57 protein-coding genes, 1 tRNA gene and 1 pseudogene (2 of these 59 cut by a window edge) are annotated in these 56,127 nt (G+C 61.6%); 36 read left to right on the top strand and 23 right to left on the bottom strand.

Annotated elements, in window-relative coordinates:
- Nucleotides 1-341: the 3' portion of a GNAT family N-acetyltransferase gene (locus AC2444_RS10330; protein ID WP_012757540.1), read on the top strand. It extends 118 nt beyond the left edge of the window; 341 of the gene's 459 nt are visible here — the last part of the coding sequence; its start codon lies beyond the left edge, outside the window; the stop codon is at nt 339-341.
- 19 nt (nt 342-360) lie between these two features.
- Here the strand turns inward: AC2444_RS10330 and AC2444_RS10325 are convergent, their stop codons facing one another.
- Together AC2444_RS10325 and AC2444_RS10320 are read right to left on the bottom strand one after the other, a co-directional pair.
- The gene (locus AC2444_RS10325) at nt 361-1,578 is read right to left on the bottom strand and encodes an AI-2E family transporter (protein WP_012757539.1); all 1,218 of its coding nucleotides are present in this window, start codon (nt 1,576-1,578) and stop codon (nt 361-363) included.
- Nucleotides 1,579-1,694: 116 nt separating this feature from the next.
- Nucleotides 1,695-2,834, bottom strand: a complete 1,140-nt coding sequence (locus AC2444_RS10320) for an esterase-like activity of phytase family protein (RefSeq protein WP_012757538.1) — start codon at nt 2,832-2,834, stop codon at nt 1,695-1,697.
- Between the two features lie 594 nt (nt 2,835-3,428).
- Here AC2444_RS10320 and AC2444_RS10315 point away from each other — a divergent pair.
- Nucleotides 3,429-4,547, top strand: coding sequence for an acyltransferase family protein (locus AC2444_RS10315; RefSeq protein WP_012757537.1), 1,119 nt, complete (start codon nt 3,429-3,431; stop codon nt 4,545-4,547).
- A 112-nt stretch (nt 4,548-4,659) separates the two neighbouring features.
- On the opposite strand, the gene parE is transcribed toward AC2444_RS10315, so the two are convergent.
- Nucleotides 4,660-6,759 carry a DNA topoisomerase IV subunit B gene (parE, locus tag AC2444_RS10310; RefSeq protein WP_012757536.1) on the bottom strand — a complete coding sequence of 700 codons (2,100 nt, stop codon included), beginning with the start codon at nt 6,757-6,759 and terminating at the stop codon, nt 4,660-4,662.
- Nucleotides 6,760-6,978: 219 nt separating this feature from the next.
- Here parE and AC2444_RS10305 point away from each other — a divergent pair, with 219 nt between their 5' ends.
- A complete protein-coding gene (locus AC2444_RS10305; protein WP_012757535.1) occupies nt 6,979-7,878 on the top strand; it encodes a phospholipase in 900 nt (299 codons plus the stop codon).
- 36 nt (nt 7,879-7,914) lie between these two features.
- Here the strand turns inward: AC2444_RS10305 and AC2444_RS10300 are convergent, their stop codons facing one another.
- Nucleotides 7,915-8,118, bottom strand: coding sequence for a hypothetical protein (locus tag AC2444_RS10300; RefSeq protein ID WP_162770397.1), 204 nt, complete (start codon nt 8,116-8,118; stop codon nt 7,915-7,917).
- Here AC2444_RS10300 and tpiA point away from each other — a divergent pair.
- From tpiA to AC2444_RS10280, 4 genes are all read left to right on the top strand, one after another.
- Entirely contained in the window at nt 8,066-8,836 is a 771-nt protein-coding gene (gene tpiA / locus AC2444_RS10295) for a triose-phosphate isomerase (RefSeq protein WP_012757534.1), read from the top strand. The two genes, AC2444_RS10300 and tpiA, sit on opposite strands and share 53 nt — an antisense overlap.
- Nucleotides 8,837-8,955: 119 nt before the next feature.
- Nucleotides 8,956-9,489 carry a preprotein translocase subunit SecG gene (gene secG / locus AC2444_RS10290; protein WP_012757533.1) on the top strand — a complete coding sequence of 178 codons (534 nt, stop codon included), beginning with the start codon at nt 8,956-8,958 and terminating at the stop codon, nt 9,487-9,489.
- 142 nt (nt 9,490-9,631) lie between these two features.
- Nucleotides 9,632-11,260, top strand: coding sequence for a CTP synthase (gene pyrG, locus AC2444_RS10285; RefSeq protein ID WP_012757532.1), 1,629 nt, complete (start codon nt 9,632-9,634; stop codon nt 11,258-11,260).
- A 71-nt stretch (nt 11,261-11,331) separates the two neighbouring features.
- Nucleotides 11,332-11,802 carry an SRPBCC family protein gene (locus AC2444_RS10280; protein ID WP_128449866.1) on the top strand — a complete coding sequence of 157 codons (471 nt, stop codon included), beginning with the start codon at nt 11,332-11,334 and terminating at the stop codon, nt 11,800-11,802.
- Nucleotides 11,803-11,839: 37 nt separating this feature from the next.
- Here the strand turns inward: AC2444_RS10280 and AC2444_RS10275 are convergent, their stop codons facing one another.
- On the bottom strand, nt 11,840-12,928 hold the full coding sequence (locus tag AC2444_RS10275; RefSeq protein ID WP_012757530.1) for a citrate synthase/methylcitrate synthase: 1,089 nt from the start codon (nt 12,926-12,928) through the stop codon (nt 11,840-11,842).
- 83 nt (nt 12,929-13,011) lie between these two features.
- On the opposite strand from AC2444_RS10275, the gene AC2444_RS10270 reads away from it, so the two are divergent.
- From AC2444_RS10270 to AC2444_RS10245, 6 genes are all read left to right on the top strand, one after another.
- The gene (locus AC2444_RS10270; protein WP_012757529.1) at nt 13,012-14,157 is read left to right on the top strand and encodes a citrate synthase; all 1,146 of its coding nucleotides are present in this window, start codon (nt 13,012-13,014) and stop codon (nt 14,155-14,157) included.
- A gap of 139 nt (nt 14,158-14,296) precedes the next feature.
- Nucleotides 14,297-14,815, top strand: a complete 519-nt coding sequence (locus AC2444_RS10265) for a FecR domain-containing protein (protein ID WP_012757528.1) — start codon at nt 14,297-14,299, stop codon at nt 14,813-14,815.
- A gap of 5 nt (nt 14,816-14,820) precedes the next feature.
- Nucleotides 14,821-16,677: a CHASE2 domain-containing protein gene (locus AC2444_RS10260; RefSeq protein ID WP_128449867.1), complete on the top strand. Its 1,857-nt coding sequence runs from the start codon at nt 14,821-14,823 to the stop codon at nt 16,675-16,677.
- Between the two features lie 99 nt (nt 16,678-16,776).
- Complete coding sequence (locus AC2444_RS10255) at nt 16,777-18,732, top strand: DEAD/DEAH box helicase (RefSeq protein WP_012757526.1); 1,956 nt, start codon at nt 16,777-16,779, stop codon at nt 18,730-18,732.
- A gap of 65 nt (nt 18,733-18,797) precedes the next feature.
- Nucleotides 18,798-19,232, top strand: coding sequence for a GNAT family N-acetyltransferase (locus AC2444_RS10250; protein ID WP_012757525.1), 435 nt, complete (start codon nt 18,798-18,800; stop codon nt 19,230-19,232).
- Nucleotides 19,233-19,257: 25 nt separating this feature from the next.
- Nucleotides 19,258-19,923 (top strand): class I SAM-dependent methyltransferase, encoded by a 666-nt coding sequence (locus AC2444_RS10245; RefSeq protein WP_012757524.1) that lies wholly within the window; start codon nt 19,258-19,260, stop codon nt 19,921-19,923.
- 102 nt (nt 19,924-20,025) lie between these two features.
- Here AC2444_RS10245 and AC2444_RS10240 read toward each other — a convergent pair whose 3' ends face one another.
- From AC2444_RS10240 to AC2444_RS10215, 6 genes are all read right to left on the bottom strand, one after another.
- Nucleotides 20,026-20,673 carry a hypothetical protein gene (locus AC2444_RS10240; protein ID WP_012757523.1) on the bottom strand — a complete coding sequence of 216 codons (648 nt, stop codon included), beginning with the start codon at nt 20,671-20,673 and terminating at the stop codon, nt 20,026-20,028.
- 89 nt (nt 20,674-20,762) lie between these two features.
- Nucleotides 20,763-21,986 (bottom strand): molybdopterin molybdotransferase MoeA, encoded by a 1,224-nt coding sequence (locus tag AC2444_RS10235; protein WP_012757522.1) that lies wholly within the window; start codon nt 21,984-21,986, stop codon nt 20,763-20,765.
- The gene (gene moaC, locus AC2444_RS10230) at nt 21,983-22,480 is read right to left on the bottom strand and encodes a cyclic pyranopterin monophosphate synthase MoaC (protein WP_012757521.1); all 498 of its coding nucleotides are present in this window, start codon (nt 22,478-22,480) and stop codon (nt 21,983-21,985) included. The genes AC2444_RS10235 and moaC overlap by 4 nt, the downstream gene beginning before the upstream one ends.
- Nucleotide 22,481: 1 nt before the next feature.
- The gene (gene trpC, locus AC2444_RS10225) at nt 22,482-23,294 is read right to left on the bottom strand and encodes an indole-3-glycerol phosphate synthase TrpC (RefSeq protein ID WP_012757520.1); all 813 of its coding nucleotides are present in this window, start codon (nt 23,292-23,294) and stop codon (nt 22,482-22,484) included.
- Nucleotides 23,295-23,303: 9 nt separating this feature from the next.
- On the bottom strand, nt 23,304-24,320 hold the full coding sequence (gene trpD, locus AC2444_RS10220) for an anthranilate phosphoribosyltransferase (RefSeq protein ID WP_012757519.1): 1,017 nt from the start codon (nt 24,318-24,320) through the stop codon (nt 23,304-23,306).
- An 8-nt stretch (nt 24,321-24,328) separates the two neighbouring features.
- Nucleotides 24,329-26,221, bottom strand: a complete 1,893-nt coding sequence (locus AC2444_RS10215) for a peptidylprolyl isomerase (protein WP_012757518.1) — start codon at nt 26,219-26,221, stop codon at nt 24,329-24,331.
- A 219-nt stretch (nt 26,222-26,440) separates the two neighbouring features.
- Between AC2444_RS10215 and AC2444_RS10210 the strand changes: the two genes are divergently transcribed.
- A complete protein-coding gene (locus tag AC2444_RS10210) occupies nt 26,441-26,722 on the top strand; it encodes a hypothetical protein (protein ID WP_003539806.1) in 282 nt (93 codons plus the stop codon).
- A 117-nt stretch (nt 26,723-26,839) separates the two neighbouring features.
- On the opposite strand, the gene AC2444_RS10205 is transcribed toward AC2444_RS10210, so the two are convergent.
- Nucleotides 26,840-27,094 (bottom strand): GlsB/YeaQ/YmgE family stress response membrane protein, encoded by a 255-nt coding sequence (locus tag AC2444_RS10205; protein ID WP_003539804.1) that lies wholly within the window; start codon nt 27,092-27,094, stop codon nt 26,840-26,842.
- An 893-nt stretch (nt 27,095-27,987) separates the two neighbouring features.
- On the opposite strand from AC2444_RS10205, the gene AC2444_RS10200 reads away from it, so the two are divergent.
- From AC2444_RS10200 to AC2444_RS10190, 3 genes are all read left to right on the top strand, one after another.
- Nucleotides 27,988-28,143 (top strand): hypothetical protein, encoded by a 156-nt coding sequence (locus AC2444_RS10200; protein ID WP_003539802.1) that lies wholly within the window; start codon nt 27,988-27,990, stop codon nt 28,141-28,143.
- 493 nt (nt 28,144-28,636) lie between these two features.
- Nucleotides 28,637-29,509 carry a transglutaminase family protein gene (locus AC2444_RS10195; RefSeq protein ID WP_012757515.1) on the top strand — a complete coding sequence of 291 codons (873 nt, stop codon included), beginning with the start codon at nt 28,637-28,639 and terminating at the stop codon, nt 29,507-29,509.
- A gap of 127 nt (nt 29,510-29,636) precedes the next feature.
- Nucleotides 29,637-30,464, top strand: coding sequence for a transglutaminase-like domain-containing protein (locus AC2444_RS10190; protein WP_012757514.1), 828 nt, complete (start codon nt 29,637-29,639; stop codon nt 30,462-30,464).
- Nucleotides 30,465-30,518: 54 nt separating this feature from the next.
- On the opposite strand, the gene AC2444_RS10185 is transcribed toward AC2444_RS10190, so the two are convergent.
- Together AC2444_RS10185 and AC2444_RS10180 are read right to left on the bottom strand one after the other, a co-directional pair.
- The gene (locus tag AC2444_RS10185) at nt 30,519-30,740 is read right to left on the bottom strand and encodes an alkylphosphonate utilization protein (RefSeq protein ID WP_012757513.1); all 222 of its coding nucleotides are present in this window, start codon (nt 30,738-30,740) and stop codon (nt 30,519-30,521) included.
- Between the two features lie 101 nt (nt 30,741-30,841).
- Entirely contained in the window at nt 30,842-31,738 is an 897-nt protein-coding gene (locus AC2444_RS10180; protein WP_128449868.1) for a LysR family transcriptional regulator, read from the bottom strand.
- A 144-nt stretch (nt 31,739-31,882) separates the two neighbouring features.
- Between AC2444_RS10180 and AC2444_RS10175 the strand changes: the two genes are divergently transcribed.
- On the top strand, nt 31,883-33,310 hold the full coding sequence (locus AC2444_RS10175) for an MFS transporter (protein WP_041935659.1): 1,428 nt from the start codon (nt 31,883-31,885) through the stop codon (nt 33,308-33,310).
- Nucleotides 33,311-33,796: 486 nt separating this feature from the next.
- On the opposite strand, the gene AC2444_RS10170 is transcribed toward AC2444_RS10175, so the two are convergent.
- Nucleotides 33,797-34,522, bottom strand: a complete 726-nt coding sequence (locus AC2444_RS10170) for a 3-keto-5-aminohexanoate cleavage protein (protein WP_012757509.1) — start codon at nt 34,520-34,522, stop codon at nt 33,797-33,799.
- 432 nt (nt 34,523-34,954) lie between these two features.
- Nucleotides 34,955-35,245 carry a hypothetical protein gene (locus AC2444_RS10165; protein WP_244432256.1) on the bottom strand — a complete coding sequence of 97 codons (291 nt, stop codon included), beginning with the start codon at nt 35,243-35,245 and terminating at the stop codon, nt 34,955-34,957.
- Between AC2444_RS10165 and AC2444_RS10160 the strand changes: the two are divergent.
- A pseudogene (locus AC2444_RS10160) lies at nt 35,129-35,398 on the top strand (hypothetical protein); the annotation flags it as partial. The gene AC2444_RS10165 and the pseudogene AC2444_RS10160 sit on opposite strands and share 117 nt — an antisense overlap.
- Entirely contained in the window at nt 35,395-35,709 is a 315-nt protein-coding gene (locus tag AC2444_RS10155; protein WP_012757507.1) for a hypothetical protein, read from the top strand. The pseudogene AC2444_RS10160 and the gene AC2444_RS10155, both read left to right, overlap by 4 nt.
- A gap of 148 nt (nt 35,710-35,857) precedes the next feature.
- Here AC2444_RS10155 and AC2444_RS10150 read toward each other — a convergent pair.
- A tRNA-Ser gene (locus AC2444_RS10150) sits at nt 35,858-35,947 on the bottom strand.
- Between the two features lie 196 nt (nt 35,948-36,143).
- A complete protein-coding gene (locus AC2444_RS10145) occupies nt 36,144-37,319 on the bottom strand; it encodes a GGDEF domain-containing protein (protein WP_012757506.1) in 1,176 nt (391 codons plus the stop codon).
- A 214-nt stretch (nt 37,320-37,533) separates the two neighbouring features.
- On the opposite strand from AC2444_RS10145, the gene AC2444_RS10140 reads away from it, so the two are divergent.
- Nucleotides 37,534-37,860: a GYD domain-containing protein gene (locus AC2444_RS10140; RefSeq protein ID WP_012757505.1), complete on the top strand. Its 327-nt coding sequence runs from the start codon at nt 37,534-37,536 to the stop codon at nt 37,858-37,860.
- A 97-nt stretch (nt 37,861-37,957) separates the two neighbouring features.
- Here AC2444_RS10140 and AC2444_RS10135 read toward each other — a convergent pair whose 3' ends face one another.
- On the bottom strand, nt 37,958-38,161 hold the full coding sequence (locus AC2444_RS10135; protein WP_012757504.1) for a hypothetical protein: 204 nt from the start codon (nt 38,159-38,161) through the stop codon (nt 37,958-37,960).
- 402 nt (nt 38,162-38,563) lie between these two features.
- Between AC2444_RS10135 and AC2444_RS10130 the strand changes: the two genes are divergently transcribed.
- From AC2444_RS10130 to AC2444_RS10115, 4 genes are all read left to right on the top strand, one after another.
- Nucleotides 38,564-39,658, top strand: a complete 1,095-nt coding sequence (locus AC2444_RS10130; RefSeq protein ID WP_012757503.1) for a septal ring lytic transglycosylase RlpA family protein — start codon at nt 38,564-38,566, stop codon at nt 39,656-39,658.
- 71 nt (nt 39,659-39,729) lie between these two features.
- Nucleotides 39,730-40,923 carry a D-alanyl-D-alanine carboxypeptidase family protein gene (locus AC2444_RS10125; protein ID WP_012757502.1) on the top strand — a complete coding sequence of 398 codons (1,194 nt, stop codon included), beginning with the start codon at nt 39,730-39,732 and terminating at the stop codon, nt 40,921-40,923.
- Nucleotides 40,924-41,054: 131 nt separating this feature from the next.
- Entirely contained in the window at nt 41,055-41,735 is a 681-nt protein-coding gene (gene tmk, locus AC2444_RS10120) for a dTMP kinase (protein ID WP_017994106.1), read from the top strand.
- Between the two features lie 8 nt (nt 41,736-41,743).
- The gene (locus tag AC2444_RS10115) at nt 41,744-42,769 is read left to right on the top strand and encodes a DNA polymerase III subunit delta' (protein ID WP_012757500.1); all 1,026 of its coding nucleotides are present in this window, start codon (nt 41,744-41,746) and stop codon (nt 42,767-42,769) included.
- 39 nt (nt 42,770-42,808) lie between these two features.
- Here the strand turns inward: AC2444_RS10115 and AC2444_RS10110 are convergent, their stop codons facing one another.
- Nucleotides 42,809-43,597 carry a sulfite exporter TauE/SafE family protein gene (locus tag AC2444_RS10110; RefSeq protein ID WP_012757499.1) on the bottom strand — a complete coding sequence of 263 codons (789 nt, stop codon included), beginning with the start codon at nt 43,595-43,597 and terminating at the stop codon, nt 42,809-42,811.
- 234 nt (nt 43,598-43,831) lie between these two features.
- Here AC2444_RS10110 and metG point away from each other — a divergent pair, with 234 nt between their 5' ends.
- Genes metG through AC2444_RS10095 form a run of 3 tightly spaced genes read left to right on the top strand, consistent with a single transcriptional unit; the run spans nt 43,832 to nt 46,998 of the window.
- On the top strand, nt 43,832-45,382 hold the full coding sequence (gene metG / locus AC2444_RS10105; protein WP_012757498.1) for a methionine--tRNA ligase: 1,551 nt from the start codon (nt 43,832-43,834) through the stop codon (nt 45,380-45,382).
- A 4-nt stretch (nt 45,383-45,386) separates the two neighbouring features.
- A complete protein-coding gene (locus AC2444_RS10100; RefSeq protein WP_012757497.1) occupies nt 45,387-46,169 on the top strand; it encodes a TatD family hydrolase in 783 nt (260 codons plus the stop codon).
- A 4-nt stretch (nt 46,170-46,173) separates the two neighbouring features.
- Entirely contained in the window at nt 46,174-46,998 is an 825-nt protein-coding gene (locus AC2444_RS10095) for an MBL fold metallo-hydrolase (RefSeq protein ID WP_012757496.1), read from the top strand.
- Here the strand turns inward: AC2444_RS10095 and AC2444_RS10090 are convergent.
- The gene (locus tag AC2444_RS10090) at nt 46,988-47,614 is read right to left on the bottom strand and encodes a TerC family protein (protein ID WP_012757495.1); all 627 of its coding nucleotides are present in this window, start codon (nt 47,612-47,614) and stop codon (nt 46,988-46,990) included. The two genes, AC2444_RS10095 and AC2444_RS10090, sit on opposite strands and share 11 nt — an antisense overlap.
- Before the next feature lie 260 nt (nt 47,615-47,874).
- Between AC2444_RS10090 and AC2444_RS10085 the strand changes: the two genes are divergently transcribed.
- Together AC2444_RS10085 and AC2444_RS10080 are read left to right on the top strand one after the other, a co-directional pair.
- Complete coding sequence (locus AC2444_RS10085) at nt 47,875-48,552, top strand: hypothetical protein (protein ID WP_012757494.1); 678 nt, start codon at nt 47,875-47,877, stop codon at nt 48,550-48,552.
- A gap of 63 nt (nt 48,553-48,615) precedes the next feature.
- Nucleotides 48,616-48,993, top strand: a complete 378-nt coding sequence (locus AC2444_RS10080) for a hypothetical protein (protein ID WP_012757493.1) — start codon at nt 48,616-48,618, stop codon at nt 48,991-48,993.
- A 57-nt stretch (nt 48,994-49,050) separates the two neighbouring features.
- Here the strand turns inward: AC2444_RS10080 and AC2444_RS10075 are convergent, their stop codons facing one another.
- Entirely contained in the window at nt 49,051-50,313 is a 1,263-nt protein-coding gene (locus AC2444_RS10075; protein WP_012757492.1) for an MgtC/SapB family protein, read from the bottom strand.
- A gap of 314 nt (nt 50,314-50,627) precedes the next feature.
- Between AC2444_RS10075 and AC2444_RS10070 the strand changes: the two genes are divergently transcribed.
- Nucleotides 50,628-51,449: a universal stress protein gene (locus AC2444_RS10070; RefSeq protein WP_012757491.1), complete on the top strand. Its 822-nt coding sequence runs from the start codon at nt 50,628-50,630 to the stop codon at nt 51,447-51,449.
- Between the two features lie 83 nt (nt 51,450-51,532).
- On the opposite strand, the gene AC2444_RS10065 is transcribed toward AC2444_RS10070, so the two are convergent.
- Entirely contained in the window at nt 51,533-52,057 is a 525-nt protein-coding gene (locus tag AC2444_RS10065) for a PAS domain-containing protein (RefSeq protein ID WP_012757490.1), read from the bottom strand.
- Nucleotides 52,058-52,355: 298 nt separating this feature from the next.
- Here AC2444_RS10065 and AC2444_RS10060 point away from each other — a divergent pair, with 298 nt between their 5' ends.
- The 5 genes from AC2444_RS10060 to AC2444_RS10040 form a co-directional block, all read left to right on the top strand.
- The gene (locus tag AC2444_RS10060; RefSeq protein WP_012757488.1) at nt 52,356-53,135 is read left to right on the top strand and encodes a LamB/YcsF family protein; all 780 of its coding nucleotides are present in this window, start codon (nt 52,356-52,358) and stop codon (nt 53,133-53,135) included.
- Between the two features lie 111 nt (nt 53,136-53,246).
- Entirely contained in the window at nt 53,247-53,954 is a 708-nt protein-coding gene (locus tag AC2444_RS10055) for a 5-oxoprolinase subunit B family protein (RefSeq protein WP_012757486.1), read from the top strand.
- The gene (locus tag AC2444_RS10050; protein WP_041935528.1) at nt 53,942-54,913 is read left to right on the top strand and encodes a 5-oxoprolinase subunit C family protein; all 972 of its coding nucleotides are present in this window, start codon (nt 53,942-53,944) and stop codon (nt 54,911-54,913) included. The genes AC2444_RS10055 and AC2444_RS10050 overlap by 13 nt, the downstream gene beginning before the upstream one ends.
- Before the next feature lie 96 nt (nt 54,914-55,009).
- On the top strand, nt 55,010-55,702 hold the full coding sequence (locus tag AC2444_RS10045) for a DUF599 domain-containing protein (protein WP_012757484.1): 693 nt from the start codon (nt 55,010-55,012) through the stop codon (nt 55,700-55,702).
- A 105-nt stretch (nt 55,703-55,807) separates the two neighbouring features.
- Nucleotides 55,808-56,127: the 5' portion of a LysR family transcriptional regulator gene (locus AC2444_RS10040; protein ID WP_012757483.1), read on the top strand. The gene runs 589 nt beyond the window's last position; 320 of the gene's 909 nt are visible here — the first part of the coding sequence; it begins with the start codon at nt 55,808-55,810; its stop codon lies beyond the right edge, outside the window.

Here is a 56,127-nt window from a genome sequence, read left to right as displayed (position 1 = left end):
TCTCCGTGCTGGAGAAGCCTTCGGTGAGCTTCCTCGTCGCGCGCAACGGCGATGCGATCGTCGGCTGCTGCGCTCTGGTCGAGGCCGGTGACGGCACGGCTGAGATCAAGCGCATGTTCGTCGATCCCGAGGCGAGGGGGCTGAGAATCGCCAGCGGCCTGATGAATGCGCTCGAAGCAATCGCAGGAGAAAAGGAGCTGACGGCGATCCGGCTCGAAACCGGCATCTACCAGCCCGAGGCGATCGCTCTCTACCGCAAATACGGATATCGGGAAATCGAGCCTTTCGGCAGCTATCTGCCGGATCCGCTCAGCCTGTTCATGGAAAAGCGGCTGGGTTAGCCGGTCTGCGAAGCCATGTTCAGCCTTCGGCGACGCGCGGCATGGTTTTCGGTGAACCGGGGACCGGCGGCGGGGCCTGTTCGTCGATGATGATCTGCGGCCCGGTTTCGCTCTTATCGGCGTTGCGGGCCTCGTGGATCCACTCGCGCCAGATGGCGACGATCAGCGCCATCAGCACCGGGCCGATGAAGAGGCCGAGGAAACCCATCGTCTTGACGCCGCCGACGAGGCCGAAGAAGGTCGGTAGGAAGGGCAGCTTGATCGGACCGCCGACGAGTTTCGGCCGCAAGGTCTTGTCGACGATGAAGAGCTCGACCGTCCCCCAGACGAAGAGACCGATGCCGGCGACATGCGAGCCGCTCGCCAGCAGATAGATGGAGACCAGCGTGAAGGAGAGCGGCGCACCACCCGGTATCAGCGCCATCACACCGGTCAAAACGCCGAGCGTCACCGGCGAGGGCACGCCGGCAATCCAGTAGGCAAGGCCGAGCACGATGCCTTCTCCGATCGCGATCAGCGTCATGCCCATGACGGTGGAGCTGATCGTCGCCGGCACGACGCGGGAAATGCGCTCCCAGCGGTTGGGCAGGATGCGCTCGCCCAGCATGTCGATCTGCTTGGAAAAGGAAAAACCGTCGCGATAGACGAAGAACAGCGCGATCAGCATGAAGAGCAGGGTCAGCAGCAGATGGAAGGCGCCGCCCCCGGCCGCGAGCACGGCGCGGTATATGTTGCCGATATTGGCGCCGCTGACCGCCTGGATGACTTCGCCGAGGGCGCCGGGGCTGCCGATATATCTCGTCCAGACTTCATTGAGATAGGCACCGGCCCAAGGCAGTGCGACGATCCAGTCGGGCGTCGGGGCGCCGACGCGGTTGGCATGGATCGCCCAGGTGACCCAGGTGCGCACTTCGCCCGTCGTATAGGTGACCGCAAGCCCGATCGGGATGACCAGGAAGGTGATGATCATGATGATCGCGATGGTCGCGGCGATCGTCGTATTGCCGCCGACGCGGGCAAGAAGTTTGCGGTAGAGCGGCCAGCTGGCAAAGCCGATGACGAGGGCTGCGAGCACCGGCACGAGGAAGCCGTAGAAGAAATAGACGCCGGCAGCAACGACCAGGACCAGCAACCAGCGCGCCGCCGAAATGGAGGGAATCAGAGGCGTGCGCGTTTGCGCCGACGATCCGAGCCATCGCGGTTCATGATTGCTTTTCTGACGGTCGAACACACCCACGCGCGCCTCTTCTTTTTCTTGTACTCTGGTTATGGGCCATCAACCCGGCGGTTTCAAGGTCCGCACCATGAAAGCGTATACAAAGCGTCGCTATTCGACCCGCAGACCCGAGCGTCTTACTGCTGCGGGCGGTTGAGAACCTTGAAGGCATAGAATTGCGTCTTCTGGCTGGTCGAAAAATTATTGTCGGAGCCGAGAATGAGAAGATCGGTGCCGTCCTTGGCCTTGCCGAGCGACATGGCCTCGATATTGTCGGGAACGAGGCCGATCGCCCTCAAATCGAGGACCTGGCTCTTGCGGACAGGGACGACGCGCTGGTCGTTTTTGGCGAGGGACGCGATGGCGGATACATCGGTGGCATCAGTCAGATCCATCATCATGATCTCGATGCTGTTGCCGAAGCCCTGGGCATAACTCCGCTCGACGGCGAGCAGGCGGTGATCGTCGAGGGCAAGCATTTCAGACATGCCGTTGTCATTACCGCCGTCGGCCTTGGTGGCGGCCTGCGGGATCGGCGAGACGGGATAGACGTACTCGGCTTTCGGCGCGCCGGTGGCGCCGTCGTAGCGGACGATGCGCGACAGGCTGCCCGACGTCAGCGAGGGGTTCGGACCGTCCTGGTAAAGGGCCGCTTCGACACCGACGAAAACATCGCCGGAGGGCGCGACCGCGAGATCCTCGAAAGCGAGGTTGTCGCGGATGCCTGTTGACTTGTCTGCGGTCGGTGCAAAGCCCTCCGGCAGCTTGAATTCGCGGACGAAGGAACCGTCCGGCGATGCGACGCGGATGAAGGGCGCCAGCAGCGCCTTGCCGTCGCCCTCACTGCCCCAATAGATGCCATCCTTGCCAAGGCGGATCGATTCTGGATCGACGGTCCGGGCAACGAAGAGCTCGCCGTTCTTGTCTTTCAGCGTCACCTGCTTGACGACCGAAACGCGCTTAAGGCCCGACGCGTCGACATCGACGTTGAGTTCATAGAAGCGGGCCGGGCCTCTTTCCGAGCGGTCGTCGCTGATGGCGATATAATGGCCGGTGGCGACATCGAAATCGAGGCCAGAAATGCCGCCGAATTCGACGCCGTTTTCGATATGGCCTGTGGGGATGACGAATTCACCGAGATAGGAGAGCGAGATGCCAGCGGCGCAATCGCCGAAGGGGCAGGCGGTCGCGAAGGTGGCGCCGATATCTGTGGCGCTGGCGGAGACTGTGCTTGACAGAAGGGCGAGAGCGGCAGCCGCGAGAAAACGCTTGGTCATGACAAATATCCGGCAAGGGTTGAAAACGGTTCGACCGGCGCAAATGCCCTCCGAGGAAGGCGCGCCGACCGCTTCATGCGCCGGTTGTTTGACGGAGTTGTTACGGTTCTTCATCAGTTCCGTGAAATCGTGAATGCTAAAATGCGGCGCGCTACACTGTTTCCATCCGCCCCACAGGCGCATTCAGCCTTTCGACCCCAGAGTGCATTTTTAATACATTATTTCTTCTGATGAGGGTAAAAATGTAAGTTTCACTTGTCATTTATAAATTCAATTTATAATCATCTTTTGATGATCATCAGCGCTGAATTGCAACTTGGAAGATGGCGCTTGTGATCTAAAGCGAGGGCTAAGCGTGGCCGCGGACCAACGTTCGCGTCTCATTTGCTGTGTCGTCCGGGCTGAGGTTTCCGATGGCGAGTGGCAGAGGCTTGGTCGGGCGGCGCCTGTTCCGGGCATGCCGGTGGAGGCCTTCATACAGACCGGTGAGCGGACAGCGCTCGCATATCTGACGAAGCCATTCATGGATCAGGTGAGTTCAAGATGCGTGGCGTTCCGGCTGATCAAAGACATGGGTAAGAAGGGCTCCCAATTGTGGCCGACGAGTTGACCGCTTCAGCATTCCGTAGGGCAGTGGATCCTGGTTCGGCCGATGATTCCCATCTTGCTAGCCGAGCGGTTCAAGCAAAGAACCACTTTATCTTTCTGGACGAGCTTCGGGGAATAGCTGCGTTATCGGTGGCTCTCTTACACGCCAGCCAGATTTTTGGCTTCGGTCTTTCCTACGCCTACCTGGGCGTGGATTTCTTCTTTTGCCTTAGCGGCTTCGTTATCGCAAATGGGTACGACCAAAAATTGAAGTCCGGTGTTTTGCCGAGCAGTACATTCTTCCTGAAGCGCGTGGTACGGCTTTATCCCATGATCGCGGCTGGCGTCGCCTTGGGCGTACTCGCGTCGCTATTTGCTTCCACGGCAAGTCTTTCTTTCGCCGACGTTTCAATTCTTGCGGTTGGTGCAATGCTCCTATTGCCCCTGGGGCTTCTGGTGGGGCAAGAGGCGTTCGCGATTAACAATCCGCTCTGGTCCCTCTGTTTTGAAATGGCCGCCAGCGTGACTTACGGATCCGTCGCTCGCCGAAGATTTCATTTGTGGCATGAGATAGCAGTTCTCGTATTATTGGCGGCGGCGCTTTTCCAGATTGTCGCGATCGAGGGTACTATCGGGCCAGTTGGATTTGGCAGCTGGCGGGCGTTCTTTGAAGGATTTGTCAGAGTTGGGTTTTCGTTCCTTGCCGGCGTTCTCATCTTTCGCTGGCAGATCCATCGTCGCGTCAGAGCGATACCGCCTCAAATCCCACTTTTCGTCCTGATCGGTGTTCTGTTCTTTCCGGTGACGGTCCCGAGAGAGATCTACGATTTCATCTGCATCGCTATCGTGATTCCGATCGTGGTGGCGCTAGCGGCTGCAGTCCCACTGAGTGAGGAGCGGCCATTCGCTGGATATCTCGGAAAGTTGTCTTATCCCCTCTACATGGTCCATCAGCCTGTTTTTCAACTTGGTGCTCAATTCGAACACTTTGCCGATGGCTTCATTCCACGGTTAATCACCGTGAGCGTCACCGTCTTGGCCGCTGTTGGAGTGGCACATGTTTTATCCATTTGTTTCGATGCGCCAATTCGCGCTTACCTGGGCCGCAAGTTCTCCCTGGACTAGTCAAATCGGGCACGGCGTTTTGGACAATGTAGAAAATCTATCGCAAAACGGCTCGGCGCGATGAGCCCATTTTTTGGAACAAGCTGAAGGTGCTACTAGGTAGCATCATGCCCTAAATATCGAGGTTTTCAGCGAAAGCCGCGCGATCCTGGATGAAGCGGAAGCGGGCTTCCGGCTTGGTGCCCATCAGATCGTCTACGGCGGCGCGGGTGCCTTCGAAATCCACCTCGTCGATCAGCACCTTGAGCAGGGTGCGCTTGGACGGATCCATGGTGGTTTCCTTGAGCTGGGCGGGCATCATTTCGCCGAGACCTTTGAAGCGGCTGATCTCGACCTTGGCCTTGCCCTTGAACTCCGTCTGCATCAGCTCGGCGCGATGATTGTCGTCGCGGGCATAGGCGGATTTCGCCCCTTGGGTGATTTTGTAGAGCGGCGGCACGGCGAGGAAGAGATGGCCGCCGCGCACCAGCTCCGGCATCTCCTGATAGAAGAAGGTGATGAGCAGCGATGCGATATGGGCGCCGTCGACGTCGGCATCGGTCATGACGATGATGCGCTCGTAACGCAGGTCTTCGTCGCGGTATTTCGAACGCGTGCCGCAGCCGAGAGCCTGGACGAGATCGGCGAGCTGCTGGTTGGCGCCGAGTTTTTCGCGGCCGGCGCTGGCAACGTTGAGGATCTTGCCGCGCAGCGGCAGAATTGCCTGGTTGGCGCGGTTGCGCGCCTGCTTGGCCGAACCGCCTGCCGAATCGCCCTCGACGATGAAGAGTTCGGCACCCACGGCGGTGTTCTGCGAGCAGTCGGCGAGCTTGCCCGGCAGGCGCAGCTTGCGCACTGCCGTCTTGCGGTTGACTTCCTTTTCCTTGCGGCGGCGCAGGCGCTCCTCGGCGCGCTCGATCACCCAGTCGAGCAGCTTGGCCGACTCGTTCGGATTGTCGGCAAGGTAATGGTCGAAGGGATCGCGCAACGCGTTCTCGACGATGCGCTGCGCCTCGACGGTCGCAAGCCTGTCCTTGGTCTGGCCGACGAATTCCGGCTCGCGAATGAAGACCGACAGCATGCCGACGGCCGAGATCATCACGTCGTCGGTGGTGATCTGCGCGGCGCGCTTGTTCTGCGTCAGCTCGGCATAGGCCTTCAGGCCCTTGGTCAGCGCAATGCGCAGCCCCGCTTCATGTGTGCCGCCTTCGGTCGTCGGGATGGTGTTGCAATAGGAATGCACCTGCGGATCGCCGCCATACCAGGTGATCGCCCATTCCATCGAGCCGTGGCCGCTTACCTTCTCCGTCTTGCCAGCGAAAATCTCGCGGGTGACGGTGAACTCCTTGCCCATCGTCGCCTGGAGATAGTCCTTCAGGCCGCCAGGAAAGTGGAAGACGGCCTTGTCAGGGACCTCGGAGCCTTCGGGCAGCACGCCCGACTCACAGCTCCAGCGGATTTCGACGCCGCCAAACAGATAGGCTTTCGAGCGCGCCATGCGGAAGACGCGGGCGGCATCGAACTTCATGTGATCCCCAAAGATCTGGGGGTCGGGATGGAAGCGCACGCGGGTGCCGCGGCGATTGTGGACGTCACCCAGCTCTTCGAGACCGCCCTGCGGCAGTCCGCGGGAGAAGCGCTGGCGGTAGAGCTTGCGGTTTCGCGCCACCTCGACTTCGAGGTCGTCGGAAAGCGCGTTGACGACCGAAACGCCGACGCCATGAAGGCCGCCCGAGGTCTCATAGGCCTTGCCGTCGAATTTACCTCCGGCATGCAGCTTGGTCATGATGACTTCGAGCGTCGACTTGCCCGGCACCTGCGGATGGTTCTCGACCGGGATGCCGCGGCCGTTGTCGGAGACCGTCAGATAACCCTCTAGGTCGAGATAGACTTCGATGAAATTGGCGTGACCGGCGACCGCCTCGTCCATCGCATTGTCGATGACTTCGGCAAAGAGGTGGTGCAGCGCCTTTTCATCGGTACCGCCGATATACATACCCGGGCGCATGCGCACCGGTTCGAGGCCTTCGAGGACGCGGATCGACGAGGCGCCGTAATCATCCGAGTTCGAGGCGGCGGGTGCCGGGCGCGCTGAGGCTCCGGCAGCAGGGGGCGCTGCGGCGACCGGCGCAGCCGGAGCCGGCGGCCGTTCGACCGGAGCGGCGGGCTTCTGCGCCTCCTCGCGTTTTTCAGAGAGGGGCATTCCGGAAAAAAGGTCGTTGCTATCGTCCATGGAGCCGTTCAGATCTTCATCCTGTCTTAGGTCTGGCTTGGGCGGGCATCCGCCGCCGACCCAAAATCACCGCATTTCATGCCACGTTTGCGAATCAGGCAGATTTTGCCAGAAAGCACACCTATACGCGACACCGCCGGACTTGGCGGCCTTTTCCTCAATGATTTGCGTTGCCGGGCCCAGAATGGCAAGCGGCGGCCGGCTTCAGGAACCATCCGAATGCGAATGTCCACAAGTCATTGCACGATCATCACCGCAATTGCGGCGTTTTTCCTATCCGCAGCCGTGCTGTCCGCCAGTGGACCAGCGCAGGCAGCCGATGTGCTGACGCCGTTCAAGGACGATCTGTTTTCGAAGCAGACCGTGTTGCAGACCGGCGATAACGGCGCCTTCGAGCTCATTGACTATGACGAGATGCGCGATATCAACGGCCGCGACCAGATCCCGCAAAAGCGTGTGCAGCAGAAATATGTGGCGCTCGGCATCCGCAAGGCGCAAGCGGACGAGACGCTGTCCCTCGACGGCATCAAGCTTGATGTCACCAGGGTGGGACCTGCTCAGAGTGCCGCTTTCACGGTGATTTTCATCCATGGGCGCGACGGCGACCGCCGGCTCGGCGCCAACGACTATAGCTTCGGCGGCAATTTCAACCGGCTGAAGAACCTCGTCGCCGGCAATGGCGGCGTTTATTATTCGCCGACGGTCAAAAGCTTCGACAGCAGCGGCGTTGCGGCGATTGCCGGCCTCATCCGCCATGCCGGCGCGCAATCGCCCGGCCGGCCCATCATCCTTTCCTGCGCCTCGATGGGCAGCCAGGTCTGCTGGGGCATTGCGCGCGATGGTGACAGCGTCAAGCGGCTTAAGGGCATGCTGATCATGAGCGGGGTCACTGATCCCGATTTCACCAGGAGCGCCTTCTACAAGGCGAAGCTGCCGCTCTGGTTCGCCCATGGCAGCCGCGATCCGGTCTATGCAGCCACAGACCAGCAGGCGCTGTTCGAAAGCCTGCACAAGGCAAAATATCCGGCGCGTTTCACGCTTTTTCAGACCGGCAATCACGGGACGCCGATCCGGATGATCGACTGGCGTCGGGTTTTGAACTGGATTCTGGCTGGCTAAAGCATGTCGCGCAAAAATGTGCGGCGGTTTTTGCGATCACGCCATGCGTAAAAATGCCGAAAGGGCGGTTTTCGGCAGAAATATGCGCGGGATCGACGAGATTCCCCTTACGTCAGGGGCATGATGCTTTTCTTTGCCACAAGCTTTTGATATTGCCCAAGGCATATGCAGATTGTGGAAGGCCAGCATGACCCCTGACGTGCGCCCGCTTGTGGCGGGAAACTGGAAAATGAATGGCATGCGTGCCTCCCTGGATCAGATCAAGGCGATCGCCGAGGGTGTTCATCCGCCGCTGGCCGACAAGGTCGAAGCGCTGATCTGCCCGCCGGCGACGCTGCTCTATGTGGCGACGGCACTGTGCACCGACAGCCCGCTGGCGATCGGCGCTCAGGACTGCCATCAGAACCCGTCCGGTGCGCATACCGGCGACATCTCGGCCGAGATGATTGCCGATTGTTTCGGCACCTATGTCATCGTCGGCCATTCCGAGCGGCGCACCGACCATGCCGAAACCGACCATCTGGTCCGCGCCAAGGCGGAGGCCGCCTTTGCCGCAGGGCTGACGGCGATCATCTGCATCGGTGAGACGGCGGATGAACGCCGGACAGGCCAGGCGCTCGACGTCATCAAGCGCCAGCTTTCCGCCTCCGTTCCGGACGGCGCCACCGCCGAGACCACAGTTATCGCCTACGAGCCGATCTGGGCGATCGGTACCGGTGTGACGCCGACATCAGGTGATGTCGAGAAGGCGCATGCCTTCATGCGGGCAGAGCTCGCGGCCCGCTTCGGCGACGAAGGCCGCAAGATGCGTCTTCTCTATGGCGGATCGGTCAAGCCGGCCAATGCCCATGAGCTGATGGGCATCGCCAATGTCGACGGCGCGCTGATCGGCGGAGCGAGCTTGAAAGCGGCCGACTTCCTCGCCATCTACCGGGCCTATGAGGCGCTGCTCGCCTGAGGCATTGCTTATTCCTAGTTTTATTCCGGGCCGAAGGGCTTGGAATAGATGAAAGCCTCATGTAAAGAGCCGCCAGAATTCTTACTTATGTCCGTCTCCAGGCGGGCAGGACTGGACCCATGCAGACCGTATTGATTGTCATCCATCTCATGATCGTGCTCGCCCTTGTCGGCGTCGTGCTCATTCAGCGCTCGGAAGGCGGCGGCCTCGGCATCGGCGGCGGTTCCGGCTTCATGTCGGCCCGCGGCACGGCCAATGCGCTGACGCGCACCACCGCGATCCTTGCGACCCTGTTTTTCCTGACCTCGCTCGGCCTCGGCATCCTGACGCGTTACGAGGGCCGTCCGAGCGACATTCTCGATCGCATTCCGGCTACAGGCGGCCAGGGCAACGGCATTCTCGATTCGCTCGGCGGTGGCGCACAGGCTCCAGCAACCCAGCCGGCCGGCAACGGCGTTCCGAGCAGCGGGGCGGCGACGCCCGCACCGCAGGCTCCCGCCGCTCAGACGCCGGCAACTGGGGCTCCGGCAACTCAGGCCCCGGCAGCCACCGCACCTTCAACGACTGCTCCGGCAACGACTGCTCCGGCAACGCCCGCGGCTCCGGCCGCGCCGGCACCGGCTCAGCCCTCCGGCGTCCCGACGGGACAGTAAGCCGGTCTTCGACATAAACGCCGGCAGGCCCTCGGGTCTGCCGGTTTTCTTTTGTTCAGATTCCTGCGCCATGCATCGAAAGTTCTGGAAAAGAATTTTTGGGCTGGTGGAATCGTTTTTGAAAAGGTATCCGGTGAATCCCATGGCGCGATACGTATTCATCACTGGCGGCGTGGTTTCCTCTCTCGGAAAAGGAATTGCGGCCGCGGCTCTCGGAGCGTTGCTGCAGGCCCGTGGATATCGGGTTCGGCTTCGCAAGCTCGACCCCTATCTGAACGTGGACCCGGGCACGATGAGCCCGACCCAGCACGGCGAGGTCTTCGTCACCGACGACGGCGCGGAAACCGATCTCGATCTCGGTCACTACGAACGCTTTACGGGGCGTTCGGCGACCAAGACCGACAACATCACCACCGGCCGCATCTACAAGAACATCATCGACAAGGAACGGCGCGGCGACTATCTCGGCGCGACCGTGCAGGTCATCCCCCACGTCACCAACGAGATCAAGGATTTCGTCATCGAGGGCAATGACGACTACGATTTCGTCATCTGCGAGATCGGCGGCACGGTCGGCGACATCGAAGCGATGCCGTTCATGGAAGCGATCCGCCAGCTCGGCAACGACCTGCCGCGCGGTACCGCCGTCTACGTTCACCTGACGCTGATGCCCTATATTCCGGCCGCCGGCGAGCTCAAGACCAAGCCGACGCAGCATTCGGTCAAGGAACTGCAGGCACTCGGCATTCATCCCGATATCCTGCTGGTGCGCGCCGACCGGGAAATTCCGGAAGCCGAACGCCGCAAGCTCTCGCTGTTCTGCAATGTTCGCCCGTCTGCCGTCATCCAGGCGCTCGACGTCGCCAACATCTATGACGTGCCGATAGCCTACCACAAGGAAGGCCTCGACGACGAAGTGCTCGCGGCCTTCGGTATCGAGCCGGCGCCGAAGCCGCGGCTAGACCCGTGGGAAGAGGTCTGCAACCGCATCCGCACGCCGGAGGGCGAGGTTACGATCGCCATCGTCGGCAAATATACCGGCCTCAAGGATGCCTATAAATCGCTGATCGAGGCGCTGCATCACGGCGGCATCGCCAATCGCGTCAAGGTCAATCTTGAATGGATCGAGTCCGAGGTCTTCGAAAAGGAAGATCCGGCGCCCTATCTCGAAAAGGTGCACGGCATCCTGGTGCCCGGCGGCTTCGGTGAACGCGGTTCGGAGGGCAAGATCCATGCTGCCCGCTTTGCCCGCGAACGCAAGGTGCCGTATTTCGGCATCTGCTTCGGCATGCAGATGGCGGTCATCGAGGCGGCGCGCAATCTCGCCGACGTGTCCGGTGCCTCCTCGACCGAATTCGGCCCGACGAAAGAGCCGGTGGTGGGTCTGATGACCGAATGGGTCAAGGGCAACGAGTTGCAGAAGCGCACGGCAGCCGGGGATCTCGGCGGCACGATGCGCCTCGGCGCCTACAAGGCGGCGCTGAAGAAGGGCACGAAGATCTCGGATATCTACGGTTCCACTGATATTTCCGAGCGTCATCGCCACCGCTACGAGGTCAATATCGACTACAAGGATCGGCTAGAAAACTGCGGCTTGGTCTTTTCCGGCATGTCGCCGGACGGCGTGCTGCCGGAGACGATCGAATATCCGGATCATCCGTGGTTCATCGGCGTGCAGTACCACCCGGAACTGAAGAGCCGGCCGCTCGACCCGCATCCGCTGTTTGCCAGCTTCATAGAAGCGGCGACGGAACAGAGCCGTCTCGTCTGATGCATGCAAACCAGATCGCGTTGTTTCAGGCGCGATCTGGATAACAACCGTGCCTGCGCTAACTTGCCGGCATGACCCCTTCACGCAGCACCACCGTCTCACGCTTCATCGCAGCGCCGCGCGAGCGCATCTACCGCGCCTTCCTCGATGCCGACGCGGTCGCCACCTGGCTTCCGCCTGATACGATGAAGGGCATCGTCCATGCCTTCGAGGGCAGGGAAGGTGGCGCCTTCTGCATGTCGCTCGTTTATCCTGAGGACGAGACATCGCAACCGGGCAAGACCTCCGACAAGATAGACTGGTTCGAAGGCCGCTTTGCCAGACTCGTGCCGAACGAACGAATCGTCTGGGCAACGGTATTCGATTCCGAGGATGAGGGCTTTTCCGGCGAAATGACCGTCAGCACGATGTTGTCGGCTGCGAATGGAGGCACCGATGTGACGATGGTCAGTGACAATATTCCGTCCGGGATCCGCCTCGAAGACAATGCGGAAGGGTGCCGCTCGACGCTCGACAATCTGGCTGCTTTCGTCGGCGGTTGAGGATCGGCGGCAGGACATGCTGCCGCCGAATTCACTTTCAGGCAGCGGCGGGCAGCGGCCCGATATAGACCGAACGTGGACGGATCAGCCGGCCGTCGAGCGCCTGTTCGCGGGCATGCGCCAGCCATCCGACGGTGCGGCCGATCGCGAAGACGCCGGTGAAGGCCTCGCGGGGAAAGCCGAGCGCTTCGAGCAGAAGCGCAGTGTAGAACTCGACATTGACGTCGAGCGGCCGGTTCGGCTTGCGCGCCTTCAAGATGGCCAATGCAGAGGCCTCCACGGCTTCGGCCAATGTACCGCGGGCGCTGTTTACCTGTCCGGTTGATATCAGCGGCTTCAGCGCTCCCTTCAGTGCATCGGCGCGCGGATCGCGGACGCGATAGATGCGGTGGCCGAAGCCCATCAGCCTTTCGCCGCGGTCGAGCGCTTCGCCGAGCCACGAGTAAGCATTCTCCGCCGTTCCGATCGCATCCAGCATGTCGAGCACAGGACCGGGCGCGCCGCCGTGCAGTGGCCCTTTCAGCGCGCTCAGTGCGGCGAGCACGGAAGAAGTGAGGCCGGCCTGCGTCGAGGCAATGACGCGTGATGCGAAGGTCGAGGCATTGAGGCCATGGTCTGATATCGTCACGAGATAGGTGTCGAGTGCCGCCGTCTGCTCCCTGGTCGGCAATTTTCCGGTCAGCATACGCAGGATATCGGCCGCCTGCGGCAACGAGGCGTCGGGCGCGATCGGTCTTTTGCCGCTTTGCATGCGAAGGATCGCCGGCAGGAAAACTGCGGGCGCAGCCAGAAGGCTGAGCGCAGTATCGAAATCCTCGCCGTCGGGCAGGCGGGCGATCAGCGCCCGCATCGCATCAACAGGAGGCAAAGCGAGCAGGGCGGCATCGGCGGCCTTGATATGGCCGAAAATCCTCGTTCGCGCCTGCGCCAACCAGTCGCGCAATTCCGCTTCGTCGAAGCTTTTTTCCATCAGCCCATCGAGCAACAGGGCGGCGACGCCTTCATAGGTGCCGTCTGCAACCAGGTGATCCAGCGATACACCGCGGATGATCAGTCGTCCCGCTTCGCCATCGACATCCGAAAGCTGCGTTTCGGCAGCAATGACATCTTCCAAGCCGTTTTTCATGTTGTTTCTCCTTTACGGTCCGGATGATCCGACCTAGTTTCATTGACGTCAATCTTGACGCAATTGATCAATGTGAGGCTCCGATGTCGTGGCTGACCGCCGAGGAGGCGCTGCAGGCGCTGAAGACCAAGCCGCAGACGCTCTATGCCAATGTCAGCCGTGGGCGCATCCGCGCCAAGCCCGATCCCGCCGACCCGCGCCGCAGCCTCTACCAGGCTTCCGACGTGACGCGGCTTGCCGAACGCCATGCCGGCCGCCGCAAGACTGAAACGGTGGCCGCCGAGGCGATCCGCTGGGGCGATCCGGTTTTGTCGTCGGCAATTTCCACCATCATCGGCGGACGGCTTTTCTATCGCGGAAAGGATGCGGCCGGTTTCGCTGAAGTCGCGACGCTGGAGCAGACGGCGGCGCTGCTCTGGAACGGCGCGGAAATACTCTCCTCCGGCAGCGGAACCGGGCATGCCGCTCCGTCGCTTCAGGCGGCGTTCCTGGCGCTGGCAGGGCGGGTGACATCGGATCTGCCATCGCTCGGTCGCTCGCAGGCAGCACTTCGCCGTGAAGCAAGTGGCGTTCTCCGTACCGTCGCCGATGCGCTCGCGCCGGGACCTTTCGACCAGCCGCTGCATTTGCGGCTTGCGGCAAGCTGGCAGCGGCCGGATGCTGCCGATTGCCTGCGTCGCGCGCTGGTGCTGCTTGCCGATCACGAACTCAACGCCTCGACCTTTGCGGCGCGGGTCACGGCATCGGCAGGTGCTGCCCTTTCAGCCGCCGTGCTGTCCGGTCTGGCGACGTTGACAGGGCCGCTGCACGGCGCCGCCTGGCAAGGCGTCGACGCCTTGATCGAGACCGCTTCCACGCTCGGGGCGGAGCAGGCGATTCGCCGTACGCTTGCCCAGGGCAATCGCCTGTCGGCCTTCGGCCATCCGCTCTATCCCGATGGCGATGTCAGAGCCTTGGCGCTGCTGTCGCACTTCCCTCTGCCGCCGCAGTTTGCCGAGGTCCGGGAAGTGGGCGAGGAGATGGTCGGCGAGAAGGTCAACGTCGATTTCGCGCTTGCCGCAATGGCCGCCGCCTTCGATCTCCCAAGGGAGGCGCCGATCATCATTTTCTCGCTTGCCCGTTCCGCCGGTTGGCTTGCACATGCGATGGAGCAGATCGACAGCGGCGAATTGATTAGGCCGAGGGCGCGTTATGCCGGACCGGTGCTTGAAACGGATAGTAGAACGTAAGAATTCCGCCGGCGATTGCGTCGGTTTGCTTTTTTTGCCTAGGGAAATATTTGAATTCGGCTATCATGCCTCATATGGAAGAAGACGGTTGGCGGGCGCTTTCCAAAAAAGCTGTTCCGCACGGTCAAGGGGACTTTCCATGAATACGACGCTTCGCAGCCTGCTTGCCGCCGCGCTCGCTATCGGCCTCATTCCGCATGCGGCGGCCTTTGCGCAGTCTGCCGGCTGCACCGTATCGCGTGATGCCGGCGCCCGCCAGGTGCTCAGTTGTCCCGGCGGCGTCACGGTGACGGCAGAGGCCGGAGCCGCCTACAGCCTCGTCGACCGCAACCGCGACGGCAGCCCTGATTCGGCGTCGCTGCGGCGCAAGGCCATCCTCGTCGATGTCGACAGCAGTCAGCACGCGGGTGGTTTCCAGGTCGTGACGCCGCAGGCGATCGCTGCCGTGCGCGGCACCCAATGGGCTGTCGATGTCGCAGGCGGCAAGACCTCGGTGCTGGTCGTCAGAGGCAGCGTCGCAGTCCGCCGACCGGCCGGCGAGGCGGTGGTGCTGTCGCCGGGCGAGGGCGTCGATGTTACCGGCGGAACGGAACCCCTCGTCGTGCGTCGCTGGCCGGCGCCGCGCGCCGCTGCCCTTCTTGCCCGCCTCGGCCAATAAGTCCCATGAACCATCGCTTGCTGACAGTGATCGCGCTGCTGCTCGCCGGTCTTTGGGGAGCTGCGCTCGGCTCTGTCAATCTCAATGCCGAAAGCGGCCTTCTCGATCGGATGGAAGCCTCGCTTGTCGATATCCGCAGCGCCATCGTCGGGGCGAAAACACCGCCTCCCGTCGTCTCGATCGTTGCGATCGACGACCGCACCGCTAGGGCGCACGGCTATCCGCTCGATCGGGCGACACTTGCGCGCCTCGCCGGCGCGATCACCGCGTTGAAGCCGAAGGCCCTGGCGATCGATATTCTGCTGGTCGATCCGGGGCCGGAGGCGGGTGATGCGGCGCTGACTGCTGCCTTGCGCCAGGGGCCGAGCGTGATTGCGGCTGCGGCCACTTTCGCGCAAAGCCGCCAGCGGGTCACGGATACGGCCGGCGATCCGCTTGCCGCCATCCCTGAGGCAAACCAGCTGCTGTTGCCGCTTCCGCGCTTTGCCGAGGCCGCCGCGGTCGGCATCGTCAATGTCGCAACCGATCAGACTGGCACGCCGCGCTTCATTCCGCTGATCTCGCGTGCCGCAGACCGGCTGGATCCAGCTTTTCCGCTGCGTGTCGCGTCGGTGGCGCTCGGCGTCGATCCCACGATCGAACCCGATGCCATCATGCTCGGAAAGCTGCGAATTCCCACCGATGTCGGCCAGCGCCTGCCGGTGACCTTTTATGGCGGGCATGGCAGCATCGCCACCTTCAGCGCCGCCGATGCGCTTGATGGCAAGCTTTCGGCGGATGCGGTCGTCGGTCGTATCGTCGTCATCGGTTCGACGGTCACTGGCGGCGGCGACGTCTTCCCGACGCCGTTCGATCCCGTCATGCCGGGCGTCGAGGTAATGTCGACGGCGATCACCCATCTCGTCACTGGCGACGGCATGGTGCGCGACCACCGGATGCGGCTGATCGATGCCGCCACCGCCGTCGGACTGGCGATCGTGCTCGTGTCGCTGGTCGCCTGGCGCCGGAGTGCGGCAGGCTACATCATCATCGTGCTGACGCTGATCGTCTGGGCGATGCTCAATTTGTCGGCCTTCGCGCATGGCTACTGGCTGAGTGCGGCGCTGCCGATCGCCGCAGCACTGCCGCCGGCGCTGGCTTATGGCGCGGCCGAACTCTGGCTCGACCGTGGCCGCGCCCGTCATTTCGCCGAGCAGAGCGCGCTCCTGCAGCGTATCGAGGCGCCTGGCCTTGGCGAGTGGCTGGCGCGAGATCCGAATTTTCTCGCCGCGCCAGTACGCCAGAACGCCGCCGTCATCTTCATCGATCTCTCGGGCTTCACCGGCCTCAGCGAAAATGTCGGGCCGGTGGCGGTGAGCGAGATGCTGAGCGGCTTCTTCGAATTGGTCGACGAGGAGGCGCGCGCCCATGGCGGCGCCATCACCAGCTTCATGGGCGACGGGGCGATGATCCTGTTCGGCCTGCCGGAGCCCGCCGATGACGATGCCGCCCGCGCCGCTGCCTGCGCGGTCAGCCTGTGCGAGCGCACACGGGCCTGGCTTCAAGCGCATGCGGGCTTTGCCCCGAAGAAGATCGGCTTCAAGGTCGGCGCCCATTGCGGCCCGATCGTCGCTTCGCGTCTCGGTACCGGCGACCGGCAGCAGATCACGGCGGCGGGCGACACCATCAATGTCGGCAGCCGGCTGATGGAGGTCGCCGCCCGCCATGGCGTCGAACTGGCGTTGAGCGCCGAAATCGTCCGTGCCGCCGGCCCTGATAGCGTGCTCACGCATACCGGTCGGATGGAGGGACCGTTGGAAACAGCGCTGCGCGGCCGGGCAAGCCGCATCGACGCCTGGCTCTGGCGCAGCCGCACGCTTTGACAATCGCCGCGGGAGCGGCTAGGAACGGCGCAAATACCCCGCCGGCTGGCTCCGGCCATGGCGCAGCAACGCGCCTGACAGCTCCGAAAGATCGAACTCATGACAGAATTTAACGGCGTCGTTCCGGCGATCGCCAAGGCGTTGCAGAAGCGTGGTTACGCCGAACTCACCCCGGTGCAGAAGGCGATGCTCGATCCGGCGCTTGCCGCTTCCGACGCGCTGGTCTCGGCCCAGACCGGCTCCGGCAAAACCGTCGCCTTCGGCCTGGCGCTGGCGCCGACGCTGCTCGAAGGCAGGGAGCGCTTCGGCAATGCCGCCGCGCCGCTCGCCCTCGTCATCGCCCCGACGCGCGAGCTTGCCCTGCAGGTGAAGCGGGAGCTCGAATGGCTCTTTGAGATGACCGGCGCGGTGATCGTCAGCTGCGTCGGCGGCATGGACATCCGTAGCGAGCGTCGCTCGCTCGAACGAGGCGCCCATATCGTCGTCGGCACGCCCGGTCGGCTTTGCGACCATATCCGCCGCAGGGCGCTCGACATGTCGGAACTGAAGGCCGCCGTGCTCGACGAGGCCGACGAGATGCTCGATCTCGGCTTCCGCGAAGACCTTGAATTCATCCTCGATGCGGCGCCGGACGAACGCCGGACGCTGATGTTTTCGGCAACGGTGCCGGCGGCGATCGCCAAGCTTGCCAAGAGCTACCAGCGCGATGCCGTGCGCATCAGCACCGCGGCCGAGGAAAAGCAGCATATCGACATCGAATATCGCGCGCTGATGGTTGCCCCGAGCGACCGCGAGAACGCGATCATCAACGTGCTGCGGTATTACGAGGCGACCAATGCCATCGTGTTCTGCTCGACGCGCGCCGCCGTCAACCATCTGACCGCACGCTTCAACAACCGCAATTTCGCCGTCGTGGCGCTGTCCGGCGAGTTGACGCAGAACGAGCGCACTCACGCGCTGCAGGCGATGCGCGACGGGCGCGCCCGTGTCTGCATCGCGACCGACGTTGCCGCCCGCGGCATCGACCTGCCGGGGCTCGATCTCGTCATCCATGCCGACCTGCCGACCAATCCGGACACGCTGCTGCACCGCAGCGGCCGAACCGGCCGGGCCGGGCGCAAGGGCATCAGCGCCATGATCGTGCCGCTGAATGCACGGCGCAAGGCAGAGCGCCTGCTCGAGAATGCCGGCATTTCGGCTGCCTGGGCGCGACCGCCTTCGGCCGAGGAAGTGAGCGAGCGCGACGACGAGCGGCTGCTCGCCGATCCGATCTTCAACGAAACGCCGCAGGAGGAAGAGCAGGGGCTGGTACAACAGCTTCTCGCCAGCCACGGCGCCGAAAAGCTCGCCGCAGCCTTCCTGCGTCTTTACCGCACCAATCATTCGGCGCCGGAGGACCTCATCGAGGTTACCGTGCAGGACGACCGCAACCGCAAGCGCCGCGACAATGCCGAGCCGTACGAGCCGGCGCAAAAGGGACCGCGCGAAGATTTCGGCGCCAGCGTCTGGTTTTCCGTCTCGGTCGGGCGCAAACAGAATGCCGAGCCGCGCTGGCTGATCCCGATGCTCTGCCGCAACGGTAATGTGACGAAGCGCGAAATCGGCGCGATCAAGATGCAGCCCGAGGAAACTTTTGTGGAGATCGCTGCGGCGAGCGCCGAAAGCTTCCTGGCGGCGATCGGTCCGAACAAGGCGCTGGAACGCGGCATCCGCGTGACCAGGCTTTCCGGCACGCCGGATTTCAGCCGGGCGCCTGCGCCAAAACCCTATGCCGGCAAGCCATCTCGCGACGAGCGGCCGGACGACACATTCCGCGGCGAGCGGCCGAAGAACAAGTTCGGCAAGGGTCCGGGCGGCGGATATGCCGCGGCCGATAATAGCGGCGGGGACAAACGGGATAGCAAGCCCTGGAGCAAGAAGCCGGGCAAGCCCGCGTTCGATGGCCCGAAGTCCGACAAGCCGAAATACGAAGGCCCAAGATCCGACGCCCCAAGATATGAGGGTAAGGGCGGCGCCGGACCAAAAGCTAAGTTCTCGAAGAAGAAGCCCGGCTGATTATGCCGGCAGCCCTACGCTGGTCCGGCGGAGGGCTTTGGGCCGTATCCCTGAGGGAGGCAAGGATGGTGATGGAAACGGCGATCCTCAGCGTCCCGGTTTTCAGTACGCTCTGCAATGAGGCCTTCCGGCTGCGGCGCGCTATTTTCGTGTATGAGCAGAAGGTTCCCGAAGCCGAGGAATTCGATGCCGACGATCTCAGCGCCCATCATCTCGTTGCCGTCACGGCAGGCGAGGTCTCCGGCACGTTGCGGATCATCTACGCCGAGGAACATGTGAAGATCGGGCGGGTTGCGGTTGCAAGCCAATGGCGCGGCCAAGGCGTTGCAGCCGCAATGATCGGGCAAGCGATGGACCTGCATCGCGCTGCCCGCGACAACCGCTTCTATCTGACAGCGCAGGCGGACAAGTTGCCGCTCTACGAGCGTTTTGGCTTCGTTGCCTATGGCGCGGAATTTCTTGACGGCGGGATGCCGCACCTTGCCATGAAGAACTACTGAGCTTCGGCGGCAGGAGCAGATGCCGATGAAACGCCCCGGTATGCCGAATCCCGATCCGGCCGCCTTCATCAAGGCCAACCTGCCGATATCACCGGTTCCCGCTATCCCGGAGATTTGCCTTCATACGGCAGGGCCTGCGAGCGGGCTCTGGCGGCTTTCCGGCCGCAGAGAGGCCGATCCGCCGCCTTACTGGGCCTATCCCTGGGCCGGCGGCGCCGTGCTTGCCCGCCATCTGCTCGACCGGCCGGAAATAGTCGTGGGTCGCCGTGTCCTCGATCTCGGCGCCGGCTCCGGGCTCGTCGCTATCGCGGCGGCAAAGGCCGGAGCAGCTACGGTGACGGCGGTCGACATCGATGCTAATGCCATTGCCGCGATCGGCCTCAACGCAGCGACTAACGGCGTCAACATCGTTGCCGTCGCCGCGGATATCATTGGGGATTCGCCGCCAGAGACAGACCTCCTCGTTGTCGGCGATCTGTTCTACGATCCAGGGCTAGCCTTGCGGGTGATGGCCTTCCTGCGGCGTTGCCAGGCGCGCGGCATCGAGGTGCTGATCGGCGATCCCGAGCGGGCCTACCTACCGCAGGACGAATTCAGGCGAATCGCCACCCATGCGGTTGCGGATTTCGGGGCGGGCAAGGGGGGCAAGGCTGTGCAGGCGGTCGTCTTCTCGCTCTCCGGCAATAGCTGAAAGGCGAGATCAACATTTAGCCTAGCTGCCCGCATTACCTCATCGTCAGCAGACAAATGACCGCGTGGCCGATGCCTGCGGGCTGGCCTTTATTTTTTTGCATCAGCGGCAGGCAGCGGATGAACTACAGTAATTGGGATTGATGCCGAAAGTGACCGGAACGAACTCGTCGAGACATCTATCATCGGTGGAACCGTCGATGTTAACGTCCGCCTGCCAAGTCGTTGTCCCCTCTGGCGGATAATAGGTTTTTCCAAAGCATTGACGCGGCGTTGCACTCTTCGGCAAGATTCCAAGTCGTATCAGGTCTTGAACGTCATTTTGTTGAGCCAATAGCTCCTTTTCCATGAAATCGGTCACAAATTCTCGAACTTCAGGGTAGTTCGTAGCGCAACTGTTTACGGCAAGGTCCTCGTTGCCCCGATGCGCGATGATGATGTAACCGATGGATCCGGCTTGTTGCTTGCGTGCCATAGGCTTGCTTCCATCCAGGATCGTATGGCCTTTCAGCACACTGAGTTTTTCAATCAGCGACCGATATCGTCTGAGCTGCTCGTCCATACGATCCGAGCAAAGTACCAGAGTTCTTGGCGTCGCTGCGTCTTTCAAATCGGAGCTTAACCAGTCAATCGCCCAGGGAGCGTTGGTGTTAGCAGGGGGCTCCAGTGCGGGGCCTCCTTCTACCGCCGCAACGGCGGACGAATAGGCCGTGAGAAGGACGACAGCCGACATCATGCAGCTAGATAACATTGGCATCACCTACAAACGTGGCTCCTGCGCGTTCATCATCAGGCAGAAGCGGTATACGCTCAAACGTGGAAATAAATTACACTGTAATATCAGGCCAGAAGGTCCGGCCGCAACAGCATGACCGGGCAGGGCGCTCCGGCCAGCAGCTCCGGCGCATGTGGCGGGCGGATGACGAGGCAATCGGCTGCGGCGAAGACCTTCATCATCGAGGAATCCTGCTTGCCGAAAGGCTCGGCGAGCCAGTGGCCGGCGGCGGATTTCGAAAGTTTCGCCCTGATATAGTCCTGCCGGTGGTCGTTGGCGCGCAGCGTGACAGCCGCCTCCACCGTTGCCTCGCGGCGCACCGGCGGCAGGGAGGCAAGCCTGCGGATCAGCGGTTCCAGGAAGAGCAGCGAACAGACGAGGCTCGAGACCGGATTGCCGGGCAGGCCGAGCACATGCGTCTCGCCGAAGCTGCCGACCATCAGCGGTTTGCCGGGGCGCATGGCGATGCGCCAGAAATCGAGCTGCATGCCGGCTTCGATCAGCGTGGCCTGCACCAGATCATGGTCGCCGACCGAAGCGCCACCGAGCGTGACGATCACATCGACCCCGGCATCCCGGGCCGTGTCGATCGCCGCGGTGATCCTAGCCTTGTCGTCAGGCACGATACCGAGATCGAGCACATCGGCGCCGGCTTTGCGGGCAAGGGCTGCAATACCAAACGTATTGGATGCGATGATCTGTGAAGGGCCGGGCGTGCTTCCGGGCGGCAGCAGTTCGTCGCCGGTCGCGAGGATGGCGATCAGCGGGCGCCGCAGCACTTCGACATCAGGCCGGTTCATGCCGGCAGCAACCGTCAGCCGCGAGAAATCGAGCACGGTGCCGGCCGACAGAACGGCTTCGCCTTCGGCGAAATCCTGACCGCGCGGACGCACATGCTGGCCCTGCCGCACAGGGAAATTGGTTCGGATACCGCCTTCGATCTTCTCCGCATCCTCCTGCAGCAGGACGCTGTCGGCGCCCGGCGGAACAGGCGCGCCGGTGAAGATACGGACGGCTTCACCCTGGCTGACGCTTCCCTCGAAGCCGTGGCCAGCGGAAGACGTGCCGATGACCTTCAGCTCGGCGCCCGGCTCCGGCGCGTCTTCGCGGCGCAGCGCATAGCCATCCATGGCGGAGGCATTGAAGGGCGGCTGGGTCAGGCCGGCCGTCAGATCGACGGCCAGGACGCGGCCCTCGGCTTCGGCTAGCGGCAGCGTCTCGGACGCAGCAGTGGGTTTTGCGCGAGAGAGCAAGCGGTTCAGGGCGTCGGCGACCGGGAGAAGGTTCATCTTGCCTCCGGATGACGGAAATCGCCGGATTTTCCGCCGGACTTTTCAAGAAGCCGGATGCCGCCGATCTCCATTGCCTTATCGGCGGCCTTGGCCATGTCGTAGATCGTCAGACAAGCGACCGAGACGGCGGTCAGCGCCTCCATCTCCACACCGGTCTTGCCGGTCAGCTTGGCGGTCGCCGTAACGCGCAGGCCGGGCAGGGCGGCATCTTCCTCGATCTCGACCGTGACCTTCGTCAGCATCAGCGGATGGCAGAGCGGGATGAGATCGGCGGTGCGTTTTGCCGCCATAATGCCGGCAAGGCGCGCCGTGCCAATCACATCACCCTTCTTGGCATTTCCTTGGACGATGAGAGCAAGCGTTTCCGACGCCATCTTCACATGGCCCTCGGCAGTGGCGATGCGCACCGTCTCGGCCTTGTCCGAGACATCGACCATATGTGCCTCGCCGGAGGCACCGATATGGGTCAGACCGGGCTTTGCGCCGCTCATATCATTCGGCCGCGATGGCGGCTTCGCCAAAGAGCAGTGCGCGGGTGGCGGCGGCGACGTCCTCCTTGCGCATCAGGCTCTCCCCGACAAGGAAGGTATTGATGTCGACGGCCTGCAGGCGCTGGCAATCGGCATGGGTGAAGATGCCGCTTTCGCCAACCAGGAGCCGGTCATCAGGCACCATGGGGGCAAGCGCCTCGCTGACGGTGAGGCTGACCTCGAAAGTACGCAGATTGCGGTTGTTGATGCCGATGAGCGGCGAGGAGAGTTTCAGCGCCCGCTCCATCTCCTCTGCGTCGTGGACTTCGACCAGCACGTCCATGCCGAGGGCGAAGGCCTCGTCCTGCAGGCGTTCGGCTTCATCGTCGGACAGCGAGGCCATGATCAAGAGGATGCAATCGGCGCCCCAGGCGCGGGCCTCGTGCACCTGATAGGTCTCGAACATGAAATCCTTGCGCAGCGCCGGCAGCGCGCAGGCAGCACGGGCGGCTGTCAGAAATTCCGGCGCGCCCTGGAAACTCGGACTGTCGGTCAGCACCGAAAGGCAGGCGGCACCGCCGGCCTCATAGGCGCTGGCCAGCGACGGTGGATCGAAATCCGGGCGAATGAGGCCCTTCGAGGGGCTTGCCTTCTTGATTTCGGCGATCAGGCCGAAGCGGCCGGCATCACGCTTGGCAATGAGCGCCTTGTGGAAGCCGCGCGGGGCGGACTGGCCGGTCTGCATCGCCTTCAGATCGGCAAGCGACACTGTCGCCTTGGCAGCGGCGATCTCTTCGCGCTTGTAGAGTTCGATCTTCTTCAGGATATCGGTCATCGGGCAATCCTAGTCGATATCGTTGGAAACGGCGATGAGTTTGTCGAGGGCAAGCGCGGTGGAGCCGCTATCCAGCGACTGCGTGGCCAGCGTCATGCCGTCGCGGATCGTCTCGACCTTGCCGGCGATGACGAGCGAGGCGGCGGCATTGGCGAGCGAGACATCGCGATAGGCATTCTTGGCGCCGCCGAGCACCTCGCGAAGGGCTGCAGCATTGGCGACACCGTCACCGCCCTTGATGTCGGCGAGCAGGCAAGGGCTGACGCCGAAATCGGCCGGCGAGAGCTCGAAGGTGCGAATCTTGCCGCCTTCGAGTGCCGCGACTTGTGTGATGCCGGTGGTGGTGATCTCGTCGAGGCCGTCGCCATGGACGACCCAGACGCATTCGGAGCCGAGATCGCGCATGACTTCGGCAAGCGGCACCAGCCATTGCGGCGAGAAGACGCCGAGCAGTTGGCGGCGAACGCCGGCCGGATTGGAGAGCGGCCCGAGCAAGTTGAAGATCGTCCGCGTGCCGAGCTCGACCCTTGAGGGGCCGACATGGCGCATGGCGGAATGATGCATCTGCGCGAACATGAATCCGACGCCGGCCTCGGCAATGCAGCGGGAGATGATCTCGGGGCCGACGTCGAGCTTGACGCCGAGTGCGGCCAGATTGTCGGCCGCGCCCGATCTCGAACTCAGCGCCCGATTGCCGTGTTTGGCGACGGGAACACCAGCGCCGGCGACGATTAGCGCCGCCAGCGTCGAGATATTGTAGGTGCCGCTGGCATCGCCGCCGGTGCCGACAATGTCGATCGCATCGGCCGGCGCCTCGACGGTCAGCATTTTCGAGCGCATTGCGGTGACGGCGCCGACGATCTCGTCGACGGTTTCGCCGCGCACGCGCAGCGCCATCAGGAAGCCACCGATCTGCGAGGGTGTCGCCTGGCCCGACATCAGGATGTCGAAGGCAGCGCGGGCCTCGTCACGCGTCAGCGGCTCGCGGCTTGCGGCCTTGGCCAGGAACGGCTTCAGATCGGTCATAAAGCCTCCTAGCGGGTCGTCGCCTGTTCAGCGAGCGTATGGTTGATCTCGGCGCCGTACTGCGTCTGCAGCAGGTTGACCATCTGATCGAGAATATCATCGCCGGCGGCATTGGCCATGGCGGTGATCTGGGCATCGCGGTTGTTCAGCACGTCGCCGGTCGGCTGGGTGTTGACCTCGGTGACCTTCATCAGGATCTGCGTCGAGGGATCGGCGCCGACAGCGCTGGCGACCGTGTCGAGCGGGCCGGAGAAGGCGGCGGTGACGCCGGCCCGGCCGAGGACCGCATCATCGGTGGAACGGGTGACGCCGCTCTTGCTTTCGACGGCAATGCCGAGCGGCGTTGCGATATCGGCAAGGGCAGTGCCCTTTTTCGCCTCGGCCTTCAATGCATCGGCCTTCTTTGCGAGCTCGGCCTTCTGCTGTTCCGCCGTCCAGTCCTCGACGGCCTTTTCGCGCACTTCGGCGACCGGGCGGTCGCGGTCCGGCGTGATTTCGCGGACGTTGAACCAGACATAGCCGTCATTGCCGATCGGCAGCGGCGGCGCATCGACGCCAACCTCGGTCTTGAAGGCTTCGCCGAGCAGCTGCTGCTTGACGGGAATATCCTTGACCTCTTGGCCGTCCTTGTCGGCGCCGGTCATATCGACGGCATCGACGGTGACGGCTTTGAGCTTCAGCTGGCCGGCGATATCCTCGAGCGTCGAACCGCCGGCGCGCAGGTCCTCGATGCGGTCATGAACGTTGATCACTTCCTGGGAGGCGTTGGAGAGCGACAGCTGCTTGCGGATATCCTCCTTCACCTCATCGAAATTCTTCGCCGTTTCCGACTTGATGTTGGTGACGCGCAGGATGACCGAGCCGAAGGAGCCATCGACGACAGGCGTCGTGCCGCCATCGCGCGAAACTGCGAAGGCCGCATCGGCAACCGCCTGGTCGGGAACCTTGTCCTTGGTGAATTCGCCGAGCAACACGTCACTTGCCGTCTTGCCCTGGTCGGAGACCAGCTGGTCGAAGCTGGTGCCGCTCTTCAGCGCCGTTTCGGCGGCGGTGGCGAGATCCTTGCTGGCGAAGGTCAGCTGTTCGATGGTGCGGCTTTCCGGCGTGCGATAGGTATCCTTGCTCTTGTCGAAGGCTTCGTGGATCTGGTCGTCGGTGACGGTCGCGGCATCGGCGATATCGGCAGGCTGCAGCTTGAGATAGGCGAGCTTGCGATATTCGGGCGCCCGGTAGCGCTGCTTGACACCTTCGAACCACGTTGCCAGCACGTCGTCGGCAGGTGCCTTGATCGGCTCGATATTGGCATTGGTGAGCAGCAGGTAATCGATGCTGCGGCTTTCATCGCCATAGAGCTTCAGGGCGTCGACCAGGGTCTTCGGTGCGGTGAAACCATTCGAGATGGCATCGACCACCTGGCTGCGGACAGCGACCTTGCTGCGCTCCTTGATGTAATCGTCCTGGCGGATGTTGGCATTGCGCAGACGCGAGATGAAGAGCTCGCGGTCGAACCGGCCGTTGACGGCCTTGAAAGCCGGATCGTCAGCGATCAGCTGGGCGAGGCGATCTTCGGAAAGGCCGAGGTTCATGTCTTCGGCGAGCTGGTCGAGCGAGGCGCCGGCGACGAGCTGGGCGAGCACCTGCTGCTCGACGCCGAAGGCGCGGGCCTGCTCGGGGGTGAGGCGCGTGCCGAACTGCTGGCTGAGGTTTGCCACCTGGCGCTGATAGGCGAGGTGGAATTCGTTGACGTCCACATGCTGATCGCCAACGGTCACGACCGTGGTGCTGTTACCGCCTGTCAGCAGCTGATGCGACACGCCCCAGGCGCCGAAAGACACGACGAGCAGAAGCAGGAGCAGCTTGGCAACCCAGGTCTGAGCAGCTCTTCTCAGGATATGGAACATAGAAACGCAAACCTCGCAGTATCATTGACCCGCGCGCGGGCGGACATTCGACGTTCCTTAAAACAAACCCGACAGGAAATGAAGGGTTTGTCACGCGAAAAGCTGCACAAGTCGACCGCTCCGCCGCGGCGGCTTTGCGGAGAACAAAAGATCGGTTGCGACGGAACCTTTCGGGCCGCCATTTCGTTGAAGCGGCATCCCATGAAACAGGAGCAGACCATGGCAGAATTGAAAACCGCTTCCGCCGAATCCACCGCTGCGCGCGTCAAGGCTGATATAGCAGCAGACGATCTGTCGGCGCAGGTCGCAGCCCTTCGCAACGATCTCTCCCGGCTAACGGAAAGCGTGGTCGCGCTGGGGCAGGGGGCGAAGTCGGCGGTGACCGACGAGGCTTCGGTGATGACGGAACGGCTGCGCGACAAGGTACGCGAAGAACCGCTCGTGGCACTCGCCGTGACGGCAGGCATTGCCTACGTGTTCGGCCTGCTCAGCCGCCGCTGAACGGCAATTCAGAGTGAAGAAAAGCCGGGCGCCATGAACGCCCGGCTTTTAGTGTTTGCATCCGTCCAAAAGTAGCCGGGCCAGCTGACGCGACCGGGCTCAGTTGGCGCGGCCAAGTCAGCGGCGGATGACGCGCCCGATCGCGATCAAGATGCAGGCACCGACGAAACCGGTGATCAGATAACCCAGCCAACCGGCGAGCGGCTGGATGTGCAAAAGACCCAGGATCCAGTTGGCGACAATAGCGCCGATGATGCCGAGCAATATGTTCATGAGCAGGCTCATGCTGCTGCGCATTGCCTTTTCCGCCAGCCATCCGGCGACACCGCCGATAATGATGGCTGCAATCCAACCCACGCCTGCGCTTTCCATAGTTATCTCCCTCCTGGCAAAACGAGTCACAGAATGCACGAAACGAAACGAAGTTCCACTCCTAGTTACTGAGATTGCTTTGCGGGTTCAGCAACTTATGTGACTCACGGCTGCAGCAGGGTGACCGGGGAGTGCACCGCGTATGCGACGATCTGAAACAGGAGGCCAGCAATGGCCAGCAATGCGAAGCCAAAAGGCATAATCAAGCTTTTGCTAAACATCTTTCCTCTCCCGTTTGCGTAAAGCATAAGCGGAAGCGGAAGGAGCGCAAGAATATTGTTAACAGATAGTTAAGCATAGCAATTAGTTAAAATTTAATACATCCGCTGACGTCGTAATACTTTCGGATGTCAAAACGTTTATTTTTGCAGCCCTGCCGTGTCTGCTGGCGGATCATGCTACTTTCGCTCCAGACCTTCCACACTCTGCCGGCTCGTCGCCTTTGGCGCGAGATGCTTTAGATGCAGCTGGAGATGCAGTCTCTCTGGCTCGCAGACACGCGGCCGCAGAACGGGCCGGCGCTGTCGCGCGCCGTCGGGCAATCCGCGTCGCGGGCGATCAGGTCCGGTGTACGATCAGCATAAAGACGAGGAAAGACGCTGTTGCGACCGTCGCGGCGAAGGCAAGCTCATAATCCATGTCATTAACCCGGTTGGATGGCACCCCTAAACGCCGATCCGCGTCAGGGAGTTCCATACCGCCACTCGCGCTTATCGCCTGCCGATTGATTTTGTCGAGGAGTGTATCATTTTCCCTAGAACAGGATGATTTTAGGCCCAGTCGACCTAAAATCTGAATCCTGTTGCAAATTAAGAGTTAGAGCATGATGTCAAAACCGCTCACACTTTTCGCGATCATGCTCTGAATCGCCATTCAGCCAAGGGGACCACTTGATGCCAAAAGCTGCAATCGCCATCGCCTGCATCGGCTTGCTGACACTTTCCGGCTGCGGCAATACCGCATACGGGCTGAAGAAGGATGGACAGGAAGCAAGCCACGCAATGGACAATGCAACACATCGGGTGCTTTCGGCCGGCGCCAAGAAGTGATGCAGGCGATGGAATAAAAAAGCCCGCCTGGGGTGAGGCGGGCTTAGGATTAACAGGGAGAATGGGCGGATAGGCTTCCGCCTCGACTAATAAAGCATTTTCTTAAGCGCATGACTTTACGTCATTCGACGTAATGGCGATCGGCAACGACCAATGCGGCCAGGATTCGGAATCGAATCAGAGATGTCCGGATCGAATCAGAAGTTGCCCCAGTTCTGAGCGCGGGCACGAGCGCGAATAATCCGGTATTCGCGACCGCCATAGAGGGAGCCGATTGTCAGCAGAAGCGTCAGAACGTCCCAGATGATATGCATGTTATCCTCTTAGGTTGGACGGCCCCGCCGCCGATCGGTGAAGATACAATAGCAATCTTTCGAACGTGCTTATATGACAAGAAATCGGGATGAGCGGGAAAGCCGGCAGGGCGCTTCCGCAGAGGAGAGGCGGCGTTGCCGCCTTGGAGCAGCAAAGTGAACAGATTCGACGGCGGCTTATGACGATTTTCTCTGTCCGCCACATCACGTCCTATCGTTACGTCAGGGACGTCGATTTCGGCGAGCATCGCTTGATGTTCCGGCCGCGCGACAGTTTCGACCAGCGGCTGATCGAAGCGTCGTTGACGATCTATCCTGAGGAAAGCCATGTGCGCTGGATCCACGATGTTTTCGGCAATTGCGTGGCGCTCGTCGATTTTTCGAGGCCGGCGTCCGAACTTCGTTTCGAAACCTGGATCACGCTCGATCATACGCCGCAGGTCGCCCTGGATCTCAAGGTCGACGATGCGGCCCTGACCTATCCATTCTCCTACGACAAGGACGAAATTGCCGATCTGACGCCGGCGATGCAGCGCCATTATCCCGACCCGAACGACGAGGTCGGGCGCTGGGCACGCCAGTTCGTGCGCCAGGGGCGTCCAACGGAGACCGGGCATCTGCTGATGACGCTCTGTTACGCCATCCGCGAGAGCTTCGTCTACGCGCGGCGCCAGGAACATGGAACCCAGACGCCGTTGCAGACCTTGCAGCTTCGCTCCGGCACCTGCCGGGATTTTGCGCTTCTGATGATGGAGGCGGCACGGGTGCTTGGCCTCGCGGCGCGGTTCGTCACGGGCTATGTCTATGTTCCCGACCGGGACGGTTCCACCGTGCTCGGCGGCGGTTCCACGCATGCTTGGTGCCAGGTCTATCTTCCAGGCGCCGGCTGGACGGAGTTCGATCCGACCAACGGCATCGTCGGCAACCGCGATCTCATTCGTGTCGCGGTTGCCCGAGATCCGCGCCAGGCCGTCCCGTTGAGCGGCAGCTATGATGGGGACGGGAAGGATTTCGACAGCATGACGGTGCAGGTCAACGTCACCACGAGGTGATCTCGACTACGTCTGAGGTAATCTTGGATTACTCCGGCCTGGCCGCCCGCAGCCATGGGAACCGGGTCGCGCGATCAACGTTCCCTACTCACCTCCACCGATGCGGAGACGCGAGAAGGAAGCCACAATGAAGATACGCGCCGGGTTTCATCTGGGCTACGAATGCACGCAGCCGACGCCGATGCTGCTCGTCCTCAACATCCATCCCTCCCGTCGCGCTGATCTTCTCAGCGATCAGATCCTGACATTCGACCGGCCGATCGAGGCCTGGGGCTATACAGATGGGTTCGGCAATGCCTGCAGCCGGATCGTCGCTCCGCCCGGGCTGACGACGATCTCCACGGAGTTCGAGATCTATGACAGCGGCCAACCCGACATCGTTCCCGACGATGCCGTCCAGCACGGGATCAATGATCTGCCGGACGATGTGCTGGTCTTCCTGCTCGGCAGCCGTTATTGCGACACCGACAGGCTTGCGGATTTCGCCTGGGCAAGGTTCTCGTCGACGCCGCTCGGCTGGGCGCGTGTCCAGGCGATCTGCGATTTCGTCCATGACCACATCACTTTCGATTACCTGAAGGCCGACGTGCTCAGGACCGCGCATGGCGGCTTCACCGACAAGGCGGGCGTTTGCCGCGACTTTGCCCATCTCGCCATCGCGCTTTGCCGATGCATGAATATTCCCGCACGATATTGCACCGGCTATCTCGGCGATATCGGCGTTCCGATCGATCCCAATCCGATGGATTTCAGTGCCTGGTTCGAGGTCTTTCTCGGCGGTCATTGGCATACGGTCGATGCCCGCCACAACACGCCTCGCATCGGCCGGATCCTGATGGGGACCGGCCGCGACGCCACCGACGTCGCGATGTCGACAGCCTTCGGCCCGGCTACACTCTCCCGTTTCGAGGTGATCACCGAGGAAGTGCCGCAGGAGGCGATGAAAGCCGATTGATCGTCGGAGTCGGACTTACGAAGCGTCGACCGAGCATCGCAGGCGAGGCAGATCCTATGCCTTCTTCAAAAACTCGGTTTTCAGCACCAGGCCTTTGACCTGCTTGGTGCTGCACTCGATCGCGCCCGGATTGTCGGTCAGGCGAATGCCCTTGACCAGCGTTCCACGCTTCAACGTCTCCGAGGTTCCCTTGACCTTGAGGTCCTTGATCAGCGTCACGGAATCGCCGTCGTGCAGCTGGCTTCCGTTGCTGTCTTTTACAATGATGTCGGTCATAACGTCCCCGTTTGGTGATCCCGACGGGAAATCATGGCGACGCGGGATAGTCAACCACACGAACGGATCAATCGGCCCGACCTCAGATCCTACGCACTCCTTCAATCAGCGCGCGCGCAGGCGTCCCGAACGCAGCCGCGCAGCCAGCGATGCGCGGGATCGGCATCCATCCTGGGGTGCCAGAGTAATGACACCGTGATCTCGGGCGTCGGGACGGGGAGGGGGAAACTATGCATTCCCGCGCGCAAGACTCCGGTGTGCCGTTCGGGCACGCTGGCGATCAGATCGGAGGTTCGGGCGAGCGCCAGTGCCGTGGAAAAGCCGCTGACGATGGTGGCGATCTGCCGCTCCAGCCCGAGCGCGGTCAAGGCTTCATCGATCGGTCCCTTGTCGAGCCCGCGCCGTGAGACGTAGATGTGCTGGCCGGCGGCATAAAGGGAGGGCGTCAACTCGCGCTCGCAAAGCGGATGCCCCAAGCGCACGACGCCGATGAAACGATCGCGGAACAAGGCCTGCGCCCGCACCTCCGGCCCGGTCGTCCCGCCGACGACGCCGGTTTCCAGATCGACGGTCCCGTCGCGAAGCGGGGCGCTGTCCTTGTCCGGCTTCTGCACGAAGCGCAGCCGCACGCCGGGCGCTTGCCGGCCGAGGCGTGCGATAAGATCAGGTCCGAAGCTCTCGGCAAAGCCTTCGCTGGTGCGCAAGGTGAACGTCCGGACCAAGCGTTGAAGATCAAGCGCCTCGGCAGGACGCAGGACCGCCTGCGCGTCCTCGACAATCCGGCCGACCCGCTCGCGCAGTTCGAGCGCGCGCGGCGTGGGGACGAGGCCGCGGCCGGCGCGCACCAGCAGCGGATCGCCCGTCGTTTCGCGCAATCGCGCTAAGGCCCGGCTCATCGCCGACGGGCAGAGCCGCAGCCTTTGTGCCGCACGCGCAACGCTGCCCTCGGCAAGCAGCACATCGAGAGTGACCAGCAAGTTGAGATCGGGTGTCGACATGCATCAGCTATAACACGCTTTCATCGTGATGTGGCGCCAAACGCATGAATGAAGTGAAAATCATGCGCCTTCCGCCATATCAAACATAGGACTAGGTTTTCACCAGTTCCATTTGGGGAACTAAGAGAAAACGGAGTTCACGTGGTGAAATCGATCATTGCAGAGCGAAGCGAGGCCATCGCCGAACAGTCACCCTCCGTACGATGGGCGCTTGCCAGTCTTTCCCTCTCGATGTTGTTGCCGTCACTCGGCACCAGCATCGCCAATGTCGGCCTGCCGAGCTTGGCGCAAGCGTTCAATGCGTCCTTCCAGGATGTGCAGTGGATCGTTCTCGCCTATCTCCTTGCCATCACCACCCTGGTCGTCAGCGTCGGACGGCTCGGCGACATCACCGGCCGACGCCGGCTGCTGCTCATCGGCATCCTGCTCTTCACGCTGGCCTCGATCCTCTGCGGCGTCGCGCCGACTTTATGGCTGATGATTGCCGCGCGCGCCGTGCAGGGGCTGGGTGCGGCCATCATGATGGCGCTCACCATGGCCTTTGTCGGCGAAACGGTGCCGAAGGAAAAAACCGGGAGCGTCATGGGGCTGCTCGGAACGATGTCGGCGATCGGCACCGCTCTTGGGCCTTCGCTCGGCGGCCTGCTGATCGCCGGGCTCGGCTGGCCGGCAATCTTTCTCGTCAACGTGCCGCTCGGCGTTCTGACCTTCGTTCTCGCCTATCGCCATTTGCCCGCCGATATCAGCAAGGGGAAGACGGATCGGAAGGGCTTCGACTTGGCGGGCACACTGCTGCTTGCGCTGACGCTTTCGGCCTATGCGCTGGCGATGACGATCGGGCACGGCCGCTTTGGGCCGCTGAACGTCGCTCTGCTCTCGGCCGCCGTCTTCGGCACCGGTTTGTTCGTCTTAGCCGAGGCGAGAGCGGCATCGCCGCTGATCCAGTTGACGGAATTTCGCAATCGCGTCCTCAGCGCCAGCCTGGCGATGAACGCGCTGGTTTCGACTGTGATGATGGCGACGCTGGTGGTGGCGCCATTCTACCTTTCCCATGCGCTCGGGCTCAATCAAGCTCTCGTTGGCATCGTCATGTCGATCGGGCCCGTCATCTCCATCTTGAGCGGGGTCCCGGCTGGCCGCCTGGTCGACCGTCTGGACACGTCCTTCGTGGTTGTCGCAGGGCTCGTTGCCATGGCGGCAGCCTCCGTCGCCATGGCCGTGCTGCCCGGGATATCAGGCTACATCGCCGCCATCGCCATGCTGACACCCGGTTATCAGCTGTTCCAGGCGGCCAACAACACTGCCGTCATGGCGGATGTCCGTCCCGACCAGCGAGGCGTCATCTCCGGCATGCTCAACCTGTCGCGCAATCTCGGGCTGATTACCGGCGCATCCGTGATGGGCGCCGTCTTCGCGCTCTCTTCGGGAGCACCCGATATCACAGCGGCGCATCCCGAGGCCGTCGCCTCAGGTATGCGGGTCACCTTCGCCGTTGCGGCAGCACTGATTATCGTCGCGCTCGCCATTGCGGTCGGGACTTACCGCCGCCGCCGAGCGCTCGGGGAGAGTTGAGCCCGGCAGGCCGCGCGAGCGAAGCTCAGACCAAGGTCCGATCCATCCCGGACTTCGTGCCCATAGCAACTTTCGGTCAACGCGATAGGTCCTTGCGGCATGCGTGGAGGTTTCGGAGTGTTGCTGTGACTAAAATGTTCGTTGCGGGGATGATACTGACACCGCTTATCTTCTGGGGTTCTATTGGCGTCTTGATATACGCGTACTTTTCGTGATGGCTGTCCGGCAATCATCGACTGAGGTCGGCCGCGTCCCGCTTATCTGCCGATATGAGCGACGGTCAAGATTTCGACCAGGGCATCCCGCTTCACGAGGCCGCATTGGTATCATGGAATGAGAATGTACCGTGCGTTCCGCGCACTCCATATCTTCGCGCACTTGGCCGCATCGCCGAGCCAATATTTCGAAACATTCTGCGCCTTGACGATGCCGGCTGATGGCGCCGAAGAGATTCCGAACTGCCGCCTGGCCGCCGACATCTAGGCATCAGTTCGATTGGCCACGGAAGATCGCAACGGCCGCAGTGACCAGCACGACATTGTCGTTCGCAATCGTCCCATCCGGAAGGTGCTTGCCATCTTCCAGGCCGATACGGGTGGAGTAGCGCCGCTCGCGCGCCAACCTGACGAAGGGCCAGACGGTGTCGTCGAAACCGTGCAGAAGAATGGGCCGATTGACCCCGCTATCCCTGAGCACCTTGATAATGCCGCCCGCGATATCGCATGCGCGCTGCAAATCCTGTTCGTCATCGAGCTCGATGAGCACGCGAAAGACCCGGTCATGATCATCGAGGCCGATGTAGCGCTCCGCATCGGCGACCGATGCCAGCCCGACTTCAATGCCGACACCCTTCTGCCGCAGCAGCTGCATGACGCCGGGGCCATCGTCTTCCGAGAGGTTCACCGAGGCATAATCCGGCAGGACATCCCATCGGCGGATGGCTTCCCGCGTTTTCTCCCGATCACCTTCGATCCAGGCGCCCGTGGACACGCCGATCAGCGTTCCCGGGCAGGCCCAGCGGATTGCACCAACCGTCTCGTCGACGGCGGCAAGGCTCTCCTTGCCATCGGCTCCGCGCGGATGAACGTGGAGCTCCGCAGCGCCGGCAGCAACCGAAGCCGTGGCATCACGCACCATGGCATCGATCGTCAGGGGAAGGAGGGGATGGAAATCGCTCGGACGTGCGCCGTTGATGCAAGCTTGAACGATCATAAAAGGAGCCTCGCGCTTGTTGGGCCGCTTAAGACGCCGGGTATACCAAATTGGAAACCTGAAGACCTAGGGTGCTGCTGACAAAGTCATTTCCCTTGCCGTTGCAGCCCCAATAATATCATCTCAGTCGAGATAGGCGACTGCTGCTCGTGCAGGGTCAAGCTGCGCGCACGCCGACCAGAGGACGGCCACGTGATCTCGTGGCAGCGACGTGACGTCAATCTGCCGCCCGACCCCATTCTTAAGTTAATGGCGGTCGCGTCCTGTTGCTGCCTGTACATCATCTCATCGTCGACGCAAAGGAGGGGGGTGAAACTCATCTGTTGCCCTTAGGGAAGGCCAACCTTCCTGAGGTACAAAACCGCAATTTTCGGAAAACGACGGATGGCGGAAGGCTCGTGAACTCTACGACATCAAAATTCTTAGCTCAGCTCACGGCAGGCAGCGGCGAGCAGTCGTTGGCCCGGCCATCGAACCCATCACCGGCTGATCATGACCCGCCACATTCAGAACCGCATCAAGATACGCGAGAAACAGGGCGGCCGCTGCGGCTACTGCCTCCGGCCTATGGTTTTGAGTGACCAACCGCCTCATAAGCAGCCGCGGAATGCCGAAACCCTTGAGCACCTGCGGCGCCGCTCTAATGGCGGCCGCAACAATCGAGACAACATCGCTTTGGCGTGCAAGCGTAGCAACGAAGAGCGCGGCGCTGCCGAGCCGCAGCGGCGGCGGGACCAACACCATAGGCCGGCGCGATCACCACCCGCGACCACACCAGCGGCGCGCCGGCCGGTGTTTTCTGGGATGCTCGCAGCTGTTCATCGGAGGTTAATGCTTATTAACCCAGAATCGCAGCCTGAAAGGATGCGCCGATGAAGATGCTTTTTTCCTCACTTGCAGCCATGATCTTGTCTGCATCTTTCGCCCTGCCGCTGAACGCCGCGCCGATCGTTGTGCCGAACGCAGTACATATGCATACCCCCGACGTCGAGCAGGTCAAACACCGGAGCCACGGTAATGGACATGCGTATGGCCACCGGAAGAAACACCGGTACGCTTACCGCGACTGTCGGTATTACGGCTCGTGCTATCGTCCGCGGTATTACGGCAGTCGCGACTATTACGGCTATCGCGACCGTTACCCCGATCGTCGTCGGTCAGGCGTGACCGTGTATTTCGATTTTTAGCCGGCAGTGCCACGGAAACCAACCTTGGTGCTCAACAAATGCGCCGCCGGCCTCACCTGCCGGCGGTTTTCATACCAGAAGCGGGGTTATGACAAGCGTGCAATTCTCAGGCGGAAAGTAGAAATTATACAACAAAATCAATACAATATGGCGGAAGAGGTGGGATTCGAACCCACGGTACGGTTTCCCGCACGCCGGTTTTCAAGACCGGTTCCTTAAACCACTCGGACACTCTTCCATCTGATTGAAAAGGTTGAGACATCAACATGCTGTCGATGTCTACGAACCGGCCATTGCTACCGATTTGCGACCCAATCACTCGATGGCTGGCTTTTTAGCAGCTTTGTTAGCAGCGTCAACGTGCTCTGCAGCATTTGCCAGCATCTTCGCCATGACGTGCAACTAGCTCGAGAGAGCCGCGCTTCCGCTGTTCTTCAGCCCGCGCGAGCCGGTAGCGGGTCGGGCGCAAGGACGCTGGAGGTCAACCCGACGCTGCTGAACAACTCAACCCTGTTGCGACCCTTGTTTTTGGCAATGTAGAGCGCCTGATCTGCACGCTTCTGAATGTCTTGTTCGGTCAGGCCCGCTTCCCAAAGAGCCACACCTGCACTGACGGAAGGGGTGACCTGATTTCCTTCCAAGACAAGGCTCACGGCGTTGACAGCCTCGCGTATCCGCTCAGCGAGCGCAAAAGCAGAGGCTGCCGTTTGGCCGCGAAAAAAGAGGCTGAACTCCTCGCCGCCCAGCCGGCCGAACACACAGGAAGGGGGGACACTCAGAGCAATCGTCCGAGCAACATTTATGAGAACGACATCGCCTTTGTCGTGTCCATGCATATCGTTAACACGTTTGAAAAAGTCGATATCGATGAGGATGAAGGCGTCTCCGGAGCCGAGGCTTTTCGGAAGGGAATTGAAGAAATGCTGCCGGTTGGGAATGCCGGTCAGCATATCGGTATTTGCAAGCCTGATAAGCTTTTCTTCGGCTCTTTCCTGCACGAGGACGAGCACGAACAGAGCCACTGCGAAATGACAGATGATCAGCAGAAAGAAAGCGTAGCGCGGGGGAAGAGGCGCATCGTCTGGAAAGATGAAACCAACGACGACCAAAGCCGAGAGAGACGTCGCCACCCAAATTGAAGCGGAGAGGCCGAGCCGCGCGGTAAGACGCTCGTGGAAGAAGTCGCGGGCGATCACGAAACCTGACAAGGCAAGCAGGATGGTGGCGTTGCCATTGAACACGGATGCTCTCGATCCATTGTTCAAATACCATGGCGTGATCGCCGCACTCAGCATCAGGACGACGGGCAGGAGCAACGGCCACCAGTCTCGTAGAGAATTCTGACGCCGACTGAGGCCGAAAAGACCAACCGCCATCAGCCCGTAACCATTGGCGCCCAGTGAAAAACTCCAGAACGTCCTGGCATTATCGGACATGTGAAGGCTCTCGTCCCACCCTGCCAGCGTTGAGGCGATCGCGAGCAAAGTAAAACCCACGGCAAGTACGCCGAGCCCCGGCGTCGCTCCGGAACGCCATCTCACATAGAAGAAGCAGATCGCTCCGACGATGAAGGAAGACTTGTGTAGAAGAAGGACTGTCGCAAGATCCATTGCCGGAACCCGATGTGAGATGAGAAGCGGGGTTCGAATAACTGCTAAAGTCTACTTTTCGATGAACGCCGCGCGACCTTCTGACGGCGGAACTCGCTGCTCTTCTGGAGACTGCCGACCGAGACCGTTGGGAGCCCGTTCCATATATTGGAAATGACTCGCGTTCTCCCCGACTTGAGCGTTAACTGTGCTGTTCTGGCGGAGGAAACAAACCATGGCCATGTATCTCACGCGCTTCAGCTACACGCCCGAGACCTGGGCACGGATGATCGAAAACCCCGAGGATCGCCGAGAGGCGGCACGTAGTTACATTGAATCCGTGGGCGGAAAGCTCCATGGCTTCTGGTACGCGTTCGGCGAGCATGATGGTTGGAATCTGTGGGAGGCGCCTGATAACGTATCGATGGCGGCTGTCGCGCTGGCGATCGGCGCAGGAGGCGCGCTCAGTTCCATGGAGACCACTGTCCTCCTCAGCGTCGACGATACGATCGAAGCCTTGGAAAAGGCGAAGTCGATTCGCTATCGTCCACCGGCAGCATAGGCGGCGACCACGGCTTCCCATCCACGTCGAAGATGAGCGCGTCGCGCGTATCGTTCCCGGCACAGGCTTTGTGTGATTTGCTGCGGACATAACAGACTTAGCTTCCGTCAGATCCAAGGCCCTTTGGACCGTTGAGCTGGTTCATATCCCCGCCGAGAGATCGAACCGCCTCCATCGTCACGGCGAGGGCCGACATCAGGATTGCGATGTCGTTATCTTTATCCGGCTGGGAAAGCTGGCGAGATCGGGCATGCAACTGATGGCTGATCGTGTCGAGCTGCGTCAGGGTTTCATCGTTCATGGTGATCCTCCAAAGGTCTAAACCTTCAAAGCCCGTGGCGGACAATTCGTTCCCATGCAGAACGAAGCGTCGCCGCTGCGGCGCATCAAATACGCGCAGAGCGCGTTTCAGTATGGAGCATTTGGGCCGTCCGGAACCGCCCGGATGTTCACCATATGCTCCGCATCGGCACGATGATTTCGGGCTTCATTGCGGCGGCGAAAGGGCAGGGCGGCGGGGCTTTTGTTAGTGATTTATAAACCATAATCATTAGAATTGTCGCTATCGCTGCGAAATCGTTCGTAAATTTGCCACGAAGTTAGCAAGATTAAAGCCTCGTTAGGCGGGTGGGAATAAGGCGTTGTTGGCCCAAGATGGGGCAAGGTTCCTTAACCATAACGATCTTTGAGCGGCGTGGGGCATATGAAACTGGATTACGGGGCGGCGTCTTTCGCAACGACAGCACGGTGGCTGGCGATCTCGGCGATGTGTGCGACGGTTGCGGCGTGCGGCACGACACAGGCGGTGCCGAAGAAAAAATCCCACGGCAAAGAATACTTCTCCGAATCCGAATACGGCGTGAAGGCGAGCCCGCGGGTCGCTACCGGCAACAATATCCCGAAGGGCGGCGGCCGCTACATCGTCGGCAACCCCTACGAGGTGAAGGGCAAGTGGTATTATCCGAAGGAAGATTTCGCCTATAACAAGGTCGGCGTCGCCTCCTGGTATGGTTCGGCCTTTCATGGGCGCCTGACGGCCAACGGCGAAGTCTACGACCAAATGCATCTTTCAGCTGCACATCCGACCTTCCCGCTGCCGAGCTATGCGCGCGTCACCAATCTCGAAAGTGGCTCCTCCGTCATCGTGCGCGTCAACGATCGCGGCCCCTATCATGCAGGCCGTATCATCGACCTTTCGAACAAGACGGCCGACATGCTGGATCTGCAGCACAGCGGCACCGGCAAAGTGCGCGTGCAATATGTCGGCCGCGCCCGCATGGACGGCCACGACATGCCCTATCTGATGGCCTCCTACGCGCCGAAGGGCAGCCGCCTTCCCGGCGTCAATCCGGAAGGCCAGATCGCAACCGGCGTCATGGTCGCCTCCAACAGCCGCAAGATCACCCGCGACCAGCTGCAGAGTTCGGAAGACTACGAGACGCCGGCCAACGTGCCGGTGCCTAGGTCGGCGACTTCTTATGCCGGCTCGACGCCGAGCGCCCGCAACAATGCGGCAGCCGCCGCGGCACCGGCGGCCCATGTTCTGGTGGCGCCATCAGCGCCGTCCTTCAACAATGGCGCGCAGGCCATGGACCAGATGGTCGTGCTGCCGGAAATCGGTCCGATGCCCTATGAGCGGCCCCAGAATTCGCTGGCCCTCGGCTACCAGAACGAAGAGGTGAAGACGGTGACCGTCGATCTCGCCTTCGACGCGGTGATGGTGCGCAATGACGGGCTGACGCAAGAGTCCATCCTTGCCTCGGCCAAGCGCCAGCACGCAAAGTCCGCCGCCCGCTGAGCATGGCATTGCATCGAATACCCCCTCGCTCTAACCTCCCGACATACGCCGCTCCATAAATGGAAATTGCGATGCTGAAGCCCGCGCTTCGCCTGCTTGCATGCCTGATGCCGTTCGCCACCGGCGCCTTTGCAGCCGATGGCGGTGCCGCCGGTTTCGCCACCAAGGCGGCGCAGGCCTATATGATCGAGGCCGCCACCGGCACGGTGCTTCTCGCCAAAAACGAGGATCAGGGCTTTTCGCCGGCCTCGCTCGCCAAACTGATGACGATGGATCTCGCCTTCGAGGCGCTGACCAAGGGCCAGATCACGCTCGACACCGAATATCCCGTTTCCGAATATGCCTGGCGGACGGGCGGCGCGCCGTCGCGGACGGCAACAATGTTTGCCAGCCTCAAATCGCGCGTGCGCGTCGAGGACCTGATCAAGGGCGTCGCCATCCAGGGCGCCAACGACAGCTGCATCATCCTCGCCGAAGGCATGGCCGGAAGCGAGCAGCAATTTGCCGTGTCGATGACGCGGCGCGCCCGCGAGCTCGGCATGGAGAAGGCCGAGTTCGGAAATTCCACCGGCCTTCCCGACGGCAAGAGCAAGGTGACGGCACGCGAGATGGTGACGCTCGCCGCCGCCCTCCAGCAGACCTATCCGAACCTCTATCCCTATTTCGCGCAGCCGGATTTCGAGTGGAACAAGATCTTCCAGCGCAACCGCAATCCGCTGCTCGGGCTCGATCTCGGCGCCGATGGGCTGGCGACGGGCTTTACCGAGGGCGAGGGCTATTCGATCGTCGCTTCGGTTGAGCGTGACGGCCGGCGGCTTTTTGTGGCGCTTGCCGGCATCGCCTCCGACAAGGAGCGGACGGAGGAAGCCAAACGCGTACTCGAATGGGGGCTGACGGCCTTCGAGAACCGGCAGATCTTCGGCGAGAAGGAAGTGATTGGTGCTGCCAGCGTCTATGGCGGCACGGCGCGTACCGTCGACCTCGTCGCCAAGGCGCCGGTCAGCGTCTATATCCCGATCAGCAATCCCGACCGGCTGTCGGCGCGCATCATCTATCGCTGGCCGCTGACGGCGCCGGTCAAGCCGGATACCCAGGCAGGAACGCTGAGGATTTTCGCAGGCAGCCGGCTGCTCAGGGAAGTGCCGCTTTATACCGTGCAGGCAGTCGGCGAGGGATCGCTCAGCAGCCGGGCGGTCGATGCCATGCTGGAACTCGGCGAATCGCTGTTCTTCTCCTGGCTCTGGGACAAGCCCGCGCCCGTCTGACGAGCTGTATCCAACGCAATTAGCCGGGAAAGGTGAATATGTCGCCGCGGCGAAAGGTTTTCCTCCGTGATATCTTCGGATAGATAGAAGGAACGAGGCGCTTGCGGCGCCTGGAATGCGGGAAGTTGTCATTGTCATCCGGTACGGGATTGTTCGTTACGTTTGAAGGCGGGGAAGGCGCGGGGAAATCCACGCAGATCCGCCGCCTCGCCGAGGCGCTGAAGGGCGAAGGTCACGACGTGCTGATGACGCGCGAACCAGGCGGATCGCCGGGCGCGGAGGCCGTGCGCCACGTGCTGCTGTCGGGAGCTGCCGAAGCCTTCGGCACGCGGATGGAAGCGATCCTCTTTGCCGCGGCGCGCAACGACCATGTCGAAGAGGTGATCCGGCCGGCCCTCGCATCGGGCAAGGTCGTGCTCTGCGACCGCTTCATGGATTCCTCCCGCGTCTACCAGGGCATCACCGGCAATCTCGAGCCTGATTTCATCGAGACGCTGCAGCGCATCGCCATCAACGGCGTCATGCCGGATTGCACCGTGATCCTCGACATCCCCGCCAAAGTCGGGCTGGAGAGGGCGCAGAAGCGCGCCGCGGCCGATGCTCCCGATCGCTTCGAGAAGGAGCGGCTGGAAACGCACGAAAAACGGCGCGAGGCCTTTCTCGATATCGCCGCCCGCGAACCGGAGCGCTGCCACGTGGTCAACGCCATGCAGAGCGAGGAGGCGATCGCCGCCGAGATCCTGGCGATCGTCCAACAGCTGCTGTCGCCGTCAGGCCGTTTGCGAATGCCGGAAGCCGCCCATCATGAGTGAAGCCCATTATGAGTGAGGAAAGGCCCGGACTGCTCGACGGCGCCATCTGGCCGGGAGAAAATACCAGGATGTTCGGCCATGCGGAGGCAGAAGCCTTCCTTGCGCAGTCCTACCGGTCCGGCAAGGGCCACCACGCCATCCTGATCGAGGGGCCGGAGGGCATCGGCAAGGCGACGCTCGCCTTCCGCTTTGCCAATCACGTGCTCTCGCATCCTGATCCCCAGACAGCGCCGGAGACGATCGGCGATCCCGATCCTGCCTCTCCGGTCAGCCGGCAGATTGCCTCGGGCGCCTCGCACAATCTGCTGCACCTTGCCCGGCCGGTGGACGAAAAGACCGGCAAGGTGAAATCGGCGATCACTGTCGACGAGGTGCGCCGCGCCGGCAAATTCTTCTCGCAGACCTCAGGCACCGGCAACTGGCGGATCGTCATCATCGATCCGGCCGACGACATGAACCGCAATGCGGCCAACGCCATCCTGAAGATCCTGGAAGAACCACCGAAGAGGGCGCTGTTCCTGGTGCTGTCGCATGCGCCGGGACGGCTGCTGCCGACGATCCGCTCGCGCTGCCTGCCGCTGAAGCTGGCGCCGCTTGCCGACGATGAACTCGTCGCGGCCCTTACCCATCTCGGCATATCAGGCGAGGGCGGGGCGGTGCTTTCGGCCGCCAAGGGCAGCGTCGGCGAGGCGCTGAAACTCCTGAACTACGGCGGCGGCGAGATCATCGCTGCCTATGACGAGATGTTTGCCGCCGAGGGACCGACAGCCCGCAAGGCAATGCATCGGCTGGCCGATGCACTTTCAGGCCGGGAAAGCGACACGATCTTCGATTTCTTCGTCAGCCATGTCGGCGACGACATCATGAACCGCGCGCGCGTAGCGGCCGGCGAGGGACGGATCGCGACGGCGGAGCGGCTGGCCCGGCTCTATTCCGAAATCACCGAGCGGCTGACCATTTCCGATGGCTACAACCTCGACCGCAAGCAGACGATCATCAGCATTCTCGCCGATATCAAGCAGCCGGGCCTTTAAAGCGCGTCACCGCTGACATTTTTCGGCATCGCGCTTTGATCAGCCGGTCAGCAGCTTCAATGCAACGACGGCAAGCGTGGCGGCAAGGACGATGCGGATGGTGCGTTCGTGCAGTTTCGGCGCCAGAAGGCTTCCGATGATGATGCCGGGGATAGAGCCGATCAACAGGGCAAGCAGCATCGGCCAGTCGATCTCGCCGATCAGCCAATAACCGGTGCCGCCGATCAAGGTCAGCGGTACTGCATGGACGATGTCGGAACCGACGATTTCGCGCACATCGAGCCTGGGATAAAGGACCAGCAGGATCGTCACCCCCAGCGCGCCAGCGCCGACCGAGGTCAAGGTGACGAGGACGCCGAGAACGAATCCGAGAATGACGGTGAGGGCGAGGATGGTTGTCGGCTTTGGCGGTGTGCGATCGCCGACGGCGCGGCGCGCCAATTCGAGGATCGGGCCTCGGAAGACCAGCATGATCGCGGTCATGACGAGAAGCCAGCCGAGTGCCGTGGTGATCGTATTGGTCACGCCGATGCTTTTGCGATCGACGCCGGCTAGCAGCCAGAGCATCAGCAGGGCGGCCGGCAGGCTGCCGGCTGCGAGGCTGCCGACGATCCTCCAGTTGACCCGCCCATGCATGCCGTGAACGGCCGTGCCGGCCGTCTTGGTGATTGCCGCATAGAGAAGATCGGTGCCGACGGCGGTGGCGGGATGGACGCCGAAGAGCAGCACCAGCAGCGGCGTCATCAGCGAACCGCCGCCAACGCCGGTAATACCGACGAGGGCGCCGACGAACAGGCCGGAAAGCGAATAGAGCGGCTCGAATGTCAAGCAAGCGCCCCTGACGGCGCGCGGGCACGACCATTCCGATAGATGAAAACTGGCACTTCGTTCTTGTCCCGCCCTCTTTCCCAAGACGGGTAGATTGGGCGAGAAGCTGAGTCAAGTTCACGCCCCCATCGTCCGGAAATCATTGGCGGCGGCGAAACTTGAGGTTTCGCTTGACGGTGACATGCGCTAAGAGCGGCTGACCATTTTTATAGAGTTAGCCGGACATTGGCCGCCATGACAGACAAGACACCCTTCTACATCACCACCGCGATTTCCTACCCTAACGGCAAGCCGCATATCGGCCATGCCTATGAGCTGATCGCGACCGATGCGATGGCGCGCTACCAGCGCCTGGATGGCAAGGATGTGTTCTTCCTGACGGGCACCGACGAACACGGCCAGAAGATGCAGCAGACGGCGCGCGCCGAGGGCATCACCGCGCAGGCGCTCGCCGACCGCAACTCCGGCGAATTCCAGGCGATGGCGACGCTGCTCAACGCTTCCAACGATGATTTCATCCGCACCACGCAGGAGCGCCATCACGAGACGTCGCGCAACATCTGGAAGCTGATGGCCGACAATGGCGACATCTACAAGGACAGCTATGCCGGCTGGTATTCGGTGCGCGACGAGGCCTACTACCAGGAAAACGAGACCGAGCTGCGCGCCGACGGCGTGCGTTACGGGCCGCAGGGCACGCCCGTCGAATGGGTGGAAGAGGCAAGCTATTTCTTCAAGCTCTCCGAATACCAGGAGAAGCTGCTTGCGCATTACGAGGCAAACCCTGATTTCATCGGTCCGGCCGAGCGTCGCAACGAGGTGATCTCCTTCGTCAAGTCGGGCCTCAAGGACCTCTCGGTCTCGCGCACGACCTTCGACTGGGGCATCAAGGTGCCGGACGATCCCGCCCACGTGATGTATGTCTGGGTCGACGCACTGACCAACTACATCACCGCGACCGGCTATATCGAGGACAAGAACGGCCCGCGGGCGAAATACTGGCCGGCCGATGTGCACATCATCGGCAAGGACATCATCCGCTTCCACGCCGTCTACTGGCCGGCCTTCCTGATGTCGGCGAAGCTGCCGCTGCCGAAGCGGGTCTTTGCCCACGGCTTCCTGCTCAACAAGGGCGAGAAGATGTCGAAGTCGCTCGGCAACGTCGTCGATCCGGTCAATCTGGTGAACCATTTCGGCCTCGACCAGGTGCGCTATTTCTTCCTGCGCGAAGTCTCCTTCGGCCAGGACGGCAGCTACAGCGAAGAGGCGATCGGCACGCGCATCAATTCCGATCTCGCCAACGGTATCGGCAATCTCGCCAGCCGCTCGCTGTCGATGATCGTCAAGAACTGCGATGGCAAGATCCCTGAATGCGGGGCGCTCAGCGATGAGGACAAGGCCATGCTGGCTGAGGTCGACGCGCTGCATGCATCGACCCGCGAGGAAATGGGTAAGCAGCAGATCCACCGGGCTCTCGCCTCGATCATTTCGGTCGTCTCCGAGACCGACCGTTATTTCGCCGGCCAGGCGCCGTGGGCGCTGAAGAAGACCGATCCGGAGCGTATGGGCACGGTGCTCTATGTGACCGCCGAAGTCGTGCGCCAGATTGCCATCCTGCTGCGACCCTTCATGCCGGATTCATCAGGCAAGCTGCTCGATCTGGTCGCGGCACCTGCAGACAAGCGCGATTTTGCTGCCCTCGGCGAAGCCGGCCGTCTCACTGCCGGAACGACCCTCGAAGCGCCGACGCCGGTCTTCCCGCGCTACGTGGCTCCGGAGGCTTGAGGCCGTGCTAATCGACACGCACTGCCATCTTGATTTCGCCGACTTCGAGGCGGAGCGGGACGAGATTGTCGCGCGCGCCCATCAGGCCGGTGTTGCGCAGATGGTGACGATCTCGACGCGGGTGCGTAAGCTCGAGACGCTGCTTGCCATCACAGAGAAATATCCTTCGGTGTTCTGCTCGGTCGGCACGCATCCGAACAATGCCGACGAAGAGCTGGATATTGAGACGGAAGACCTGGTGCGTCTCGCCAATGCCCATAAGAAGGTGGTGGCGATCGGCGAGGCCGGCCTCGACTATTTCTACGACACGCAGAAGCCCGAGGATCAGCAGACCGGCTTTCGCCGGCATATTGTGGCGGCGCGCGAGACCCAGCTGCCGCTCGTCATCCACAGCCGCAGCGCCGACGAGGACATGGCTGCCATATTGACCGAGGAAAGCGGGAAGGGGGCCTTCCCCTTCATTCTCCACTGCTTTTCCGCAGGACCGGAGCTGGCCAAGACCGGCGTCGCGCTCGGCGGCTATATCTCCTTCTCGGGCATCCTGACCTTCCCGAAGTCGGAAGAGCTGCGCGAGATCGCCAGGACGATCCCGCATGAGCGGCTGCTTGTGGAAACGGACGCGCCCTATCTGGCGCCGAAGCGCTGGCGCGGCAAGCGCAACGAGCCGTCCTATGTCGTCAACACGGCCGAGGTGCTCGCCGATACGATCGGCCTTTCCACCGAAGAGGTCGCGCGGATCACGACGGAGAACGCTTTCCGCCTGTTCTCGAAGATGCCGAGGATCTAGCGGCGTGCTCTACCGGCGGCGTTTCACCATTCTCGGCTGTTCGTCGTCACCGGGCGTGCCCCGCATCACCGGCGACTGGGGCGCCTGCAATCCCGACAATCCGAAGAACCGGCGCACGCGCGCCGCCTTCATGGTGCAGCAATTCGCACCCGATGGCGGTGTCACCACCGTCGTCATCGACACCGGGCCGGATTTTCGCGAGCAGATGATCAGGTCAGGGGCCGACCATGTCGATGCCGTGCTCTACAGCCATCCGCATGCCGATCATATTCATGGCATCGACGATCTGCGCGGCTATTTTCACAATACCCGCCGCCGGGTGCCGATCTTTGCCGACCAATTTACCATGGACAGGCTGCGGGAAGCCTTCGGCTACTGCCTGGCAACGCCGCCGGGCAGCAATTACCCGCCGATCGTGCTGCCGATCGTCATCGAAAACCTCGACGCGCCCTTGGAAATTCACGGTCCCGGAGGCACTATCGCTTTCCATCCCCATATCCAGCAGCATGGCGACATCCACTCGCTCGGCTTCCGGATCGGCGATGTGGCTTATTGCAGCGATATCAGCGATTTCCCGCCGCAGACCGTCGAGAAGCTTCAGAACCTCGACGTGCTGATCATCGACGCGCTGCAATATACCTACCATCCGAGCCATCTGTCGCTGGAACAGTCGCTCGACTGGATCGGCCGGCTGAAGCCGAAACAGGCGATCCTCACCCATATGCACACGCCGCTCGACTACGACGTGGTGATGGCCGAGACGCCGGACCATGTGGTGCCGGCGTATGACCAAATGAGTTTCGAGACCGAGGTCAGGCTTAAAGCTTGAACCCGCTCGCTTGCACGTAAGGCAGCACTTCGACGCTGCCGCGGTGGATCATGTCGAGCGAGACATAGAGGATGATCAGCAGACCGACATAGGCGATCCAACGATGGTTGGTGAGCAGGCGGGCGATCAGGTTTGCGGCGATACCCATCAGCGCGATCGACAGGGCAAGACCGATGACCAGTACGCTCGGATGCTCGCGCGCTGCACCGGCAACGGCGAGCACGTTGTCGAGCGACATCGAGACGTCGGCGATGACGATCTGGGTTGCCGCCTGGAAGAAGGTCTTTTTCGGCGCGCCTTCCGCGCCTGCCGCCTCGTGGTTCTCGCCATGGCCGGCGCGAAGCTCGCGCCACATCTTCCAGCAGACCCAGAGCAGCAGCAGGCCGCCGGCCAGCAGCAGCCCGACGATCGCCAGCAGATAGACCGCGACGCTGGCAAAGAGAATACGCAGAACTGTCGCGGCCACAATGCCGACGATGATCGCCTTGCGGCGTTGCGTGGCCTCGAGGCCGGCAGCGGCAAGACCGATAACCACGGCATTGTCGCCGGCGAGAACGAGGTCGATAGCGATGACCTGCAGCAAAGCCGTCAGACCGGCCGCGGTAAAGATGTCCATGTGAATTATCCCCAATGCATTAAAGCCGTGCTAGCGTCTCGAAGGTTTTCCGTCAACCGCTGAGGGATTTCGCGAGCGGCGCAATTTGCGACTCTGCGCGCCGAAATGGGCAGGCGGCAATGAAACAGCGGGCGATACGGCGGAGCATCGCCATTCCCTTGGAACATTCAACTCAGCCACCGGTTCTTCAAGTCAGGAAGCCAGACGCCCGGCCGAATTTCGTATTGGCGGCTGGATCTGCACATCGAGAGGAGAGTCCCATGGGCACCATTTACAACGATACCAACCCGGCCTTTTCAGGCCCGACAGGCGGCAGCAGCCTTGCCGCATTTTTCGATAACCGATCGGAGGCCGAATCCGCCGTCTCCCGTCTCGAGGACGCAGGCGTGCCGGTTGCGAGAATAAGGCTGATGCCCGGATATGAGGCGGATGGAAAAAATGCCGGCGCAACGAGCGAAGACCGCAGCGGCTTCTTCGACGCGCTGGCGGACTTCTTCTTCCCCGACGAGGATCGCGCGGTCTTTGCAGAAGGCCTGCGACGAGGCGGCTTCCTCGTCCAGGTCAATGATATTGATGACGCGCTCTACGAGACCGTCCACGATATTCTGGACGACGGGGGGAGCATCGACATGGATGAACGCGCTGATCTCTGGTCGTTGGAGGGCAGACAGCAAGGAGCATCCAATACCGTGTTTGTCGGATCGGCGCAGGGCGGCAAAGCCTCGGAAAACCTCGCCGTGTCCGAGCGCGCATTTGACGATGCGCGCCCGGTGGAAATGCGGGACACCGCGCATGGAAGCGCCAAGGTGCGTGCCTATACCTTCCCCGAGCCTGGCACCACGTCATCGGACGAAACCAATCGCCAATCTCAAGACCAGTCCCAAACCCAATCGCAAGGTGGATCTCACCAGAGCCAGGGTTTCCGGCGCGACCATTGAAATCATGAGGCCCGGCCGCAACGCCGGGCCTCATCTCTCGCTCACCTATTCGAGGATACGTCGATGCAATCATCCATCAACCGCCACGGCCTTGCGCCTGACCCCGACGAACTGATCGCGGAAGGCGATCCACCCTTCGCCGACGCCGCTGAGCAAACTGCGCGTGAAAAGGCCGACGAGAGCCTGAACGCCCTGCAACATGAGGTCAGGCTGCTGAATGCCCGCATCGGCGCGCTGCGCGAGGATGCCGAAGCGGCGCTCAAAGCCAAAGCCACATCGGTCGATGCAAGTGCCCATGTCCAGCTCGGCGAATATCCTTGGCTGAAACTTACCGCGGCGATCGGCGCAACCTTCATTGCAGCCAGGCTGGTTCGGCGTCTTTCACTCGGGGCCATGCTTGCGGGATTTGCCGGTCATTTCTCCGAGGCGAGACCGCGGTGACGATAGTTGATGGTGACTGCTTGATGCGGACGAATATCGTTCCAGACACCGATGCGCTCATGCCAAAACCAAGCCGGCAATTCCGGCCAAGGTCGCGACACCGCCTGCGATCGCAAAACGAACCGTATAAGCGATGCTCCCCGTACTTGCTGCAAGAACGGCTTTCGCAAGAAGATTGGCGAAAGCGGCGACCGCTATGGCTCGAGCGGCCGCGTCTGCAGGCACCTGGACGGATGACAGTTTCGCAACAGCAAGCGTTATCGCATCGAGATCGCCCAGTCCTGTGATAAATGCAAGGGCGATCAGCGACTGAGTTCCAAAGCCGATCAAGGTCATTCGCGTCAGGACTGTCACGACGGCGAGAAGGAGTGCGAAGCGCAGCACGACCATCACCTCGAGCGGGTTTCGGGGTGAAAAATCGGTGTTGTCATCCGGGCGTTGCAGCAATGCGGCAAAGCCGCCTGCTATGGCGAGGGTGGCAGCAGCCGGAGCGAGTGATGGAGCAAGCTCCCTGAAAACTGCCGGTGCTATGACGCCGCAAATCAAAAGCACGCGGGCGAGAGAAACGGCTCCCGCCAGCATTGCTCCCGCTGAGAGGAGTGGCGAGAGGCCAGGCATCTGCTTCGACTGACGGGCGAAGGAAAGCGTCAAGGCCGTCGAGGAAACGATGCCGCCGCTGGCCCCCGTCAGCAGTATTCCGGCGCGGGCGCCGCTCAGCCTGATGAGGATATAACCGGCAAAGGAAACGGCTCCCACCAGGATTGTCATCATCCAAAGCTCGAAAGGATTGATTGTCTGCCAAGTATCAATCGGCCTATTGGGAAGGATAGGGAGGATGACGATGGTCATCGTCAAAAGGATCAGAGCGGCCCTGAGTTCAAGCCAGGTCAAACGGCGAAGAAATCCATGCAACGGCTCCCGCGCTGCAAGAAGGGCCGTTATGGCCACAGCGCTTGCGGCCGTTACCGTCATATCCGCCACGACCGCGCCAAAGCCCAACGCAAAAACCGCCAGGGCCGCAATGGTGCCGGTGGCGCTGTAATCCTCTTCTTGTGCCGCCTGCATGAGGCTGAAGAGGAGAACGGTGATGCAAAAGAATATAAAGATGGCTGTCGGCAGAATCGGCCCTGTCAGAGGCTGCAGAAAACCGCAGAAGCCGCCGAGGAAACTTGACAGGCCATAGGTGCGGATACCGGCTACTCTTTTGCCCGGAGCAGCCTCACGATCCTGCCAGCCGCGCTCAATACCGACAAGAATGCCGATTGCAAGCGCCAGACTGAGGCGCTGGAATGCTTCTGTCGTCACCAATGATGTCATCATCCGATGGGTCCAGGCGCGCCGGCCGTTTCATCGAAGGCAGCTGCGCCGTAAATGCCATTGCTGTTCATCCGCAAGCTGCTGCCCGGCGGCGTCCGGACGGGTCTGCTCCGCGAAGTGCTGATATTCAATCGCTGATCGCACTTCATCGCTTAGCATAGATCTTTGCCGCTTCGCCCTATGAATTCCGCTTCCTTCCTCATGAGGACGTTCAATATCACGCTCGCGCTTTCGCGGTGGAACGACCTTGATCTTCATCAAGGCGCGGGAGACACCTTTACGCTATGATACCTCCAACCATTAGGAGGACTTCAGCCATGAAAGCGCAATTCCATTTACCGCTGGCCACCTATCCAGACGCAAGCTCCTTCTCGCTCCTTCAGAATGCTGTCGATGTTTCCCTTCACCAACAGGCCGGTTTAACGGCAAGTATACCGCAGATCAGGATCGAACCCGTTCAGCCGCGATTTCCATCACTCCTTGACATAGACAAAATGCGCGTGGAGGCGGAGCGCTTGAGTAGAGACAATGGTACGGTTCTCGGGCAGACGCTCCGTGATTATGCGAAAAAAGCCGAGGTCGAGCTCGAAATCCAGCCATTCGATGTGAGGCAGCCGTTTGTCGCACAAACTCTTGCCGAGCTCTCGCGCGCATATGATCTTTCCATTTTGGAAGCATCTGAACTGATGAGGCCGTTGATCGAGAGCGTGCTGTTTGAAAGCGGTCGACCGCTCCTGCTTTTCCCCCCAGATAATTTCAGCGGCCGGATCGATGCTGTCGCCGTCGCCTGGGATGGAGGAGCCACTGTCGCGCGAACACTGGCGGGTTCCAGATTCTTGCTGGAACATGTTTCGCGTATCGTCCTGATTTCCATCACCGATGATAAGCAGATTGACGAGCGCAGCCGAGATCACCTTGCGGCTGCGCTTCGGAAGGCTGGTCTTGCCGTCGATGTCGCAGCCGTGCAAGCGAAGGGAGACTCACCGGCCAGCGTCATTCAAGGCGCAGCCCTGGAACGCAAGGCAGACTTGCTCGTCGCCGGCGCGTTCGGTCATTCGAGGCTGCGCGAATTCATCTTGGGAGGGGTCACACGATCGCTGTTGACCCGCCTCGAAATGCCCACTGTCCTTTGCCACTAACTGCAGTGCGCGCGGCGCATTGCCGATAGCAGCAATATCGCCATCATCGAAAGTCTGATGCACAATCAACGCTTTGGAAGGAATCAATGAACCTGCGCGACGTCTGAAGGCATCGGCTTGGCAAGCTCTTTGAGAATCGCTTCAAGCGCATCGGCCGTCGTCTGCAGACCGGATGACCGCGCAATTTTCAGTGCCGCATTGCAGTGAGCGGACAATTCGTCTTTCTCCCCGTGATCATTCGTCGGAAATACGATGCCCGCATATTGCGACGGGTTTCCGGCTTCATCCCTGAAGCAGCGGCCCAAGGCCGCCACGGCGACTATTTGCCCGCTTCGATCAAATACCCGATAATCACAGCGATACGGATTTCCGGTGATCACCGATTGTGAAATCGCCTTGGCGACAGATGGCTTGTCGTCCGGATGAATCCGGTCGAGGTATCTTATGACCGGCAGCCCCGTGAGAGTCTCTTCGGGATCAAGCCCAAAGAGGTTTGCCAGCGCCGAATCCGCATAAACCTTGTCGGTCGCCAGCTCCCAGGTGAAAATGCCCGGCTCGTCGGTAAAGGAAAATTCGGACGTTCCCAAAGCTCTGTTGACAAGACTCATTTCGTATCCCCGGTCTGCACGCCAATGCCGCCGGGTGGCTAGGTCCCCCGGTTCTTGAGAGAAACCGACGCGCTCGATCAATGACAGGGCGGTCGACCATTCATTCCCGATCTTAGCCGCGTTTCCATCCGACGCAACTGCAAGGACATTTGGAGCCGAGACCGCCAAACATGCTCGTGGCGCGCGGCCAGCAGCGTCGTTTTCTTGACGCGCACGGCGAAGGTGTGCTCCACCTCGGCTTCGACGTTCCAGCATGCGACGAAGCTGACAAGACCAGCGCGAAGGGTTGACGGAAATCATGACGAAAATCGATCTCAATTCTGATCTGGGGGAGGCGTTTGGACCTTGGCGCATGGGCGATGACAAGGCGATCCTTGACGTCGTCACCAGTGCGAACATCGCATGTGGCGGGCATGCCGGGGATCCAGCGACCATGGTGGAGACGCTTGCCCTCGCAAGCGAGCGGGGTGTCGTCGCCGGAGCCCATCCGGGCTTTGCAGATCGCGAGGGTTTCGGACGACGGCTGATCCCCTTGAGCATCCGGGAAGTGGAGCAGCTTGTCGCAACGCAGACAGGGGCGCTGATGGGAGCTGCAGCCCTGGCGGGCGCCCGCGTCCGTTACATCAAACCGCACGGCGCACTCGCCAATTGGGCGGCCGACGAACGGCCGGTCGCCGACGCCATCATCCGCGCAACCCGAGCGGTCTCGCCGGAACTTGCCATACTGGCGATCTCCGGGACAGAGCTGCAGCATGCGGCCCGCGATGCCGGGATGACCGTCTTTAGCGAGATTTTTGCCGACCGCGGCTACCTATCCACGGGTCGGCTCGTTCCGCGCAACTTGCCGGGAGCGATGATCGATGATCCCGCAAAGGCGGCAGCGAGATTGATCGGATACCTGTCCAGCGGCCTCATGCCGACGGTCGACGGCGTTCCGATCCCTCTTAATGCGCACTCGATTTGCGTTCATGGGGACAGCCCAGGAGCACTTGCCATGGCTGTCCACGTACGCCGGGAATTGCAGAAGGCAGGCATCGAGGTGGCACCATTCCTCCAACCGACACAGGAAAACAGGTGATGGCCAAAGGCAACCTCGTCGCCCAGGTTACCGTTACCGATCCGGACGCCTATGGGACCTGCGCGCCGGCCGCAGATGCGGACTTCATTCTGATCGAAGGCGCCGACTGACGTGTCACAGGACCCCTCCGCATCGTCCGGCAGCGTTCCGAACTACCGCCCGGTGGGCGGGCACGCGTTGCTCGTCGAATTTGGCGCGACCATCGATAAGCGGATCCACGATCAGGTCGTCAAGTTGGATGCCGCCTTGAAGGCGGCACCCTTTGAAGGATTCGTCGAAGCTGTCCCGGCCTATGCCAGCATTCTCGTATGCTTCGATCCGCTTATGGCCGATCACCGGACGACGGAGGTGGCCATTGCCGAGCTTCTGGGGGCCGAGGTTCCAGAGACGATTGGAGCGATGCGCGAAGTCGAAGTTTGCTACGATCCTGATCTTGCGCCCGATCTTGCCTCCATCGCCGAGGCAAGCGGATTATCGCCGGAAGACGTTATATCCGCCCATCTCTCCGGCGACTACAGCGTCTTCATGTACGGCTTCGCTCCGGGATACGCTTACCTTGCAGGCGTGCCCAAAGCCATTCAGCAGCCGAGGAAGCCGGCGCCTATTCGCGGCATCGCCGCCGGAAGCGTGCTAATCGCCGGTCCGCAGTGCCTGGTCAGCACGCTCACCATGCCGACCGGCTGGTGGATCATCGGCCGCTCGCCGACGAAGATCCTCGATGCCGCGTCCAACGACCGTCCGTTCCTTTTCGACGTCGGCGACACGGTGCGTTTCCGCCGCATATCGAGGACCGAATTCGACGCGAGGTGCCTTGCATGAGCCAAGCCGTCCTTGCAATCAACTTCGCGGGTCCTCACGTCGCGGTCCAGGACGGAGGACGCCACGGATTGATGCGTTACGGCGTTCCGGCCTCTGGTCCGATGGATAGGATCTCGTTTGCCGCCGCTAACGTCGCCGTCGGCAATCCTGCCGGTCAGCCCGCAATCGAAGTCTCCATGGGCGGCCTGGTTCTCGACTGCCTGTCGGGAGACGTTACGTTTGCCGTCGCCGGAGGAGGCTTCATCGTAGAGCATGCCGGCGACAAGCGCGGCGCATGGATGGTCGCCACGCTGAGGGCCGGGGAGCGGCTGGCAATCCGTCCGGGACACTGGGGAAGCTGGACATATCTGGCCTTCGTCGGTCATATCGAGGCGAAGACCTGGCTAGGCAGCATGTCGACGCACAGTCTCTCCGGTCTCGGCGGTGGGCGCCTTACGGCCGGTCAGATGGTCACCGTCGCCGATCCGGAAGTGCGGGATGATCGACATGGTCCGATCACATGTCCAGTCATCGCAAGACCGCGATCCGAGCTGCGTGTGGTGATCGGTCCACAGGATCGGTTCTTCTCGAAAGAAACCCTGTCGAATTTCCTTTCGTCGCCTTTCCGCCTGAGTGACGCCTACGACCGCATGGGCGTACGCCTACAAGGTCCGTCGCTTGCGCCAAGCGTTGCGCTGGACATGCCGTCGGAAGCGATCGTGCGGGGCTCGGTGCAGGTGGCCGGAGACGGTGTTCCCACCATTCTGCTGGCCGACCACCAGACGACCGGAGGGTATCCCAAGATCGCCACGGTGGTGGATTCGGATCTGGACGCCTTCGTCCAGCTACGCCCCCGCGACCATGTCGGCTTCCTGGCCGTGACGCCGCAGCAGGCGATCGAGCACATCCGGCTTCGGGCTGCGACTATGTCCCGTTACCTCGCGGCGGTCTGCGACGGACCATGGAACGTCCGAACATAGGCCTGTCGATCCGAAGGGGAGGGCGGCGATAGACGCTTGGAGCTGCCGTGAGCCCGAAGTACTGTTCAGAAAATCCAGATTCAGTTCGGGGGCACCATGGATTTTCTGAACGTCGCAGCGATCGTTTTCTTCCTTCTCGTCTGGGTGGCGGTCGAGCCTTTGATGGCAGCGGGATGGCCGAGAAGGAACGATAGCCTTTCCGTCGATATGGTGCGCATTCGCACAGCCTGGATGCGCGAGGTTCTGACGCGTGACAACAACTTCATTGGCGACGCCGCGATCCTCGGGCACACGATCAATTCGGCATCCTTCTTCGGCTCCGCCAATCTCATCGTCATCGTCGGGCTCAGCGGCGCGCTGTTCATGGAGCCGAACTATGGGTCGGGTGGCGGGCTGATCGCAATGTTTGCGGCTCGGGACCCAGCGTGGTTTTTCCAGTGCAAAGTCCTCCTGATCATGGCGACGCTGCTGCGGGGATTATCCGATTTCATCTGGGCGGTCCGGCAGATCAACTACTGTCTGGCGGCGATTGGGGCCAGCCCATCCCGGGATGAAGACAGGGACATCGCCGGTTGGACGAACGCCCTGACCCTGGTTTTGAACCCTGCACTTCGATCGTTCAGCGTCGGTGTCCGATCTTACTACTTCACCTTTGCAGCGGCCTTCTGGTTTCTCGGGCCAATTCCCTTCGCTGTTGCCACCATCCTCAGCGTCGGCATTTTGATCTGGCGTCAATCCTGGTCGGATGCTGCAAAAGGGATCATGGCCATACGGAAGCTGCTTGACTAGTGCCGAGCCTGAAGCTGTGCTGAAGCGGAAATTTGTCTGAGACCGGTGTGGCAGCCGCGGCGCTCGAACAATAAAACAGAAGTGGTATCTTACTGGCGGTGTCCGATGGATCGTCTCGAAGCAATGCGCATATTGCTGGCGGTCGTCGACGCCGGAAGCATCTCGGCCGGCAGCAGGAAGCTCAACGCGCCATTGCCCAGCGTCAGCCGTAAGGTGGCGGAACTTGAACGACATCTTGGGGCGAACCTCATCGTCCGCACCAGCCGCAATCTTCAGCTCACCGACGCCGGGCGTGACTATGTCGACGCCGCACGAAAGATCATGGCGGATCTTGAGGAGGCCGAGCGAAGGGCGTCCGGGGAATACCAAACGCCCAGAGGCGTGCTGACGATCACGATGCCGATCGAATACGGCAGCCGCTACGT

The sequence above is a fragment of the Rhizobium sp. WSM1328 genome, assembly GCF_057653715.1.
This window is presented reverse-complemented; position numbering and strand designations above follow the sequence as displayed.

Coding starts and splice junctions, on each gene's coding strand:
- secG (WP_012757533.1), top strand. CDS start 8,956: ATGCAGACCGTATTGATTGTCATCCATCTCATGATCGTGCTCGCCCTT.
- AC2444_RS10170 (WP_012757509.1), bottom strand. CDS start 34,522: ATGATCGTTCAAGCTTGCATCAACGGCGCACGTCCGAGCGATTTCCAT.
- AC2444_RS10195 (WP_012757515.1), top strand. CDS start 28,637: ATGACGATTTTCTCTGTCCGCCACATCACGTCCTATCGTTACGTCAGG.
- AC2444_RS10275 (WP_012757530.1), bottom strand. CDS start 12,928: ATGAAAAACGGCTTGGAAGATGTCATTGCTGCCGAAACGCAGCTTTCG.
- tpiA (WP_012757534.1), top strand. CDS start 8,066: ATGACCCCTGACGTGCGCCCGCTTGTGGCGGGAAACTGGAAAATGAAT.
- AC2444_RS10190 (WP_012757514.1), top strand. CDS start 29,637: ATGAAGATACGCGCCGGGTTTCATCTGGGCTACGAATGCACGCAGCCG.
- AC2444_RS10240 (WP_012757523.1), bottom strand. CDS start 20,673: ATGTTATCTAGCTGCATGATGTCGGCTGTCGTCCTTCTCACGGCCTAT.
- pyrG (WP_012757532.1), top strand. CDS start 9,632: ATGGCGCGATACGTATTCATCACTGGCGGCGTGGTTTCCTCTCTCGGA.
- AC2444_RS10265 (WP_012757528.1), top strand. CDS start 14,297: ATGAATACGACGCTTCGCAGCCTGCTTGCCGCCGCGCTCGCTATCGGC.
- AC2444_RS10205 (WP_003539804.1), bottom strand. CDS start 27,094: ATGGAAAGCGCAGGCGTGGGTTGGATTGCAGCCATCATTATCGGCGGT.
- trpD (WP_012757519.1), bottom strand. CDS start 24,320: ATGACCGATCTGAAGCCGTTCCTGGCCAAGGCCGCAAGCCGCGAGCCG.
- AC2444_RS10130 (WP_012757503.1), top strand. CDS start 38,564: ATGAAACTGGATTACGGGGCGGCGTCTTTCGCAACGACAGCACGGTGG.
- AC2444_RS10280 (WP_128449866.1), top strand. CDS start 11,332: ATGACCCCTTCACGCAGCACCACCGTCTCACGCTTCATCGCAGCGCCG.
- AC2444_RS10270 (WP_012757529.1), top strand. CDS start 13,012: ATGTCGTGGCTGACCGCCGAGGAGGCGCTGCAGGCGCTGAAGACCAAG.
- AC2444_RS10115 (WP_012757500.1), top strand. CDS start 41,744: ATGAGTGAGGAAAGGCCCGGACTGCTCGACGGCGCCATCTGGCCGGGA.
- AC2444_RS10075 (WP_012757492.1), bottom strand. CDS start 50,313: ATGATGACATCATTGGTGACGACAGAAGCATTCCAGCGCCTCAGTCTG.
- AC2444_RS10200 (WP_003539802.1), top strand. CDS start 27,988: ATGCCAAAAGCTGCAATCGCCATCGCCTGCATCGGCTTGCTGACACTT.
- moaC (WP_012757521.1), bottom strand. CDS start 22,480: ATGAGCGGCGCAAAGCCCGGTCTGACCCATATCGGTGCCTCCGGCGAG.
- AC2444_RS10155 (WP_012757507.1), top strand. CDS start 35,395: ATGAAGATGCTTTTTTCCTCACTTGCAGCCATGATCTTGTCTGCATCT.
- AC2444_RS10305 (WP_012757535.1), top strand. CDS start 6,979: ATGCGAATGTCCACAAGTCATTGCACGATCATCACCGCAATTGCGGCG.
- AC2444_RS10090 (WP_012757495.1), bottom strand. CDS start 47,614: ATGGACATCTTTACCGCGGCCGGTCTGACGGCTTTGCTGCAGGTCATC.
- AC2444_RS10145 (WP_012757506.1), bottom strand. CDS start 37,319: ATGGATCTTGCGACAGTCCTTCTTCTACACAAGTCTTCCTTCATCGTC.
- AC2444_RS10140 (WP_012757505.1), top strand. CDS start 37,534: ATGGCCATGTATCTCACGCGCTTCAGCTACACGCCCGAGACCTGGGCA.
- AC2444_RS10060 (WP_012757488.1), top strand. CDS start 52,356: ATGACGAAAATCGATCTCAATTCTGATCTGGGGGAGGCGTTTGGACCT.
- AC2444_RS10245 (WP_012757524.1), top strand. CDS start 19,258: ATGAAACGCCCCGGTATGCCGAATCCCGATCCGGCCGCCTTCATCAAG.
- AC2444_RS10185 (WP_012757513.1), bottom strand. CDS start 30,740: ATGACCGACATCATTGTAAAAGACAGCAACGGAAGCCAGCTGCACGAC.
- AC2444_RS10045 (WP_012757484.1), top strand. CDS start 55,010: ATGGATTTTCTGAACGTCGCAGCGATCGTTTTCTTCCTTCTCGTCTGG.
- AC2444_RS10215 (WP_012757518.1), bottom strand. CDS start 26,221: ATGTTCCATATCCTGAGAAGAGCTGCTCAGACCTGGGTTGCCAAGCTG.
- AC2444_RS10085 (WP_012757494.1), top strand. CDS start 47,875: ATGGGCACCATTTACAACGATACCAACCCGGCCTTTTCAGGCCCGACA.
- AC2444_RS10260 (WP_128449867.1), top strand. CDS start 14,821: ATGAACCATCGCTTGCTGACAGTGATCGCGCTGCTGCTCGCCGGTCTT.
- AC2444_RS10255 (WP_012757526.1), top strand. CDS start 16,777: ATGACAGAATTTAACGGCGTCGTTCCGGCGATCGCCAAGGCGTTGCAG.
- AC2444_RS10250 (WP_012757525.1), top strand. CDS start 18,798: ATGGTGATGGAAACGGCGATCCTCAGCGTCCCGGTTTTCAGTACGCTC.
- AC2444_RS10065 (WP_012757490.1), bottom strand. CDS start 52,057: ATGAGTCTTGTCAACAGAGCTTTGGGAACGTCCGAATTTTCCTTTACC.
- trpC (WP_012757520.1), bottom strand. CDS start 23,294: ATGACCGATATCCTGAAGAAGATCGAACTCTACAAGCGCGAAGAGATC.
- AC2444_RS10070 (WP_012757491.1), top strand. CDS start 50,628: ATGAAAGCGCAATTCCATTTACCGCTGGCCACCTATCCAGACGCAAGC.
- AC2444_RS10180 (WP_128449868.1), bottom strand. CDS start 31,738: ATGTCGACACCCGATCTCAACTTGCTGGTCACTCTCGATGTGCTGCTT.
- metG (WP_012757498.1), top strand. CDS start 43,832: ATGACAGACAAGACACCCTTCTACATCACCACCGCGATTTCCTACCCT.
- AC2444_RS10125 (WP_012757502.1), top strand. CDS start 39,730: ATGCTGAAGCCCGCGCTTCGCCTGCTTGCATGCCTGATGCCGTTCGCC.
- AC2444_RS10135 (WP_012757504.1), bottom strand. CDS start 38,161: ATGAACGATGAAACCCTGACGCAGCTCGACACGATCAGCCATCAGTTG.
- AC2444_RS10210 (WP_003539806.1), top strand. CDS start 26,441: ATGGCAGAATTGAAAACCGCTTCCGCCGAATCCACCGCTGCGCGCGTC.
- AC2444_RS10235 (WP_012757522.1), bottom strand. CDS start 21,986: ATGAACCTTCTCCCGGTCGCCGACGCCCTGAACCGCTTGCTCTCTCGC.
- AC2444_RS10320 (WP_012757538.1), bottom strand. CDS start 2,834: ATGACCAAGCGTTTTCTCGCGGCTGCCGCTCTCGCCCTTCTGTCAAGC.
- AC2444_RS10080 (WP_012757493.1), top strand. CDS start 48,616: ATGCAATCATCCATCAACCGCCACGGCCTTGCGCCTGACCCCGACGAA.
- parE (WP_012757536.1), bottom strand. CDS start 6,759: ATGGACGATAGCAACGACCTTTTTTCCGGAATGCCCCTCTCTGAAAAA.
- AC2444_RS10300 (WP_162770397.1), bottom strand. CDS start 8,118: ATGCCATTCATTTTCCAGTTTCCCGCCACAAGCGGGCGCACGTCAGGG.